General features: G+C 45.9%; 35 protein-coding genes and 3 pseudogenes. 22 read left to right on the top strand and 16 right to left on the bottom strand.

Features of this window, described 5'->3' with window-relative positions; genetic code table 11:
* From QT994_RS21935 to QT994_RS21895, 9 genes and pseudogenes are all read left to right on the top strand, one after another.
* Window positions 1-419, top strand: a pseudogene (locus QT994_RS21935) (hypothetical protein); the annotation flags it as partial.
* A gap of 49 nt (window positions 420-468) precedes the next feature.
* Entirely contained in the window at window positions 469-1,260 is a 792-nt protein-coding gene (locus tag QT994_RS21930; RefSeq protein WP_333050258.1) for an ABC transporter permease, read from the top strand.
* Between the two features lie 118 nt (window positions 1,261-1,378).
* Entirely contained in the window at window positions 1,379-2,281 is a 903-nt protein-coding gene (locus QT994_RS21925) for an Rpn family recombination-promoting nuclease/putative transposase (protein WP_333178112.1), read from the top strand.
* 44 nt (window positions 2,282-2,325) lie between these two features.
* Window positions 2,326-4,326: a Gldg family protein gene (locus tag QT994_RS21920; protein ID WP_333178110.1), complete on the top strand. Its 2,001-nt coding sequence runs from the start codon at window positions 2,326-2,328 to the stop codon at window positions 4,324-4,326.
* Between the two features lie 92 nt (window positions 4,327-4,418).
* Window positions 4,419-5,084, top strand: coding sequence for a DUF4340 domain-containing protein (locus tag QT994_RS21915; RefSeq protein WP_333178108.1), 666 nt, complete (start codon window positions 4,419-4,421; stop codon window positions 5,082-5,084).
* A 257-nt stretch (window positions 5,085-5,341) separates the two neighbouring features.
* Complete coding sequence (locus tag QT994_RS21910) at window positions 5,342-6,472, top strand: ABC transporter ATP-binding protein (RefSeq protein ID WP_333050252.1); 1,131 nt, start codon at window positions 5,342-5,344, stop codon at window positions 6,470-6,472.
* Between the two features lie 217 nt (window positions 6,473-6,689).
* Window positions 6,690-7,820, top strand: coding sequence for a spermidine/putrescine ABC transporter substrate-binding protein (locus QT994_RS21905; protein ID WP_333178105.1), 1,131 nt, complete (start codon window positions 6,690-6,692; stop codon window positions 7,818-7,820).
* A gap of 152 nt (window positions 7,821-7,972) precedes the next feature.
* Entirely contained in the window at window positions 7,973-8,884 is a 912-nt protein-coding gene (locus QT994_RS21900; protein WP_333050250.1) for an ABC transporter permease, read from the top strand.
* A gap of 90 nt (window positions 8,885-8,974) precedes the next feature.
* Window positions 8,975-9,820, top strand: coding sequence for an ABC transporter permease (locus QT994_RS21895; protein ID WP_333178102.1), 846 nt, complete (start codon window positions 8,975-8,977; stop codon window positions 9,818-9,820).
* A gap of 128 nt (window positions 9,821-9,948) precedes the next feature.
* Here QT994_RS21895 and QT994_RS21890 read toward each other — a convergent pair whose 3' ends face one another.
* Window positions 9,949-10,767, bottom strand: a complete 819-nt coding sequence (locus QT994_RS21890; protein ID WP_333050247.1) for a fatty acid desaturase — start codon at window positions 10,765-10,767, stop codon at window positions 9,949-9,951.
* Between the two features lie 357 nt (window positions 10,768-11,124).
* Window positions 11,125-11,937, bottom strand: coding sequence for an acyl-CoA desaturase (locus QT994_RS21885; RefSeq protein WP_333178101.1), 813 nt, complete (start codon window positions 11,935-11,937; stop codon window positions 11,125-11,127).
* Between the two features lie 80 nt (window positions 11,938-12,017).
* Here QT994_RS21885 and QT994_RS21880 point away from each other — a divergent pair, with 80 nt between their 5' ends.
* Complete coding sequence (locus tag QT994_RS21880; protein ID WP_333178099.1) at window positions 12,018-13,250, top strand: methionine gamma-lyase family protein; 1,233 nt, start codon at window positions 12,018-12,020, stop codon at window positions 13,248-13,250.
* 212 nt (window positions 13,251-13,462) lie between these two features.
* Here QT994_RS21880 and QT994_RS21875 read toward each other — a convergent pair.
* A pseudogene (locus tag QT994_RS21875) lies at window positions 13,463-14,095 on the bottom strand (CatB-related O-acetyltransferase).
* A gap of 235 nt (window positions 14,096-14,330) precedes the next feature.
* Here QT994_RS21875 and QT994_RS21870 point away from each other — a divergent pair.
* The 3 genes and pseudogenes from QT994_RS21870 to QT994_RS21860 form a co-directional block, all read left to right on the top strand.
* A complete protein-coding gene (locus QT994_RS21870; RefSeq protein ID WP_333178096.1) occupies window positions 14,331-14,792 on the top strand; it encodes a GNAT family N-acetyltransferase in 462 nt (153 codons plus the stop codon).
* 49 nt (window positions 14,793-14,841) lie between these two features.
* Complete coding sequence (locus QT994_RS21865; protein WP_333050260.1) at window positions 14,842-15,213, top strand: DUF2237 domain-containing protein; 372 nt, start codon at window positions 14,842-14,844, stop codon at window positions 15,211-15,213.
* A gap of 30 nt (window positions 15,214-15,243) precedes the next feature.
* Window positions 15,244-15,384: pseudogene (locus QT994_RS21860) on the top strand (element excision factor XisH family protein); the annotation flags it as partial.
* Between the two features lie 57 nt (window positions 15,385-15,441).
* Here QT994_RS21860 and QT994_RS21855 read toward each other — a convergent pair.
* From QT994_RS21855 to QT994_RS21845, 3 genes are all read right to left on the bottom strand, one after another.
* On the bottom strand, window positions 15,442-16,458 hold the full coding sequence (locus tag QT994_RS21855) for a leucine-rich repeat domain-containing protein (protein WP_333050240.1): 1,017 nt from the start codon (window positions 16,456-16,458) through the stop codon (window positions 15,442-15,444).
* Window positions 16,459-16,645: 187 nt separating this feature from the next.
* The gene (locus QT994_RS21850; RefSeq protein WP_333178094.1) at window positions 16,646-17,680 is read right to left on the bottom strand and encodes a M28 family peptidase; all 1,035 of its coding nucleotides are present in this window, start codon (window positions 17,678-17,680) and stop codon (window positions 16,646-16,648) included.
* Between the two features lie 98 nt (window positions 17,681-17,778).
* On the bottom strand, window positions 17,779-18,981 hold the full coding sequence (locus tag QT994_RS21845; RefSeq protein ID WP_333178092.1) for a Coenzyme F420 hydrogenase/dehydrogenase, beta subunit C-terminal domain: 1,203 nt from the start codon (window positions 18,979-18,981) through the stop codon (window positions 17,779-17,781).
* 411 nt (window positions 18,982-19,392) lie between these two features.
* Between QT994_RS21845 and QT994_RS21840 the strand changes: the two genes are divergently transcribed.
* The gene (locus QT994_RS21840; protein ID WP_333178090.1) at window positions 19,393-19,938 is read left to right on the top strand and encodes a hypothetical protein; all 546 of its coding nucleotides are present in this window, start codon (window positions 19,393-19,395) and stop codon (window positions 19,936-19,938) included.
* 135 nt (window positions 19,939-20,073) lie between these two features.
* On the opposite strand, the gene QT994_RS21835 is transcribed toward QT994_RS21840, so the two are convergent.
* From QT994_RS21835 to psbZ, 5 genes are all read right to left on the bottom strand, one after another.
* Window positions 20,074-20,334, bottom strand: coding sequence for a hypothetical protein (locus tag QT994_RS21835; RefSeq protein WP_333178087.1), 261 nt, complete (start codon window positions 20,332-20,334; stop codon window positions 20,074-20,076).
* A gap of 204 nt (window positions 20,335-20,538) precedes the next feature.
* A complete protein-coding gene (locus tag QT994_RS21830; RefSeq protein WP_333178084.1) occupies window positions 20,539-22,005 on the bottom strand; it encodes a DEAD/DEAH box helicase in 1,467 nt (488 codons plus the stop codon).
* Between the two features lie 774 nt (window positions 22,006-22,779).
* Window positions 22,780-24,090: a 30S ribosomal protein S12 methylthiotransferase RimO gene (gene rimO / locus QT994_RS21825; RefSeq protein WP_333178081.1), complete on the bottom strand. Its 1,311-nt coding sequence runs from the start codon at window positions 24,088-24,090 to the stop codon at window positions 22,780-22,782.
* A 211-nt stretch (window positions 24,091-24,301) separates the two neighbouring features.
* Complete coding sequence (gene ribH / locus QT994_RS21820) at window positions 24,302-24,895, bottom strand: 6,7-dimethyl-8-ribityllumazine synthase (RefSeq protein WP_333178080.1); 594 nt, start codon at window positions 24,893-24,895, stop codon at window positions 24,302-24,304.
* A 219-nt stretch (window positions 24,896-25,114) separates the two neighbouring features.
* Window positions 25,115-25,306 carry a photosystem II reaction center protein PsbZ gene (psbZ, locus tag QT994_RS21815; protein WP_190735314.1) on the bottom strand — a complete coding sequence of 64 codons (192 nt, stop codon included), beginning with the start codon at window positions 25,304-25,306 and terminating at the stop codon, window positions 25,115-25,117.
* 316 nt (window positions 25,307-25,622) lie between these two features.
* Here psbZ and QT994_RS21810 point away from each other — a divergent pair, with 316 nt between their 5' ends.
* On the top strand, window positions 25,623-28,550 hold the full coding sequence (locus QT994_RS21810; RefSeq protein WP_333178078.1) for a CBS domain-containing protein: 2,928 nt from the start codon (window positions 25,623-25,625) through the stop codon (window positions 28,548-28,550).
* Between the two features lie 135 nt (window positions 28,551-28,685).
* Complete coding sequence (locus QT994_RS21805) at window positions 28,686-29,141, top strand: DUF2127 domain-containing protein (protein WP_333178076.1); 456 nt, start codon at window positions 28,686-28,688, stop codon at window positions 29,139-29,141.
* Window positions 29,142-30,102: 961 nt separating this feature from the next.
* On the opposite strand, the gene QT994_RS21800 is transcribed toward QT994_RS21805, so the two are convergent.
* Window positions 30,103-30,447, bottom strand: coding sequence for a DUF4870 domain-containing protein (locus tag QT994_RS21800; RefSeq protein ID WP_333050297.1), 345 nt, complete (start codon window positions 30,445-30,447; stop codon window positions 30,103-30,105).
* Window positions 30,448-30,549: 102 nt separating this feature from the next.
* Between QT994_RS21800 and prfC the strand changes: the two genes are divergently transcribed.
* On the top strand, window positions 30,550-32,178 hold the full coding sequence (gene prfC, locus QT994_RS21795) for a peptide chain release factor 3 (protein WP_333050296.1): 1,629 nt from the start codon (window positions 30,550-30,552) through the stop codon (window positions 32,176-32,178).
* 88 nt (window positions 32,179-32,266) lie between these two features.
* Here prfC and QT994_RS21790 read toward each other — a convergent pair whose 3' ends face one another.
* From QT994_RS21790 to QT994_RS21780, 3 genes are all read right to left on the bottom strand, one after another.
* Entirely contained in the window at window positions 32,267-32,593 is a 327-nt protein-coding gene (locus QT994_RS21790) for a type II toxin-antitoxin system RelE/ParE family toxin (protein ID WP_333178073.1), read from the bottom strand.
* On the bottom strand, window positions 32,590-32,853 hold the full coding sequence (locus QT994_RS21785; protein ID WP_333178070.1) for a prevent-host-death protein: 264 nt from the start codon (window positions 32,851-32,853) through the stop codon (window positions 32,590-32,592). The genes QT994_RS21790 and QT994_RS21785 overlap by 4 nt, the downstream gene beginning before the upstream one ends.
* Window positions 32,854-33,000: 147 nt before the next feature.
* A complete protein-coding gene (locus QT994_RS21780; protein WP_333073783.1) occupies window positions 33,001-33,156 on the bottom strand; it encodes a hypothetical protein in 156 nt (51 codons plus the stop codon).
* Window positions 33,157-33,244: 88 nt separating this feature from the next.
* Between QT994_RS21780 and QT994_RS21775 the strand changes: the two genes are divergently transcribed.
* The 4 genes from QT994_RS21775 to QT994_RS21760 all read left to right on the top strand — a co-directional run bounded on the left by QT994_RS21775 (window position 33,245) and on the right by QT994_RS21760 (window position 40,295).
* Window positions 33,245-33,517 (top strand): hypothetical protein, encoded by a 273-nt coding sequence (locus tag QT994_RS21775; protein ID WP_333178067.1) that lies wholly within the window; start codon window positions 33,245-33,247, stop codon window positions 33,515-33,517.
* 296 nt (window positions 33,518-33,813) lie between these two features.
* Window positions 33,814-35,715, top strand: coding sequence for a glycosyltransferase family 39 protein (locus QT994_RS21770; RefSeq protein WP_333178065.1), 1,902 nt, complete (start codon window positions 33,814-33,816; stop codon window positions 35,713-35,715).
* A gap of 388 nt (window positions 35,716-36,103) precedes the next feature.
* Complete coding sequence (locus QT994_RS21765) at window positions 36,104-38,587, top strand: zinc metalloprotease HtpX (RefSeq protein ID WP_333178063.1); 2,484 nt, start codon at window positions 36,104-36,106, stop codon at window positions 38,585-38,587.
* Window positions 38,588-39,728: 1,141 nt separating this feature from the next.
* Window positions 39,729-40,295, top strand: coding sequence for an RNA-binding protein (locus tag QT994_RS21760; protein WP_333050530.1), 567 nt, complete (start codon window positions 39,729-39,731; stop codon window positions 40,293-40,295).
* Window positions 40,296-40,606: 311 nt separating this feature from the next.
* On the opposite strand, the gene QT994_RS21755 is transcribed toward QT994_RS21760, so the two are convergent.
* Entirely contained in the window at window positions 40,607-40,759 is a 153-nt protein-coding gene (locus QT994_RS21755; protein WP_333178060.1) for a hypothetical protein, read from the bottom strand.
* Between the two features lie 30 nt (window positions 40,760-40,789).
* On the opposite strand from QT994_RS21755, the gene QT994_RS21750 reads away from it, so the two are divergent.
* Window positions 40,790-41,965 (top strand): IS1634 family transposase (locus QT994_RS21750; RefSeq protein ID WP_333178058.1); only part of this gene is annotated, 1,176 nt, incomplete at its 3' end.

Here is a 41,965-nt window from a genome sequence, read left to right as displayed (position 1 = left end):
CAGAATCCGAACTGATTTTAGATACGTCAAAGTCGATCGAGCGTTCTCAACCAGAATCCGAACTGATTTTAGATACGCCAAAGTCGCTAGAACATTCTCAACCAGAATCCGAACTGATTTTAGATACGCCAAAGTCGCTAGAACATTCTCAACCAGAATCCGAACTGATTTTAGATACGCCAAAGTCGCTAGAGCGTTCTCAACCAGAATCCGAACTGATTTTAGATACGCCAAAGTCGCTAGAACACCCTCAACCAGAATCCGAACCACTGGTAAAAAATCGGCCACTTAAAAAAAAGCCACAACCGAGTAGCGATTCTCGACCAGAAGATCCCCCTGTTACCAAAAAGCGACAAATAGAAAGAAAAAAACAGGATAGCGACGACAGCCAAAAACCACCCGCAGGCGACTCAGAATGAACCAATTACCAATGGCCAATTACCCGTTCCCAATTTCTAAAGGTTAGTAATGATTAGTAATATTGTCGCAATTTACCGCAAAGAACTACAAAGCTATTTTGCCTCGCCATTAGCCTATGCCATCGCAGCAGTCTTTTGGCTAATCACCGGCTACTTTTTAATCGCCATCCTCCTCGCCCCCGACGGGCTAATTCCCCAAATTGGTCAGCGAGACCAAATGGGAATTACCGAACCTCCCATCGACGTAGCCTACGAATTCCTGCAACTCTTCCTGCGAATAATGGGTTCCCTTTCGTTGTTCGTATTACCCGCACTCTCAATGGGACTTTACGCAGAAGAACGCAAACGTGGAACCTTAGAACTATTAGCCACATCGCCCTTAACAAACTGGGCCGTTGCTACCGGCAAACTCCTCGGTGTTTTAACATTTTATACCACAATGTTGCTGCCCCTGCTGTTCTGCGAGGCGATCGCCCTCAGTTCCTCAACCCCACCCGTACCCCCCGGAGTTCTTCTGCTAGGACACGGCGGCTTAATCTTACTAGCAGCAGGAGTATTGTCCCTCGGAATGTTTATTTCCTCCCTCACCGACAGCACAATTTTATCCGCCATTCTCACCTTCACTCTAGTATTATTTCTCTGGGTGATCGATGCAGCCGCCGTCGGTATCGGTGGCCCCTTCGGAACAGCATTAGGACATTTATCGCTCCTAACAAATTACACCAATCTTGTCAAGGGAGTTTTCGATACCAGCAGTTTAATTATGTTTGCCAGTTACATCATTTTAGGAGTATTTCTGACCGCCCAATCCATCGATGCCTTGCGATATCAGCGTTCTTAAAAACATTAGGAAATGCAGAGACAGAGAAGGTTATTTTTGCCGAAGTAAAAACCAGTAAAGAGCCAAGGGAAGGTTATTCTTTCCCTCCTGTGAATCATTCTACCAAATACCTCAAACAATGAGATTTATCAATCCAAAAATCGACTTTGCGTTCAAAAAAATATTCGGATCCAGCGACAGCAAAGACATCCTGATTAATTTTTTAAACGCCATCCTTTATGAAGCACAGCCGATCATCGAAGACTTAGAAATAATCGACTCGCAACCCGAAAATCAAACTCTTGCAACCCAAGATACACACCTAGATGTCAAAGCCACAATTAACGGTGGCAGAATCGCCCTCGTTGAAATTCAAGTGATCAACGTGCCTTCCTTCGGGAACAGAGTTTTGTACAATGCTGCCAAAAGCTACAGCCAGCAATTAACAGGAAAAGAACGCTACGAAAGACTAAAAACAGTAATTTCCTTGAAAATTGCCGACTTTGAAATGTTTGAAAATCAGCCCGACTTTATGTCGCGGTTTGTTTTCCAAGAAAAAGAGCAACAGTTTGAGTCTCCCGATACTGAAATAGAATTAGTATTTATCGAACTGCCAAAATTTAGCAAGGAATTAGCCGAATTAGAAACAACCGCCGACAAATGGATTTACTTTCTAAATAACACCAGCAATTTGGAGACAGTACCAGAAACACTGAGTGCAGTTCCCGAACTTCAGAAAGCTTTGACAATTGCCAACGAGGACAACTTCACTCAGCAAGAATTAAATGAATTGGAGAAGCAAGAACTGTGGATTGAAGACCAGCAGATTGCCATAGATGTAGCAAGAGAACAGGTGACAAAAGCCGCTCAACTTTCGTTAATATTGCGTCAGCTAGTGAAGCGCTTAGGCACAATACAACCGGAAACTGAAAACTGCATCCGTCAATTAGGCGTAGAGGAATTAGAAGCACTAGGAGATGCCGTAATCGATTTCAACAATTCGTCAGATTTAACAGCATGGTTGCAGGCTAATGCGATATAGAATAACATCCTCGCACCGGAATTTTCTCACTCAATATTTACCTTATGAAAATTAGCAAAACAAATTGGAAATATGTTTTTTTGCTGGGCCCCCTCCTCATGGCAGCGGGGGTAACAGCAGCACTTGTATCCGGAGTATGGGACCCCCTGACAGTCGGTTTAGTTATTGCCGGAGCAGTGACGATCGCACTTTGGCTGTTATATTTGAGTTACGAACAAAGCTTTTGGGGGCAGCGTTCCACTCAAGCCAGCACCAACGCCCTGATTGCTACCCTCGCCGTCTTTGTGATTCTCGGAGTAATTAACTTCATAGCCGTTCGCTATCCCGTCCGCATCGACTTAACCGAAAGCCAACAATTTACCCTTGCCCCGCAGACTCAACAAATACTGCGAAACCTGCAACAAACAGTCAAAGTTTGGGTATTTGACCCCATCCAAAACCCCCAAATTAAAGAATTGCTGCAAAATTACAAACGCGAGGGAGGCGAAAAGTTTCAATTCGAGTTTGTAGACCCGCAGGCCCAACCGGGAAAAGCGCGGGAATTTAGCATTACCAGCATCGGAGAAGTTTACCTGCAATCCGGCGACAAAAAACAGGTACTGCAAAAAGGTGGCACTGCTTTTGGTAGCGACCCGAATCAAGGTCTTTCAGAGATAAAACTTACCAATGGCTTAGAAGAAATCCTGAGCACTCGCGTTGCTACAGTTTACTTTTTGCAAGGCAAAGGAGCCCGCCCGCTAAAGGAAGGTCAAGGCGGAATACAGCAAGCTGAAAAAGCTCTCAAAGATAAATACTACAACGCCCAAACACTGAATTTGACCGAACGCAAAGAAGTGCCAGAAGATGCAGATGCTTTAATCGTTCCTGGGCAGGACAAACCGTTTTCTGATACAGAAATTAAAGCACTAAAAGCTTATCTCGATCGCGGCGGCAGTTTATTTTTAATGGTAGACCCGGCAATTAATACGGGATTGGATAAAATGCTGCAAGAATGGGGCGTCAAACTCGACACCCGTTTGGCCATCGATGCTTCGGGCACTGGTCAAAGATTTGGACTCGGCCCCACGGTTCCCACAGTCAGGCGCTACGGCGAACATCCGATTACTCAAAGTTTTGGCAACGGTATTTCATTTTATCCGTTTGCGCGTGCTTTGGAAATCTCGCCAGTAGAAGGGATAGAGGAAAAACCGCTGATTTGGACGAGTCAGGAAAGTTGGGCTGAAAGCGATTTGACGACGAGGAAATTGGAGTTTGATCAGAAGACCGATCGACAAGGCCCGCTATTATTAGGTGTAGCTTTAGTTCGATCGTCTACTGACAGCACTCCCTTAAAGCCCTCACCTTCACCAACACCAACTTCGCCCTCGCCTTCACCCCAAGCATCACCGACAACTTCACCATCACCGACAACTTCACCATCACCGACAACTTCACCATCGCCAACAACTTCACCATCACCGACAACTTCACCATCGCCAACAACTTCACCATCGCCAACAACTTCACCATCACCGACAACTTCACCATCACCGACAACTTCACCATCACCGACAACTTCGCCATCGCCGACAACTTCGCCATCGCCGACAACTTCACCAACAGCTTCCCCAATCAGCTATTCGGTGATTGTCTCGCAAGAAGCTACGCCTCCAGCATTACCGACGACTTCGCCAACACCGACAGCATCTCCCACAGCATCTCCGGAAAGTTCGCCAACACCAACACCCACAGCATCTCCCAGTCCCAAGTCAACTCCTTCTGCGGCTTCAACTCCTAGAAAAACATCGCGAATGGTAGTAATTGGTACATCTCAATTTGTGACTAACGGTTGGTTTGACCAACAACTCAATAGCGACGTGTTTCTCAATTCAGTCAGTTGGTTGAGTAAACCAGACCAGCAAAGCTTTTCTATCAGTCCGAAAAAAGCTACCAACCGCCGCATTAACATGACGACCATCCAAGTAGGATTGCTGGTTTTAGCTTGGCTAATCTGGCCTTTACTAGGACTGGGAATTGGTGGCGCTATCTGGTGGAAGAGAAGATAAGTTAGTTGACAGTTGACAGTTGACAGTTGACTGTTGTCAGTTGACTGTTGTCAGTTCTTATTAATAACAGACTCTCCAATGCCCAATGCCCAATGCCCAATGCCCAATTCGCTGTTACTATGAAATTGCAGAAAAATACATTAGTATTGATAGCCGTCGCGTTGAGCATGACTGGGTTGGTTGCTTTGTTCGAGATGGAAGTGGCTCCGAAACAGGAAGCCGCTAAGGAAGAAAAACAGAAAATTTTTGCTTTTAAGTCCGATCGCGTACAATTCTTTACAGTCAAAACTCCGGAAAAAATATTGACTTTTGAACGAGTTTATGCTACAAAAGGAGGCAAGTCTAACTGGGAAATGAAATTGCCAGTGCAAGCACACGCGAGTCAGGCATCGGTGGATTTCTTGCTAGACAGGTTGGCAACAGGAAAGAGCGATCGCACGATTAATATTACTGCTGCTCAACTGCCCGAATTCGGTCTCGACCAACCCCAAGCTACAGTCACAGTAAAACTGGACAACCAGGAAACTCACCGCCTAGTTTTAGGCAAAACAGACTTTAGCGGCCGCTTCTTGTACGCTCAAGCCAATCCGCCGGAAGCGCCCCCTCAAAATTCCGCCCAAACTTTGCCCGTGCTGCTAGTGCCTTTTGACTTTAAAAATGCCGTCCAGCGACCTTTGTCAGAGTGGAAAAAAGCAGAAGAACCCACAACAGAGAAACCGCAAAAACCCTCTCCCACGCCAAGTCCTGAGAATCAATAGATGGCCCGATCGATCTGAGATTTTGCACGATTCTCAATAAGTCTTTTATGAACAGGCTTTCGGGCCTGTTCCACAAAGAGTGAATTTTTTTGTGGAACAGGCCCGAAAGCCTGTTGCTGAGAATGGTGCGCTCTGGGATAGAATTTAAAGAACAAATCCCAAAACCTGTTACATCCAACATTCCTCGCCTAAAATACAAAAAAGTTTAAGTTTAAACTGTATTAAAATAGCGTGCATTACCCCAGGAACGGGCGACTATGTTTCAGACAGCACTCAACCAAGGTACGACAGCAACGGATACAGCGCTTGACGTTGAACTCCGCAAGGTCTTTAAGGTATTTAACGGCGAAACCGCAGTCCGCGGAGTTGACCTCAGCATTCGCCAAGGAGAATTTTTTAGCATCCTCGGGCCTAGCGGCTGCGGCAAGACTACGACCCTGCGCTTAATCGCTGGGTTCGAGACTCCCTCGGCGGGCGAATTGATGATTCGAGGCCAGTCGATGACCAACACTCCAGCTTACCGCCGTCCGGTAAATACTGTGTTTCAAAGCTACGCTTTGTTCGGACACATGAATGTCTGGGACAATATCGCTTTTGGATTGCGGATAAAAAAGCTGGGGAAAGCGGAAATTGAAGAACGGGTACGGGAAGTTTTGCAATTGGTGAAAATGGAATCTTTCGCCAACAGGTTTCCCGGTCAAATGTCGGGCGGCCAGCAGCAGCGGGTGGCTTTGGCGAGAGCTCTGGTAAATCGACCGGCGGTTTTGCTGCTGGACGAGCCCTTGGGTGCTCTGGATTTGAAGTTGCGGAAGCAGATGCAGTTGGAACTGTCGAATTTGCATCAAGAATTGGGTTTGACTTTTGTGATGGTGACTCATGACCAAGAAGAGGCGATGAGTCTGTCTGACCGGATTGCGGTGATGCACGAGGGGAGGATTGAGCAAATTGGCTCTCCTGAAGAAATTTATGAGTGCCCGCAGACGGCTTTTGTGGCGGATTTTATTGGCGATACAAATTTGTTTTCTGGTACGGTGGAGTCGATCGACCGATCGACTATCACAGTTCGCACATCAGCCAATCTGAAAATAGTCGTTCAGCAGTCGGATATGTGGAGTGGTGTCACAGGCGACTCTGTGGTGGTCAGCGTTCGGCCCGAAAAAGTATATTTGAATCTCTACCAGCCGGAAGTTTCCGTCAACTGTTTTGAAGGGCGGCTCAAAAATACTATGTACATGGGCACGCACGTTCATTACGTGGTTGAGTTGTCGTCGGGCGATAAAATTACGGTTCGCCAGCCAAATACCGGCGGCTCTTTCCCAGACCCGCATACGCCGATTTATGCTTACTGGGGGACTACTGATTGTCTCGCTTTGGGCGATCGAGGATAATGGGGAAACGAAGGAAGTTCGGCAACGGATTCGCTCGACGGATGTAACGGATGTCAAGAAGAAGGAAAAAGGAAGAAGGAAGAGGGGGAGAATGGGAGAATTTCCCCATTACCAATTATTCCTTATTACAAATTCTCAAATCTAAAATCGAATTTCCCAATCCCCAATTCCCCAATCTAAAATCTAAAATCTAAAATCTAAAATCTAAAATCTAACTGTGCCTCCGACTAACTTACCAATTTCGAGGATTTTCCCGGCTAATTCTACACGCCGTCAGTTCCTAAAAAATTCGGCGGCGACAATTTCCGGGTTAGCTGTTTCGAGTTGCGGCTGGCGACTTGCAGACGTACAATCTGCTCCTCGCGTCAAAGGTTCTGCCGACCAACTTTTCATCTATACTTGGGCAGGCTATACCGATAAGGCTTTGCTCGATCGCTTTGCCGAAAAAACCGGCATTCGCGTAGTGGCGGACGTGTTTAGCTCCAACGAAGAGATGCTGGCGAGAGTTCAAGCCGGTGGCGCCCGCGCCTACAGCATCATTTACCCATCTGACTACATGGTGGTTCAAATGACGGAACTCGGGCTGTTAAGCCCATTAGACCACTCGATTTTGGGCGGGCTCGATCGGCTCAAAAAACAGTTCCAAAACCCTGTATATGACCCAGGAAACCGCTACAGTGTGCCTTTGAGTTGGGGAACCACAGGCTTGATTTACAACAGCGAACAACTCAAAGAAGCTCCTGAAGATTGGGACTATTTGTGGCAGCATAAAAAAGAGTTAGCCAAGCGAATGACGCTGGCGAGTGATGTTCGAGAAGTCATGGGAGCTGCGTTGCGGATGCTGGGCTATTCTCTGAATTCTACGAACCAAGACCAAGTGAAACAAGCTTACGAAAAGTTGGTGCAACTCAAACCGGCGATCGCATCTTTTACTACTGATGCTTGGCGGCCTCAAATGCTGACGGGGGATTTGAAGGTAGCTATGTGTTATTCTTCTGATGCTAATGAAGTAATTTCAGATAACGATAAATTGAACTATGTCGTCCCCAAAAGCGGTTCTTCTCTGTGGACTGACACTTTAGTAATTCCTCAAGGTGCTCCCAATCCCGAAGCAGCTTATAAATGGATTAACTTTTTGCTGCAAGCCGATGTCGCTGCTTCTTTAGTAGAGCGGCTCAGTTTTTCAACTCCTTCGGAAGATGCTTTTAGTTTGTTGACGCCGGAAGTCCGCGAAAACGAGATTCTTTTCCCTTCGGAAGATATTTTGAAAAAGTGCGAAGGTGTGGCTCCGGTAGGGAAATTTATGGAAGTGTACGATCGCTACTGGACTCAATTAACCAGCGGCTAATCATCACCTGTAGGGCGGGTTTTCCACGCAATCTCTAATTATAGCCTAATATTTACACACACTCGCCCCCGCACAGCCGATAGCCCGCTCTATCCCTATATCCGCGTTAATCTGCGTTCATCAGCGGTTAAAAAATAAAAAAAAATTGCTCTATGGCTGTTTCAACTAAAACTCCCCCTCCTATTCCTCCCAATTCTTCTTTGAAGGCTGAAACTATTTCCCCGTGGTCTGCTTGGGCTGGGCCACTGGCATTGCTCGGCCCTTCTGGCTTGTTGCTGCTTTTATTATTAGTCATACCAACTTTGGTAATTTTTCAGCTTAGTTTGGTGCCGAATATTAAGCCGGGAGATTTGGTGAATCCTTCGGGAATCGGCAATTACCTGCGAGTGTTTGAGCCGCTGAATTTACAGGTGATGGGTCGATCGCTCTTTTTCGCAACGGGGACTACTATTCTGTGTTTGCTGTTGGGATTTCCCGTCGCTTACTGGATCGCCCTCAATGTCTCGAAAAAGTGGCGGAATTTAACTTTGTTAGGCTTTGTGTTGCCGCTGTGGACTTCTTCGCTGTTGCGATCGTATGCTTGGATTACAATTCTGCGTCCTACGGGGGTTCTCAACTCGCTGCTGGCACTGGTAGGCATTCCTCCTCTGGAATTGCTTAATCAAAGTTCCGCAGTTTTAATCGGCATGGCTTACAGTTATTTGCCTTATATCGTGACCATTCTCTACGCATCTTTGGAAAAGTTAGACCGCCGATTACTAGAAGCATCTCAGGATTTGGGTGCCAATCCAGTGGAAACTTTCTGGAAAGTGACAGTACCTCAGACGATGCCGGGAATTGCGGCGGGTTCTTTGCTAGTATTTATTAGCTGTTTGGGCGATTTTGTCGATCCGGAGTTACTCGGTGGAGCTTCGAGCATGACGGCGGCTCGTTTGATTTACAATCAGTTTTTGGGGGCGACTCAAAATTGGGGGCTGGGTTCGGCTCTGAGTATGGTGTTAATCTTTGTAGTGAGTATCGGAATTGCCCTCTTGCTCAAATATGGCGATCGTAATGCAATTTAGGATGTTGAAGGAAGAAGGAAGAAGCAATAAGGAAGAAAACAATCCTAACCTATTACCAATTACCCATTACCAATTACCGATTACCTAGAAATGGAACAGACCGCCGAAAATCCACAGGAGGAAATACAAGCCGATATGTACTTAAAACCTAAATTTAAGGTTTCTTGGCAGGTAATATTTGCCGTTTTGATGTTTTTTTATATGTACCTGCCCATCCTGGTACTCACATTTTACAGCTTTAACAAATCGCGTTTTAGCGCCGGCTGGGAAGGATTTACTTTAGATTGGTACGTTAAATTATTTAGCGATACGCGGATTTTAGTTGCCCTGAGAAACAGTTTAACAGTGGCTGTTTGTGCAGTTGCAATCTCGGCGGTACTCGGCACTTTGATGGCAGTAGGTTTAGCCCGCTACCGCTTTCCAGGCAAGAGTTTATATCAGGGAGTCTCCTACTTGCCGATTATTATTCCAGATATTGCTACCGCAGTTGCTACTCTGGTATTTTTAGCGGCGCTGGCTATTCCTCTGAGTTTGTGGACAATTGTCGCCGCTCACATTGTGTTTTGTCTGGCTTACATCGCTCTAGCTGTTTCTACTAGATTGGCAGATTTAAACCCGTATTTAGAAGAGGCTGCCTTGGATTTAGGTGCAACGCCTGTGGAGGCTTTTATTCAGGTTTTGCTCCCTCAATTAATACCCGGAATTGTTTCCGGTTGTCTGCTGTCTTTTGTCCTCAGCATGGACGATTTTTTGATTGCGAGTTTTACCGCAGGTAGCGGGACTACAACTCTGCCGATGGAAATTTTTAGCCGGATTCGGACTGGGGTAAAACCTGATATTAATGCTCTGAGCGTGCTGTTGATAGTAGGTTCGGGAGGATTGGCATTTTTAGCGGAATATTTGCGCGGCCGGGGCGAGCAAAAACGGGCTCATTAGTCATAGGTCATAGCTCATTGGTTATTACTCACCAAAAAACCCGGTTTCTTTGAGAAACCGGGTTTCTGAGGCGGTAAGGTACGCAGTTGACATCCTACAGAGGTTCTGCGTCTAGGACTGAATTGCTGCTATTTTGCTGCTGGTAATTTCACTTTACTAGCCAAACCTAGTGCTTCCAAAACTTGAATTGTCATCCAAGTGAAGTCAATTTCCCACCATTTCATACCGTGACGCGCAGAGTATTGAAAAGCGTGGTGGTTGTTGTGCCAGCCTTCGCCGTAAGTCAAAACCGCAACCCACCAACAGTTAGTAGAACTATCGTCGGTTTCGTAAGTGCGGTAGCCAAATTTGTGAGTGGCGCTGTTAACAAACCAAGTGCAGTGATATACCGCAACTAAGCGGACAAAAATTACCCAAACTACAAAAGGCCAGCCTGCTGCTAAGTAAAGCAACACGCCAAAGGCGATTTGAATGGGGAGAAAGTAGTTTTGCAAAAACTGGTAAAAGGGGTCGCTCGAAATGTCTTTTGTGCAGCGAGAAATTTCAGCGTGAGCTGGACCTTTATATAGCATCCAGCCGATGTGACTCCACCAAAAACCCTTTTGGGCATTGTGAGGGTCTAGCGCATTTTGGTCAGAGTGGGTGTGGTGCAATCGGTGCAGCCCAACCCAATCAATTATTCCTCCTTGACAGGCAAGGGCTCCGCAAAATGCTAGAAAGTATTCTACGAATTTTGGTGTCTGAAAACTGCGGTGGGTCAGCATACGATGCCATCCGAGAGTTATTCCCAAACCGCCGGTTATCCAGTGCATGAATACTGTTAAACCAACTGCTGTCCAATTGAAGTTACTGGGTAGCAGTGCGAACAAAGCGCCGATATGAAGGCCTGCTAAACTAATAACGTGCTTCCAATTATATTGAAGTTTTTCTTGCGTTGCAATTGTCATTCTCTTTTTGATTTCTGATGAGATGCCTAGCTAGATTCACGCCTAATAGTTGGGATTGAGCAGTGAACTTTTGTGCTGCACTCTTGCCCAAACTAATAAAGAATCACTGATAGATTTGGGATTAGGATTGAAAAAGATTTACGGTTGTATTTTGAAAATAAAAAATTTGGCTGCCAAACAAAATTTTTTGTTCCCAATTATATTATAACTGATTCTGGTTTTGGTTGGGTCGATCGCACTAGATGATTCGAGCTTACTTCAACCCAACCTATACCGAGCGCAAAAACACGATGAGGCATTGGTCACGAGCCATTAGTCCAGAACTGATGACCGACAACCCATGACTAATTGCCCATGCTATTTTTCTGCTAATTTCACTTTGGTTGCCAAACCCAATGCTTGCAGCAGTTGAATTGTCATCCAGGTGAAGTCGATTTCCCACCATTGGAGACCGTGGCGAGCAGAGTATTGAAAGGCGTGGTGGTTATTGTGCCAGCCTTCGCCGTAGGTGAGGAGGGCAACCCACCAGCAGTTAGTCGATCCATCGCCCGACTCGTAGGTGCGGTAGCCAAATTTGTGGGTAGCGCTGTTAACCAGCCAAGTGCAGTGGAACACCACCACGATCCGCATAAATACGCCCCAAACCACGAAAGACCAGCCGCCTAATAAATAAAGCAACACACCGAAGACAATTTGGATGGGGATAAAATATGCTTGGAGAAACTTGTATACTGGGTCGTCGCCGATGTCTTTAGTAAAGCGGGGGATTTCAACTCTGATCGGGAGATCCGAGAGCATCCAGCCCATGTGGCTCCACCAGAAGCCTTTATTGGAATCGTGGGGATCTGTTTCGGTGTCGGAATGTATGTGGTGTAACCGGTGCATTCCTACCCAGTCGATCGGGCCACCTTCACAGGAAAGAGTACCGCAAATAACTAGAAAATACTCTAGCCATTTCGGTGTTTGAAAACTGCGGTGGGTGACAAGGCGGTGATATCCGAGAGTAATTCCTAAACCACCTGTTACCCAATGCAGGAAAACTGCTAGCCCAACCGCAGACCAGCTAAAATTACCCGGCAGCAAAGCAAATAAAGCACCGATGTGCAGAAAGGCCATAAAGCCTACGACAGGCCAATCAGGAGAAGTTTTTTTGGAAGTTGCAATCGTCATGAATATATTATGTTTACAAACTAGGGGCCGCATCTACGCCATAATGAACAGCGCGCACGCAACTGGTGAGCGAGGTATAGATGAATAGCGTTTCACGGCTACAGGAAGCAGAACAGGCACTCTTTCAGATTTTTTCTGGTATTGACGCGACAGTCAAGCAAAATCTTCAACGAGTCTTAAAAGCTTTTCGCAGCCACCGGGTTGGAGTCCACCATTTTGCAGGGGTTACGGGTTACGGCCACGACGATTTAGGTCGGGAGACTTTGGACGGGTTATTTGCCGAAGTGGTAGGGGCCCAGGCCGCGGCTGTCCGGGTACAGTTTGTTTCGGGTACTCACGCTATCGCCTGTGCTCTTTTTGGCATCCTGCGTCCAGGTGACGAAATGTTGGCAGTGGCTGGTTCTCCCTACGATACTTTAGAAGAAGTGATCGGCTTGCGGGGGCAAGGTCAAGGTTCACTGATTGAGTTTGGCATTAGTTACCGTGAGTTGCCTCTAACTCGGGAAGGAAGTTTGGATTGGCAGGCACTGAGCTCTACTATTTCAGCAAAGACTCGCCTGGTTTTTATCCAGCGCTCTTGCGGCTATTCTTGGCGGTCGAGTTTGTCTATTTCTGAGATAGAAAAAATCGTCACCATAGTCAAACATCAGAATCCTAGCACAATTTGCTTTGTTGATAATTGTTACGGGGAGTTTGTTGAAAATTGTGAACCTACTGCTGTGGGTGCGGATCTGATGGCTGGTTCTTTGATCAAAAATCCGGGGGGTACGATCGTCCCTGCTGGGGGCTACGTTGCTGGCAGGGCGGATTTGGTGGAGGCGGCAACTTGTCGGTTGACGGCACCGGGAATCGGCAGCAGCGGCGGCGCAACTTTTGATTTGAATCGGTTGCTGTTTCAGGGTTTGTTTATGGCTCCGGGTTGTGTGGGGGAGGCGATGAAGGGAAATCATTTGACGGCTTATGTTTTTTATAAGTTGGGTTATCGAGTGAATCCTATGCCTTTGGCTAGAAGACGAGATGTGATTCAGGCGATCGAATTCGGTTCTGCTGATAAGTTAATTGCTTTTTGTCGCGCGGTTCAGCAAAATTCCCCCGTCGGTTCCTATTTAGATCCGGTGCCGGCTCCAATGCACGGGTATGAAAGTCAGTTGGTGATGGCTGGGGGTACTTTTATTGATGGGAGTACGTCGGAGTTTTCGGCTGACGGGCCTCTGCGGGAGCCTTACGTGGCTTTTTGTCAGGGGGGTACTAATTGGACTCATGTATCGATCGCTCTTGAAGCTGCGATCGAGGCTGTGGGTCCAGCTAAGTAAGTTGTAGGGGCGGTGCGGTACGGGGGGTTCCCTGGGTTTGCATGGTGATTTGTGGGGATTTTTTGACCGCACATCCAGGCACATTGACGCTGAGGAACGCAGATTAGAAGAGCTCTCCGGGATCGGCTGCTGGGAGTTTGCTCGCCGGCGCGATCGCCCCGGAACCGGTACACAGGATCGGAGTTAAATTTAATATCACTGTATTTGCGAGTTTACTCGGCATTTTTGAGTGCTTGAATATCGCTTTGCATAATTATGCTGACATTGCGCGAAATCTTGTCTATTTCCCAATCCCACCACCGAATTTCTAATAGTTGTGCAACTTCAGCATCGCTAAAACGCTGTTTGATTGGATGGGCGGGGTTTCCACCCACAACGGTGTAAGCGGGAATGTCTTTTACTACAACGGATTTGGCCGCAATGAGGGCACCGTCGCCGATTTGGACTCCGGGCATAATGAGGGATTCATAGCCGATCCAAACATCATTGCCAATGACGGTATCGCCTTTACTTGGCAGTTCCATTAATAAATTCATCGCTGTTTCCCAACCATTCCCAAAAACCGGAAAAGGATAAGTTGAAATTCCATCTAGTTTGTGATTTGCACCGTTCATAATGAATTTGACGTTGGTCGCGATCCCACAAAATTTACCAATAATTAATCGCTCGTTTCCGTAGTTATAAAGTACATTTTTTTAAAAGTTTTCTGGATCTATTGGATCGTCGTAATATGAGTAATCGCCGACGATAATGTTGGGGGATTTAATAAAGTTTTTGATGAAGCAGACGCGCGGCTGCTCGGTCATCGGATAAGGTCGGTTTGGATCGGGCCCAATTTCTGTCATAAGTTTCAATCCTGATTCGTTAAGCTGCTGGATTGATGTAGTGTTAATTCGAGTGAGGTTTGCTTCTGCTTCATTAACATATAGTAGTAGAGTTTGTCAAGGGATGGACGAGAAATTTTGGGTTGATCGCCCTACCAGAAATCAGACAAAATGGTAAAAGCCAACATCCATAAGGGTTACGAAGCGGTTAAAAATGCCAATTAAGATTAAAGAAGCGATCGCAGTGAGATAATTTATGAGAGTACGAACCTATGAAATCGGTGATACCCAACAAATTGTAAAACTGTTTTACGACACCGTACACGAAGTAAACATCCGCGATTACACAAAAGCACAAGTAGATGCTTGGGCTCCAGCCGATATCGATATTGAAAGTTGGGCTAATAGTTTAAGCAGTAAATTTACTTTCGTAGCAGAAGAGGGTGATAAAATTGCAGGTTTTGGGGAATTAGAACCAAGCGGCCATATCGATCGCTTTTACTGTCATCAAAATGTTCAAAGACAAGGAGTTGGTAGGCTAATTTTAAAACAAATTGAGTCAAAAGCCAAAGAGTTAAGAATTAACAAGTTATTTACCGAAGCCAGCATTACAGCTCGACCTTTTTTTGAAAGCCAGGGATTTATTGTGATTAGAAAACAAGAAGTAGAACGCAGAGGACAAAAATTCATCAACTTTGCGATGGAAAAAAATATATAAACAACGATTTGTGTAAAATTAGATCGAAGAGTTTTACTCAGGAGTTGCGATCGTGACGGAAGCTACAAATGTTCTGGGCGGAAAATTAGAGACTTGCTGCACTTCGCCAATGACGGGCTATTATCGGGACGGCAAATGCAATACAGGTGGTGGCGACTTTGGGGCTCACACTGTTTGTGCTCAACTGACAGAAGAGTTTTTGCGATTTACCAAGTCGAATGGAAATGATTTGAGCACTCCGGTTCCCGAATTTAACTTTCCCGGTTTGAAGGCTGGCGATTGCTGGTGCTTGTGTGCTTCTCGCTGGAAGGAAGCAATGGATGCTGGATGTGCACCGCTTGTGGTGTTGGCCGCGACTCACGCCTTGACTTTGGAATACGTTTCTTTGGATGAATTGAAGCAGCACGCTGCTGATTTGTAGGAGGATGTTGGTGGGCGATCGCCCGATCGCACTTTATATTTGGCAGTTCCCATCGCAACTTACGAATCTTTTTTCAGTGGGGAGTTACCTCAAGCGTCGGTTCGACAACACCAAGTCAAGCTTATTGTGTATAACCCTGTTCAGGAGGCAATAGTCAAATGGCTCGACTAGAGCATTACCGTCAGTGCATTCAAAAACTCCTAATTGAAGGCAGCAAAATAGCACCAATTAACGGGGAAATTCAGGTGCAAATATTGGGGCGTCGGGAAACATAGGGACTCCCAAACGAATATCTATCGGGGTTTCAGTTGGTGCTTCCCACTTACAGATAGACTCTGGCTTAAGAGGGCAAGTTTTGGGAGCGATCGGATTTCCGCTGAGGCTGAACCAAATTAGGTTAGTCAACGAGTTTAAGAGTTTGATGTCGCTGATTTGATTGTTGTCGAGGGAAAGCTCCATCAGGTTAGTCATGGATTCTAGTGGTTTGATGTCCCTGATTTGATTGTCCCTCAGATCGAGCGAAGTCAGGTTAGTCGATGCTAGCGGTTTAATGTCTCTGATTTGATTGTTTTTGAGGTCGAGCCAAATCAGGTTAGTCAAGGATGCTAGCGGTTTGATGTCGCTGATTTGATTGTCCCTGAGGTCGAGCCGGTTCAGGTTAGTCAAGGATGCTAGCGGTTTGATGTCGCTGACTTGATTGTTGTTGATGACGAGCCGGTTCAGGTTAGTCAAGGATGCTAGCGGTTTGATATCGCTAATTTCATTTTTGTCGAGGTCGAGCCAATTCAGGTTAGTCAAAGATGCTAGCGGTTTGATGTCGCTGACTTGATTGTCGAGGAGGAAGAGCCGTGTCAGGTTAGTCAAAGATGCTAGCGGTTTGATGTCGCTGACTTGATTTTCAATGAGGACGAGCTCAGTCAGGTTAGTCAAGGACGCCACCGGTTTGATGTCGTTGATTCGATTGTTGCTGAGACTGAGTGTTGTGAGACTAGAAAGTTGGCGATTGGCCGCATCGCACTCCGTAGTCCCTGCTTTCTCCAAAAGCACCTCAACAGTATGTTTAGCTTCAGGACTCAAATCAGCTTTTTGACGACACCAATCGGCAAATGTTCCTCTACTGTTTCCAGATCGCACTTCTGCGGCTTTCGCAGACAGTCCACTTCCAGATAATGCTAGGATCGCACAACAAGCAAGTGCGATCGACTTTGGTAAATTCATGTGTTTCTGTGCAACTATGAGTGTCATAATCTTGTACCTCTAATTTTCCCCACTGTATAAAACAAAGACACTGCCTTACCGTGGTCCTGCAAAACATCTCTTACAAACTCTCTGAATCACCTCACTCAGGCAACTTATACTAATTTTTAGGTCGTCATTTTGTCTGATATTCTATGCCGATCGAGAATCTTTCCCCGCTGGGCACCCCACACAACTAATTAATATCAACTCCCACCAAATCTGCCACAACTTTCTCCAATCCAGCTATTACCTTCGTCGTCCGTTCCCAATCAACCTTATCAGGTGTATCTTGCGCCGTGTGATAGTAAGGATAGCGATAGGGAGCAGTATCTGTCACCATCAGCCCTGGATAACCATGTTGCCAAAAAGACCATTGATCTGACCAACCCACACCAGGAATGCCACCCGGAATTGCAGCACCTTCCGAGGGAAATTCAGCATGGCGGCGGAAAGATGCGATCGCCTCTCTAACCAGTTTACTTGAGGATGTATTGCCAATAAATCCGATAAAATTTCCCGATGTAGGATAAAAAAGGTTTAATGGTGCTGGATATTTCTGACTGTTTTGGGCATCTGAGTAATAACCAATTGTTTCTAAACTGAGCATCGAAACAATTTTTTCATTACGCTCCCTGCATCTTTTCGCATAAACCAAACTCCCCATATCAGCAGTCCAGAAAAAAGGCGGTTCCTCATTCACAAACTCAACAAAACGCACAGTTTTTTCAGGCTTTTTACCTGCAAACATTCTCGCTAAAGCCAGAACTCCTGCCGCCCCAGTTGCGTTATCATTTGCCCCTGGACTCCCCACCACAGAATCATAATGTGCCCCAATTACAACTATTTCATCTGCCTTTTTTCCCCCTGGAATCTCCACTTCTATGTTATAATAAAATTTATCCTCAATTTTATATTCTTGTCGTTCAACTTTATAGCCAGCAGTTTGAAATGATGCTTCGAGAAAGTCAGCAGCTTCTCCAAGTTTTTGATATTGTATAAAGTTGCGCTCTCCGATTTCACCCGAGAGCTTTTCCACATCGCGCTGTAAAGCATCTCTGAGCGAGATTTCCTGTGCTGTTAAAGGGGGAACTTTCCCGCTGTAGCTTTTCCCTGGCATTGCAATCATACTCAACCATATCCCACTAATTAGAGTAATTAAGATCGTACTAAGGATAGCCAGTCTAGTTAACGTTCCGCGATTCCATAATTCGATTTTTCCCAGGTGCATTTGTTTTCTATATTTGGCTATGCTTGAGTAGTAGGGTGCGTCAGTTAGCGTTATTTTTTCAATAATCCAACACCTTTTGACTGACGCACCCTACAAGTTTACACATCTGGTAACTTATACTGCCCCACAATCCGCTTAGCATATTCCGGCACATGAGCCTCTAATTTCTCCGGGTAATTCCGCTTCACGTACAGATAATTCCTAGTGAAATGAGAATCAATGGAAAACCGAGCATATTCCAAACCCTTCGGCCCAATTCTCTCAATAAAAACTCCCATTAACTTCGCCGCCCACATCGGCAAAGTCACTCCTTTTTCATAAGCCGGAATGCTTTGCTGAACCGCTTCTTTTCTGTTTCCCTGAGACATTACGGGCTGAGTATTTAACTGATCCGTTACCAAATCTAACATCTCTTGGCCGGTGTCATTTCGCACTACAATCCACTGCCAGCCAAAGGGTGCGCCCATGTAGCCCACAACTAAATCAGCTAAAGAATTGACATAATCAAAACAGCTCAAACAAGAAGGAGCAAAAACATCTTTCAATTCCTTAGTATTCAGCCCGAAAAACGGCACTTTTTCTTCCGAACCATCTTCGTGTTTGAAGTGAACGTTAAAGTCTTGCATAAACTCGTAAGAAACCACCGTTTCAGGAGAGCGGCTAGTTGTGTCTAGGAATTTCTGCAAGCCTGCACGGCTGACATTATCTACGCACGGAGTTCCCAAAACGTAGAGCTTTTCTAAACCGAGTTTTTTCTCGACTGTTCGCAAAGCTTGAATTTGACAGCCGACGCCAATTACTAACAGCCGCTTCATCCCAGATTCTTCGATTTGTTCTAATACGGAAAGATTGGGAGAGAGAGTGGGTTTGTTGACTTTGGCTGCGAGAATCTCTTCACGATTTCTAGCAATAATCGGCATCGGTTGAAAGCGGTCTGCTTCGGTATTTTGGACGCAAACAACGCCTTCTACAATTCCTTTTTCGAGCATTTCAATCGCAATTGTGCTGACGATCCCCGTCCACTGAGCACCCTCAATTGGCTCTTTTTTCCGAGCCGCCATCATGTTTTGACTGACTCCGAAATACCAATCGTCGGGATTGTCGAGATTGCGCGATCGCCCGTGAATCTCTTCTTCTAATTCCGCGATATGCTGTGTTAAGAAAGCACAAGATTCCTTGACATAATGAATGTAATATGTATCGCACAAACCGCACTCGCTGCAAAGTTCTTTAGCGGGGCGGCGGCTACCGGGTTTGAGGGCCTTGGATTTTTGGTGCTTAGTAGAATCTGTTGCGGTCATCTAAATTACTTATTTTATGCAGATATGGCTTTAGTTAGGATATCACAGCAATTTCCGTTGATTTACCTGCTTTATTCTTTCTTTCAGTCCTCCCAGGCGGACGCAAGCTTGTGCGGGAGCAAATTCGGTTCGCCCGAAATTGGCGGTTTTCAAAGCTTAAAAAATATTAGTCAGGGCTTACCTAGGTTGCGCTAAAAACCCGGTTTCTTGCTAAATACCTCACTGTTAAACCTAAGAGTTATGGTAACAACCGGGTTTCTTTGTGTAGTTTTGGTAAAAAAACTCGGTTTCAGAGCATCGCCGTGCGTCTAGGAGTGTTTGTGTAAGTCCTATTAGTATCAATCCGGATCTAGCGGGCGATCACGGGAATACATAGCCAAATAAAGCTATAAAAAAATGGTAAAAATATTTGTGACAACAGCCCTCGCTGGCATCATGATGAATCTCGCAATTTCGAGCTTTGGATTTGCTGCTTTAATTCGCCCTGTTCCCGCTATGAATCAAACTGTTGCGACTCTAGAAAGAATGCTCAGCGCGACACAAAAGCCGGCGGCGCTGAACTATTCGCGCCTGGGGATTGGCGGCGTGCGGTTGGGGATGTCTGTAGAAGAGGCAAAACGTAAGTTGGGAAAACCGCAGCGCGAGGAAACTAAATCTGCTGGATCTGGGCTCGCTGGCAAGATTCGTACGCTAACCTACCCAAGATTGACCGTAGCAGCATGGGAGGGAAAAGTTTATTTAATTTCTACTACCAATCCCAAGTTTCTGACAATTGATGGTGTGAAGCTAGGAGATAACAGCCAAAAAGTCGTTAAAACTTACGGTTACGGGTCGCAATCTGTGCAGGGTGGAGTGACTCGGTTGACTTACAGCAATGACCAAAAGGCTTCTAATTTGATTGTGGAAATTAAGGGCGATCGCGTGCAAAAAATTATTGTGAGCACGCAGCTCAACTGAAATATTAAACCACAGTGCAAAAGTCCGGGTTCACAAGTTTGTAATAAGGACTTTATTCCTTATTTATGAGGATTTTTAGCCTTTCTGTGAGTTGACTGGAGGGCTTTTTCCTCATGTGCGATCGCCCGCGTCTCCTTAATCCTCTTCATCATCATCCGACAATATTGCCATTTCCTCAGCAATTAGTGTCTGAAAATCCTCTCCGCAGTGAACGTTCAGATGAATTGCAGCACTCAGGAAGTCTGCTAGAATTTCAGCTTTTTGTCGATCGCTCAAATCAGATAACTGAAGCTGATGGATTAAAGTAATCACATTTTGACATTCAGTACCCAATTCATCAATTAACGTACTCAGCGTAGAATTTGTTACAGAAATTGTCCGATTTCTAAATTCCATCTTTAGTTACCCACTTCTTAGTCTGCGGAGGCAGACTTTGTTTGTGTAGTAGCGGTTTCAACCGCCGAGTAATCTTCGTTTGTGTAATAGCAGTTTCAACCGCCGAATTCAGATTTAGTCTCACACCCATAAAAAAAGTAGAGACGCGATCGATCGCATCTCTACAGTAATTCTAAATAAGGTGCACATTGTGCACCCTACCAATTAGCGGTTCTGGGGAACAGGAGCAGTCGGTGCTCCAGAAAAAGTCGCCTCACCAGTCTTAGCCCGCTTTTTGATCAAGATTGGCTTGACGCTGTTTTCTCCACCAATCGGGGGATCTTCTTGTTGAGCGTAATCCGCGCCCATCCAAGCAGGACGGCTTTGATCGAAAGCCATTTGCAAAGCAGCAGCGGCGATCGCGTGGGAGTCGTACTCCTCGGATAACTGAGACACCAGAGGCAAGAAAGATGCCATGCGTTCGCCAGCCAAAGCTTCACGAACTTTACCCTGCATCTTTTCCAACTGACGAGCTTCAATTTGCGCCCGTGTCGGAATGTTTCGCACCGTCAAGCTCGATCGCACGTGGCGTTCAATCAAGCGCAGTTTGCGGCGATCGACCGGTTGAATCAGCGTAATCGCCGTTCCTTCGCGACCAGCCCGGCCCGTGCGTCCGATCCGGTGAACGTAACTTTCCACACTGTCGGGCAAATCGTAGTTAATCACGTGAGTCAAGTGATCCACGTCCAAACCCCGCGCCGCAATATCAGTCGCCACTACCCAGCGCACCTGACATTGGCGGAAGCGATGCAACAAACGTTCCCGTTGTGCCTGATTCAAATTACCGTGATACTCGTCAACGCTGTGACCTGCAGCTTGCAGTTGGCTGGTGAGTTCTGCCGCCGACTGCCGCGTCCGCACAAAAATCAGTGCAGATTCGGGGTCTTCCATTTCTAAAATTGGCTGTAGGGCTCTTGCCTTCGACCAGCCGCGGGGAATCATGTACACGCCTTGGCTGATGCGCTTCGGCGTTGCTTTTGGCTGTTCTACGGTGACGTTGACTGGGTTACGCAAATGCCGCGCTACCAATTTCCGAATGGAAGCTTCCATCGTCGCCGAGAAAAATGCCGTTTGACGTTCTTTTGGTGCAGCATCCAAGATTTTTTCCACATCTTGAATAAAGCCCATGCTCAGCATTTCGTCAGCTTCATCCAAAACTAGCCATTTTACCTTGTCTAGTTTCAGGCTGCCGCGGCTCAGCATATCCAATATGCGTCCGGGTGTACCAACAACGATGTGAACGCCGCGTTTCAAACGCTGCATTTGGCGATCGATCGATTGACCGCCGTACACTGTCAGAACTTGCAGAGAGCGACCCACTTTTACCGGGCCGTCGCTGCTGATGCCGCTCAAATCACGGATGGCTTCAGTTACTTGCATCGCCAATTCGCGAGTCGGCGTCAGCACCAGTGCTTGCACCGCAGTCACATCTAAATCAATCCGCTCCAAGATGGGCAACGAGAATGCTGCCGTTTTGCCTGTCCCTGTTTGGGCTTGACCTACAACGTCGCGACCTGCTAACAGGTGCGGAATTGCTTGTACTTGGATGGGAGTAGGTTCTGTAAAGCCTAGTGTTTCCAGATGGAGAACGAGTTCTTCCGAAAGACCTAAGCCTTCAAACAATAAATTCATTAATGCTCCTAATAACGAGTCTTAGCCTTCTAAGTTGCCCAACTCGGATGCGGATTTCTGCTCTAGGGCAGGAACTCATAAGAGTTCTTTATGGTGCTGCGCCTGCGCGCACCTTCTTAAATAGCAATCGAGTATAGGGCAGCTCCGTCGATGGTGACTAAATTTACCAATTCGACAGCCGTCTTTGATTTTGTGACATCACCGATACCAACCGCCAGGGGTCGGGTTATAGGCTTCCAACATTCTTAAAACAGGACATTGGACTTCCTTTGAGGTACTTGCAAGCTTTCCCTCTAGGGCATTTTATAGTGAGGATCATGACCAGCCCCACTTCACTACATAGTAGTAACAGGTTGTTTGGTTCAGGCGCTATCCCGCAATCCGTCGCCTGCGGGATTGAGCAGGGGATGGGGCGACCGTTACCGCCTATCCATCTCAACACTCTTTCGGGATACCGTTGTGGTGTAGGGCGGACGGCGAAGCAATCTCAAATTATCCCCGCTTATTTCTGGCTTGTTATCATCATAACTCTTTACATTCAGAAACAAAACATTAAATTCGTTAAAATTTTCCGATGTTCTGTAGAGATTACCGCACCCCGACGGGGAGCGTCGATTGCCAGATAGGGGTTAAAAAAGTTTAGAACCCCTTTGCTACATATCTTTGCACAATTGTGTACTAACCGTTACTTTTGTTGCACAATCCGCTAATCATTTTTGGCTGGTGTCCGGTTTTTGTTCGCCGCACCGTCTCAGGCGACAGTTCCAGCAACACTTACACTTGACCGTAGAGGTCGTAGACATCTGCACCAGTAATTTTCACAGATACGATTGAACCCAGCCGCGCTTCTCCTGTGACATAGACGAGTCCATCTACTTCTGGGGAAAACCGAGCGGATCTACCAATCAACTCGCCTGTCTCTGGTTGTTCTTGTTCTATCAGGACATCAACTACCTGACCGACAGACTCTTGATTCTTCTTCAATGATATAGGTTGTTGTGCCGCCATTACCGAATTGCGCCGCATTTCCATTATTTCTGCAGGTATTTGCTGGGGCAAGCTGAAGGCTGGGGTTCCTTCTTCTGGCGAAAATACAAAAACTCCTACGTGATCGAATTCGTGGCGCTTGACAAATTCCAGCAAGTGTGCTGCGTGTTCGTCGGTTTCACCGGGGAAGCCGACAATAAAAGTTGTCCGCATCACGGCGCCGGGAAGTGCTGCTTTAAGCCGATCGACTATAGCATCATTAATCCCAGCTTGAAAAGGTCGATTCATCGCCCGCAGAATTTCCGGGTGCGAGTGTTGCAGAGGTAAATCCAAATACGGCAAAACGTTGGGTGTTTCGCCGATTGCTGCGACAACTTGCGGAGTCAAACCTGTAGGATAGGCGTAGTGCATCCGAATCCAAGGTACATCTACTTCACCCAAAGCGCGAAGTAGTTCGGCTAGTTTCGGTTCGCCATAAATATCTTTGCCGTAGTTGGTGGTAATTTGAGAAATTAAAATAATTTCTTTTACCCCTTCGGAGGCTAATTGCTTAGCTTCGGCGACAATAGACTCGATCGTCCGCGATCTTTGATTTCCGCGCAAGTGCGGGATAATGCAAAATGCACAGCGATAGTCGCAGCCTTCTGCTATTCGCAGATAAGCGACACCTTCCGATGTCGTGCGGTAGCGGGGAGTAGTTTCGTCAGCGATGTAAGTAGGTTCTGAAGAGACGAGGGAAACTCGATCGCCCTTTTCCACCTGCTGCATAACATTGACGATTTTATGATAGTCGCCCGTGCCGACAATTGCTACTGCTTCCGGCAATTCGTCCAGCAATTCCTGCTGAAAATGCTGTGCCATGCAGCCGGTGATGACTACTTTTTTATTAGCTTCTGCCAATTCTACCAAGGTGCGGACCGACTCTTCTCGCGCAGCTTGGATAAAACTACAAGTATTGACTACAACATAATCGGCTAATTCTTCATTAGAATCGACTTGATAGCCCGCTTGAGCCAGCAAGCCAATCATGTGTTCGGTATCGATGCGATTTTTTTCGCAGCCGAGGTGAGTAAATGCGATCGTTGGCTTCGTTGCCATGCAGTAATAGTTAGTGTTGCGCTATTTCTAAGAACATTTTATGATATCACACTCACTGCCAATTGGCAAGATATTGGTCTAATTGGTCGATCTGCCCAGAGTGTCATTTTTACCTTGGGGGCGGGCATAATCACCACCCCACAAGAGTCTTAAGATTTTTCTAGATGCAAATCTTGATGCTTTTTAGCTTAAAAAATACTGCTAGCCGAACTTACGAGGGGATTTGATCCGACGATACATCAGGGGCGATCGCCAGATTTGCTTCACCCGAAAGCACTTGAGCAGCAGACCCAGTAGTTAATCGACGATCGTAAGACTGTGTTCCCAAACCCTTAACTTGGCGCATCAAAGTGCCCATTTCCAAAGCACTCATCGCATAATTCCAGCCCAAATTGCTTTTAATTCCAGCCCTTTCCAAAGCTTGCTGCATCGTGTCAGTCGTCACCACCCCAAAAATCACCGGCACCCCTGTTTGAAAAGCAGCAGCAGCAATTCCCTTAGCAACCTCACCAGCCACAAAATCGAAATGAGGAGTTTGGCCCCGAATTACCGCACCCAGACAAATTACCGCATCGTAGCGGTGAGAAAGAGCAGCTTGGCGCGCCACCAAAGGAATCTCAAAACTTCCCGGAACCCAAAAAAAGTCCACCTGAGAGCCATGAGGATTAATATCAACCCCGTGGCGTTTCAAACAATCTTGACATCCCTCCAAAAGTTTGTTAACCACCAAATCGTTGAAACGACCGATAACAATAGCAAATCGCAAAGATTCGGTGTGAGTAAAAGTTCCCTCGAAAACAGTCATAGTGCTCTAGTTTAGATTTTAGGTTTTAGATTTTAGATTTTTGTTTGTGAGAAGGCAAAAGTCAGAAAGCAGCAGCATCTCATCTGAATCTCAAGTGCAAAAACTACAGAGTCGCGCGGTCTGGAAAATTCCTAGCTTCTGCCGAATGCCTTTCAATCGCTGGTGAATGCCTTCATCCTTCTATCTTTTACCTTCTTTATTAGATAGACTTGGGTGAAATTAAACGACTAAAAAGTTCAATACACCCACTGCAATAACCAGCAGAAACCAGAGACCCGACCCGACATAAATCAGGGATTTAGACTGATTCCAGTTTTGGGGAGAGGCATAAGCAACTGGCACGCCAACGACCATCACAAAAGACAGCAGTACCAGACCCAGTAAAACCACTTGAAACAGAATTGATAACATCTTTTCTCCTTTCGATATAACCGTGCGTTGATCAGAAATAGTTTCCCAGAACCGAAAAAAATCTTCCAAATTCTAGTTTTTGACAGTTTCCCGATAGTCTATCGAGAGATTGTCGGTTGATTGATACGAAAGAACCCGTGCAAATTCGGGCGTTGCGCGAACAGGCGTCAGCGGCTCTTGAGATTTCGATCAATTTTATCATTGTTCGCTACATGACAGAAAACTGGAAAGGTTAAGTTAAAGCCCGATCGACACATCCGGTTTCAGAGGGCGAGAAATTGCTACTGTTTGAGTTAGAGATGCGGGATTTTCGGCTATGGACTTAGTTTTGTGCCACACAACAGCAGATTTTGACGCCTTGGGGGCGGCGGTGGGACTTTGCGTGCTGCGCCCCGGTAGCAGGATCGTATTGACGGGCGGGTGTCACCCGACAGTGCGGGATTTTTTGGCGCTACACCGCGACGAGTACCCGCTCATTGAACGTCGATCGGTCAATCCGCAACAAATTCGATCGATTACTATAGTTGATGCCTCCCAGCGCGATCGCTTGGGAAAAGCCGCCGAGTGGCTGGATTTGCCACACCTCAACGAAATAGCGATTTTCGACCATCACCTACAGGCCGATTTAGACATCCCCGCTACTTTTACCCAAATCGAAGCAGTCGGAGCCAGCACGACATTAATTGTCGAAAAGCTGAAAAATCAAGCAGAAAACAGCGACACACCATTCCGCCTGCTGCCTTCGGAAGCAACAGTAATGGCCCTCGGCATCCACGTCGATACAGGTTCCCTCACCTTTGAGGGCGCAACTGCGCGAGATGCCATAGCTTTGGCCTGGTTGATGGAACAAGGAGCGAGTTTGGGGGTAATCGCTGAATATGTAGAACCCGGTTTGTCTCCTCAATTGCAAGATTTACTGAGAGAAGCGCTGAATAATTTGCGATCAGAAACTTTGCACGGTTACAGCGTAGCCTGGGTGCTGCTATCTACTGAAGCTTACGTTCCGGGACTTTCTTCGCTGGCTTCTCGCTTGCTCGATTTAACTGAAACCGATGCTCTGCTGTTAGGTAATGTTTATAAATTTGGCGAAAACGAAAACAACCGCAACATCGCTCCCGAATCGCCAGTTTCCAATCGATTAACTATTATCGGTCGATCGCGCATTGAAGGCACAAACCTCAGCGAATTGTTCAAACCCTTCGGCGGCGGAGGCCACGCCCGCGCTGCTTCCCTCGCCACCCGCGATGTTGACCCCCTGCTGACTTTAAATCAGTTAGCTGACGAACTCAAATCTCAAATTCCCCACCCTCCGACAGCGCGCGAGTTAATGTCGTCTCCAGTGCGGAGTATTCGCCCGGAAACTTCGGTGGGGGAAGCTCACCGTATCCTCCTACGTTACGGACATTCGGGGCTTTCTGTGGTCGATGCGGGCGATCGACTGGCTGGCATTATCTCGCGCCGCGACATAGACATTGCGCTGCACCACGGTTTCAGCCACGCCCCCGTCAAGGGTTACATGAGTCCGCAGTTAAAAACGATCGCCCCAGATACCTTGCTGCCGGAAATTGAATCTTTAATGGTGACATACGATATCGGGCGCTTGCCAGTATTGGAAAACGGTCAACTGGTGGGAATTGTTACCCGGACTGATGTGTTGCGGGAATTGCACCAGCAAAAAGCGCGAGACAGGGGAAGCAATGCAGAATTGTCTTATTGTGTCATGCCCGAATCGGTTGAGCAGTTGTTGCGATCGCGTATAAGTGCCGAATTGTGGCAATTATTGTCGATCGCGGCCAATATTGCCCAAAACCGCGGCTGGCAACTTTATATTGTGGGTGGAGCAGTCCGGGATTTACTCTTAGCCACGGATAATACACTGGCGCTAACAGATATCGATTTGGTGGTGGATGGAAAGTGCGGTTCCGACGATTCCGGTGCTGGTGTCGAGTTAGCTTCCTCGCTGCAAAAACTTTACCCCGACTCGCGTTTGGACGTTCACGGTCAATTTCAAACCGCCGCGCTTTTGTGGCACAAAGACTCTGCTTTCGGCTCGCTGTGGGTGGATATCGCTACGGCTCGCACTGAATTTTATCCTTATCCGGCTGCAAATCCTGAAGTTGAAGCGAGTTCAATTCGCCAAGATTTGTACCGCAGGGATTTTACAATTAATGCGCTGGCTGTGCGGTTGGGTGCTCCTCGCAGTGGCGAATTGTTAGATTTCTTCTGCGGTTTGCTGGATTTGGAATCGAAGCAAATTCGAGTTTTGCACGCCAACAGTTTTATCGAAGATCCGACGCGAATTTATCGCGCTGTGCGGTTTGCGGTGCGGTTGGGATTTGAAATTGAGCCGCAGACGGAAGGATACATCCGCAACGCTTTGGCTAGCGGGATTTATTACCGAATTCAGGGGGAAAACGGCCGAGCTCCGGCTTTGGAAACTCGGCTCAAAAGCGAATTGAAATACATTTTGCAAGCTCCTTACTGGAAAGTTGCTTTGCAAATGCTGGGAGATTTGCAGGCTTTGCGCTGCATTCATCCTAGTTTGGAGTTGGATCGGGAGTTGTGGCGGCAACTGCGTTTGCTCGATCGGTGTTTGCAAGGAAGGAAGAAGGAAGAAGGAAGAAGGAAGAAGGAAGAAGGAAGTTCGGCAACGGATTCTGTAACGGATGTAACGGATGTCAGGAAGAAGGAAGAAGGAAGAAGGAAGAAGGAAGAAGGAAGAGACAATTCCCTATCTCCCATTCCCCATTCCCCATTCCCCATTCCCCATTCCCCATTTCCCATTATCAATATTCCCGATTGGCAGATGCGGCTGGAAGTTTTGATAGCTTATTTAGCACCGGAATATCGCGGCAAGGTGGCTGCAAATCTTCAGTTACCTGCTGACAGCATTAAACGGCTGGAAGTTTTGGAAGCCGGAAAGAACCAGTTAGCAGAGAATTTGCCTAAATGCGAGTTGCCGAGTCAATTGGTGTTGCTGTTGAGGAATTATGAATTGCCGGTGTTAATTGCGATCGCCCTACAAAGTCCGCGAAGTGCACGCCGCCAAATCTGGGAATATCTCACCAGGTGGGCGAATGTTGAGCCCCCTTTAAATGGCAACGATTTGAAGGCTTTGGGTTATAAGCCGGGGCCTGGGTTTAAACGAATGTTGGATGATTTGTTGGCGGCGAAGTTGGATGGCGATTTTGGCGATCGGGCTGCTGCTATCTCTTTCTTAGCACAACGTTATCCTCAAACTTAGTAAGGTGCGTCACCAGCGCGTTATTTATTATATAATAGATTAGCTAATTGGTGACGCGCTCTACTAAAATTGAAGTTTTCAATCCTAAACAGGCTAACCAGGCGATCCTACATTATTGATATTTCGAGAATTAAGGTGAAGAAACATCACGCTCCTGCTTTAATCGCAATTGTCCTTTACAAAACATTTGTGGCTTCCCTCTTGACAGTAACTTCGATTGCTTTGATTTTTGCATTGAAAAATCATCAAATTTTAGAAGATTTTTCGCAATCTTATTTGTTAGAAAGAAAACTAAACATCATTGAATTTATCTTAGAAAAGCTTCTAATTCTCAACCCTAAAAACTTACTGTTTAGCGGAATTGCAGCAGCAATTTATGCAATTCTAACGGCTGTTGAAGCCGTTGGTTTGTGGTACGAAAAAAACTGGGCGACAATCTTAGTTTTAGTGCTGGTAAGCATTAGTATACCCCCTGAAATATATGAATTAGTTCACGGGATCACGGTACTTAAGTTAGCGGTATTTATCACAAATGTAGCCATTTTATGGTATTTGCTCTACCATTGGCCGAAGCATGGTAAAGGAGCTTAAAGTTTTGATTATTCATAGGAAACTCACTTGATTTTATCAATGTCAGCATTTTCCATTTTCATTTCATAAAACGGCTGATCAGTCAAATAAAAACCTCAATCTTTACAAAAGTTTTCTGATTGTAAAGATTCGATAAAGCGGCGAGGGGTTATACCCCTTGTGAGTTATAGTGACATATATATAGATGCACCCTGATGGCTTTCCCGTTCCACAAGAGCGGGATTTTTATTGGAAAAATATTGTATTAAGTTTTAAGACACCTGGTAGAGATAGAATTGGTGGAAAATTTCAATAAAACGATCGCCCGATGCAAAAATAGCACAGCTAAAGCAAAAACAAGGGTTTGGAGTGATCGAACATCCGCCCTAACTCTGCGAAATAACCCAAAGGCGTTAGCATAGTTTGGGAAACGGCATCAACTGAAGATGAACTTAGCATCAGCAACAGCCCTGCAACAGGGCGAAGACACCATTGCGACTTTAGGCAGATAAGGGTTCGGCATCACTGACCGAGCTATCCACATTCATTTAAACAGAGATGTTGCACCATTTTCAATGCCAAAGATAAGCTGTTGTGCATTTAAATTGTGTGTTGAAGGCGGGCTTTCCTACCAACAGCACAATAGCGAAAGTTTATTTGACCATGCAATTTAAAGACGGATTAGCTTAATATCTAAAATTAATAGTTGATTTTGCTCTAATTTGTGAAGTCTTAGGGAGCAATAATATTTCACTCATAATATTAGGTCAATTTTCTGGAATCCCAACTGATGATGCTTAGTTACACAAACTTTTAAGTTTTTTTTACAAAGTCTTGTCTCCGACAATCAACCCTCTTTGTCACTTAAGGAGTGTATTTGCTAGTTGGGGCTAACGAATGTGAGTTATAAAACACTTAAAAACCCGGTTTCTTCAAGAAGAAATCGGGTTTTTGAAATCGATAGTGAAGCGCGATTTTCTGTCTAAACTATTCGGAAAATAAAAGGGTAGCGGTAAGGTTGGTTAGGATTTTGCAAAATGTGGAGGATAGCCATTATTGTCAGTCCCCAGTGCAGCAGATAACCGAGGGGCACTAGGATAAACCCAGCAAGACCGAAAGTGACGACAGTTAACGCCACAATTACGGCGCTGTACACCCATACATTAAGGTGAAAATTGATCGCTTCTGTGGCATTTTCTTTGACAACGGGGTCATCTGATACTAACAATACAGCGATCGGCGCTCCGATCGAGAACAGTAACGTGCTGAAAAAAATCGCCCCGTGGCACACCAGTGATAGCAGCTTTCGCTTGTCCGAGTCGTACATATTACTTTTCTTCCTTGACTTTATTGATAATTTTACCTTTAATAGCAACTGTAGCACAGGCTATAATGGCGATCGGGTGATGATTCCCCTACCTAATTTGTGATGACAACTGAACTCGAAACTGAACTGCTAACTGCTGTTGAGCGCCGGCGCAACTTTGCTATTATCTCGCACCCTGACGCGGGAAAAACTACTTTGACAGAAAAGCTGCTGCTGTACGGAGGTGCAATTCACGAAGCAGGTTCTGTGAAAGCGCGGCGGGCTCAGCGACACGCTACCTCTGACTGGATGGCGATGGAACAGCAGCGGGGAATTTCTATTACTTCTACTGTTTTGCAGTTTGAGTATAAAAAATATCACATTAATCTGCTCGATACTCCGGGACACCAAGATTTTAGCGAAGATACTTATCGAACTCTGGCGGCGGCTGACAATGCGGTGATGCTTGAGGATGCTGCTAAGGGTTTGGAACCGCAAACTCGGAAGTTATTTGAAGTTTGTAAGCTGCGAAGTTTGCCTATTTTTACTTTCTTTAATAAGCTCGATCGCCCTAGCAGAGAACCTTTGGATTTGTTGGACGAAATTGAGAAGGAATTGGGGTTGCAGACTTATCCGGTAAATTGGCCGATCGGTACGGGCGATCGCTTTAAAGGTGTTTTCGATCGCAGGGCGCGCAAAATTCACTTATTCGAGCGGGCTAAACACGGTTCTCGCGCTGCTGTTGATACCGTCATTGAATTGGGCGATCCGCGCATTGAAGATTTGTTGGAACAAGACCTTTACTATCAGCTCAAAGAAGAGTTAGAACTGCTTGATGAGTTGGGAACTGAACTCGATTTAGACTTGGTTCGGGCTGGCAAAATGACTCCTGTTTTCTTTGGCAGCGCGATGAGCAATTTTGGGGTCGAACTGTTTTTAGATGCGTTTTTAGATTACGCGATGAAGCCGATCGCCCGCAAGAGCAGCGCCGGAGATTTGCCGCCAACTTATGAAGATTTTACCGGGTTTGTGTTTAAATTGCAAGCGAATATGGACCCGAGACACCGCGATCGGGTGGCGTTTATTCGGGTTTGTACGGGCAAGTTTGAAAAGGACATGAACGTGACTCACGCTCGCAGCGGTAAAACGGTGCGTTTGTCAAGGCCTCAAAAGTTATTTGCTCAGGATCGGGAGTCGATCGAGGTTGCTTATCCGGGCGATGTGATCGGTTTGAACAATCCGGGGGTATTTGCGATCGGCGATACTATTTACACCGGCCAAAAACTGGAATATGAAGGCATACCCTGTTTTTCACCCGAACTTTTTGCTTTTTTGAGAAATCCCAATCCTTCTAAGTTTAAGCAGTTCCGCAAAGGCGTTTCGGAGTTGCAGGAAGAAGGCGCAGTGCAAATTATGTACTCGGTTGATGAGTCGAAACGCGAGCCAATTTTGGCGGCTGTGGGACAGTTGCAATTTGAAGTTGTGCAGTTCAGAATGCAGTCAGAATATAATGTGGAAACGACGATCGATATGTTGCCTTATAGTGTAGCTCGTTGGGTTGACGGCGGTTGGGATGCGCTGGAAAAAGTTGGGCGGCTGTTTAATACCGTGACGGTGAAAGATACTTGGGGAAGGCCGGTTTTGCTGTTTAGAAATGAGTGGAATTGCCGACAGGTGGAAGGGGAGCATCCTGTGTTGAAGTTAAATGCGATCGCCCCTGTGGTTTCGGGTTTGGCTGTTAGCGAGGAGTGAGATTACCGCAGGCAAAGGACACAACACTGTTGTGTCCATACAAATGATATTTATTCGGCTTAAATACGCCGGATATAAGAAGTTACAATCACGGCTCTAACAGTTTTTCTAAGATGGTGTAAATGTCTTTTTTGTCACCATCTTTACGTCTCCCTAGTCCCACGACAACAACTAGAACTCGATCTTGTTCGACTTGATAAACTATACGATAGCGCTGTCCAACAGCTCGGATGCTGCGAAATCCTGATAGGTTATCTACAAGGGCTTTGCCTTGCTTTTGTGGTTCAAATTTTAGTTGATCAATGCGATCGCGCAATTTTTCCTGTTCTCGTCGCTCTTTGACTGCCTCCAACATTTCCAGTGCCAGTGGCGTAAGCTGGATCTCATATTCGATCGCATTTTCTTCGTGATTCATAGTCCCAATTTTGCTTTGGCATTTTCCCAGGAAATTGTTTCTCCTTGGCGTGCTTGGCTGATGCTTGAACGCAATTTGGCAACGTATTCTGTATCGTTGAGAATATCTAAGGTTTCTAACAGTTCAGTCAAATGCGTGTAGCTCATTGCAGCCATAACGGGAACGCCATCTTGAGTGATGATGATAGGCTCATTGATAAGTTCTTGGGGTAGGTTTGGAAGCTGCTGCTGTGCTTGGGCAATGGTGAGTCGTTTGGACATGGTTGTACTAAAGCAACATTACTTTTAATTTAGCATTTCGGCCCAACTAACTGGTTTGCAGCCGCTGACGCTGGTAACGAGTAAATCCAAAATCTAAGATCCAAAATCTAAAATCTAAAATCGGTTGACGGCTGGCCCCCTATGCGGCTACGCTTTGAAGTGAGAGGTTGCTTGCTTGTAGAGGAGGCAGCCCGCGTCGCCCAAAAATCTAGTTGCACTGCCCAAAGCTGCTACCAACAGCAATGGACAGCTAACCGCCAAACTGGGTATAGCAGTCTGGAGGCTAACGGAGTATCTTAACATCCTCTGTAGCCGCCCTGCTATGTGTTGAAATGCGGGGCGGCTGGGTTTTTGGGTTTTTCTAGAAAACCCAAAACCAGGAGAACATATTATGTCACAGGAATTCGTGCCTGACGACAACAGATCCGATCGCCCAAATGACGACTCAGCAGCAGTATGCGAACAGGAAGTGGTGCTGTTAACGGTTGTCGGTTCGCCCAAAGGTGTCCGGGAAACCATACTCACTTTGTACCGGCTGAGATTTGCAGAAGTGGGCGATTGGAGTCCCGTACAGCGTGCAGCCAATCCGAAGCAGGTGATGAGCGTGCTAATCCGTCGGAAGCGATCGGCTGACGGTACATCCCCAAGACAATCTGGGCGGTAAGCTGCAAGGTTAAGTTTTTTTAGGGCTTACGCATGGGGTATATAATTTACGATGCGCCATGCTAGCCCTGTCAAGGGGGTGAAGAAGGCTTTCAAATGCCTGGAATTTCGTAGCAGGCGATCGTTCGATCTGATTCTTTTGACGCCTCGATCGACAATCAATCTTGTTTATTGCTGATCGCCAAGAGCTAGGATGAGGTAAATACCTCTATCGCATCAAGAAACGGGCTGGGTGCTGACGGAGCGCCCAGCCCTCAACTAAAAACCTTTATAAATCAACAAGTTAACAGTTTTGATATGTTTATTATTGTTCCAGTTCTTTGCGGGCTTTTGATATTTATAATTTTTTATAACTGCCATAGGTGCTGGCGGGTTGCCATCTTGGAATCGGCAATAGTATGGGGGGTTTTAGTCGCTGGAATTACGGAATTTTTGAGTTCAATAAGGTTCCTTAACTTTAGTGGAATATTTGCTTTTTGGTTGTGGCTGGATTTGATATTAGGATTTATTGTAGTTAGAAAAGTAAGACTAAAAAAAGAATATGTCAATTTTCAGAATATAAAAATACATCCTTTCTTGACTCTGCTTTTAACTGGTGTAGCTTTCATAACTTTGACAGTAGGTTTAATTGCTGTAGTAGCACCGTCAAACAACTGGGACTCTTTGGATTATCATCTGCCGCGCGTAGTTCACTGGATACAAAACCGCAGTGTTGAACACTATCCGACAAGCTACACGCCACAGTTATACAGTGCTCCTTGGTCGGGATTTGCTGTGATGCACTTGCACATTTTAAGCGGAGGCGATCGCTTCGCAAATCTTGTGCAATGGTTCAGTATGGTTGGTAGTCTAATTGGAGTATCGCTGATTGCTAAACAACTGGGAGGTGACTTACGGAGCCAAGTTTTTTCTGTGGTCTTGTGTGCAACTATTCCTGTGGGAATTCTCCACGCATCTAATGCTAAAGATACTTATGTAGTTGCTTTCTGGTTAGTTTGTTTTGTTTACTACGTTGTATCGACAATAAACGAAAAAATAACTTGGAATCATATATTGAAAATGAGTGCCAGTTTGGGACTTGCTATTTTTAGTAAAGGCACAGGATATATATATGGACTGCCATTTTTTCTCTGGTTTGTATTGATGGATTTTCAGCGCGATCGCAGACAAGTCTTTAAGCATATTTTTGCGATCGCTGCGGTCATTGCGCTGATTAACTCCGGTCATTATCTCCGGAATATAGAATTATTTGGCGCGCCGACTTCTACAGATCAAGAGAAATTGAGTTCTGAGGCCTATGGAATTCCTATTTTCATTTCAAATATTCTGAAAAATGCCAGCTTGCACATGGTTATACCATTGGATTTTATTAGTACCGATGGGCTGGAAAAAGCACTACATAAACTCCACGAAATACTCGGCGTGGACATTAACGATCCGCGCAATACATTTGGTCCAAATTTTAATTTGCAAGCCCTCGTTCCAACTTTTGAAGACACAGCGGGCAACCAAATTCACTTCGGGCTATTATTGCTTGCTGCGGTGGTGTGTCTAAGCAGTCGCAATTTGAGAAACAATAAATATCTGGTCAGCTATTTAACAACTATATTGTGCTCGTTTTTGTTATTTTGCTTGCTGATAAAATGGCAAATGTGGCACAGTCGTCTGCACTTACCTATTTTTGTGCTGAGTTCCCCATTTATTGGTATAATTTTATCAAAAAATTATCATAAAAACCTAGGAAATGTTATTATGATAATTCTTATACAGACATCATTAGTATATGTTTTATTAAACGAGTTTAGACCGATATTAGGAGAGCAAAATATATTCAACACTAACAGAATAGATCTATACTTGAGAACTGTTAGGAATGATAAAAATAATTATATAAATGCCGCTAAATTTGTGAGCCAAACGGAATGTAAAAATATTGGACTCTCTTTATCAAGTATGGAGTATCCTTGGTGGATTATTTTGAATGAATCTCACCAAGTGAGCCGCATTGAACACATTAATGTAAAGAATATATCAAGCGTCAAAGACAGATATTATCCTTACAATAATTTTATTCCTTGTGCTATTATTTCTGTGGGTTCTGCTCAAAGCGAGGAGATTTCTACCGCAGGGAATATCTATATGAGAGGGTGGCAATCAGGGGCTTCAGGGCAGAAAATTCAGGTATTTGTTAGGCGATAATAAGCTAATATCATTGCGGCTGTCTTAAGTGTTATGGAAAAACTTTATTTCTCCGTTAATCGTCTGAGAACAGGAACGCGCAAGAGATGAACAAGCTCAATTAAGAGCCGAAAGGTTGGTTGAGCAACAATTGCGATAGGCAGGAATTGAACCCGGTATTTAAGTAGAATAACTTAAAAAAATAGAACGCCGAGAGCACCGACTTGTTAAAGCAGTTGGGACTCTAATATATATATGACTTACGCATAAATACCAAAGAAACCGGGTTTTTCACTTTAGTTAAAGCGTCAAATGCAGTATTTCCCTAAAAAACCCGGTTTCTGCATCTAGGACAGATATATTTTCAGGTCTAGGTTATCTTAGAAAGGACGCGATCGCCGGCACTGTCATGGTATCTCCACCTAATCCAAATCAATCGGGTTCATCTGCAAAACAGTCTCTAGAGGCTGGGCTAGCAGCTTTGAAACAGCAGGATTACCCCACCGCGATCGCCCTTTTAGAATCCGTTACCCAAACCGCAGCTAATCAGCCGTCGGGAATCCGCGCGCAGATGGGGTTGGTGGCTGCGTACAAAGCAACCGGTAATGTGAAAAAGGCGATCGCCCTGTGCTCTTCCCTCGCCAAAAGTCCCAACTCTCAAGTCAAAACTTGGGCCGATCGCGCTTTAACAGAATTAACCCCCCCTCGCCCCCCAAAACCACCGGAAAATAAACCAAAATCCGCAGAAACTCCCCCCGAAACAGGCTTTGTCGCCTTTGATGCCGGAACCAAACCGCCGAAAAAATCGATTGGGAGCGATCGACCGACCGCAGATAAAAAAACAGGATTTTTACCTTTAGAGCCTGCTGTAGAGCCTGGAAACGCCAAATCGCAACCGATTTCCCCGCCACCTCCACCCCCCACAGGTCAGACTTCCGAACCGGAAAACTCGACAGAAACCGCACCCGATACAGAAATTAGCGGCGAAAATAGTTCCGGTTCCCCAACAGATATTCCCGGAGTCGCCAGCCCAGATACTTACCAACTCACTTGGCGCGAAGCAGGGCGCGCGAAAAGCCCGCGCCCGCTCAAACCTCTGAAGTTGCTGGAGTTTCGGCTGCAAGCCGTTGCAAGTGCGATCGCCCTATTTTTCCTAGCCCGGTTTATCCTGCAATTCTTGCTGACAAACACTAATTCTCTGTTGGTTCAGCTTTACATATTCACTAGACTGCCTATTTTCGCGCCGATTCAGCTTTTTTACCGCGATCCAACTCCGTTTATTCAGATGGTTTTTGGATTGCTTTTGGCCTCGTCTCCCTGGCTGATAGACGCGCTGCTGAAACTGTTTTGCGGCATCGAAACCCTGCGCGGGTCGGTTTTATCGAAGCACAGCAAAGAAGCTAGTCGGGTAATGCGAAGTTATTGTACCAAGCAAAATATGCCGGTGCCAGTGCTGAAACTCTTGCCGCTGAATGTTCCTGTAGCTTTCAGTTACGGCTGTTTGCCCCGTTTTGCTCGGATTGCTGTGAGTCGCGGGCTGTTGGAACAATTGACGGATGATGAAATTGCCACTATTTTCGCGCGGGAGTTGGGCCATATCTCTCACTGGGATTTTGCGCCGATGTCGCTGGCGCTGCTGGTGATTCAGATTCCTTACTTGATTTATTGGCAGGTGGCGCACTGGCAAGAGCGGTTGTGTGATTTAATGACGATCGAGTTTTTTCGATCGGCTGTCAAATTTGTGGCCGCTGCAATTTCTGCTACGAGTTACGGGATTTATAAGTTGTTGCGCTGGCCGATGTTGTGGCTGTCGCGCCGCAGAGTGTATTTTAGCGATCGCACTGCTGCAGAAATTACAGGTAATCCTAACGGTTTGACACGGGCCTTGTCTAAAATTGCGATCGGCATTGCTGATAATATCGAACAGCAAAAACAAACTAGCTTTTTCCTAGAAAGTTTCGATCTATTGTTACCCGTAGGTGTTGGACAGGCTGTAAGCCTTGGTTCTGCTGCATTACACGCGCCGCTGGAACAGATTTTGCTGTGGGATGTTAGCAATCGGGAGCGCAACTGGTTGACGGTTAACCGCGCGCATCCTTTGCTGGGAGAGCGTTTGAAGTTGTTGGCTCTTTATGCTCAATTCTGGCAACTGGAGACAGAGTTAGATTTGGCAAACGCGGGAGTGCCAGAACAACCCAGGAAAGGAAAATTGTCTCTGTTTAAGTCAATACTCGAATTTAAAGACTCAAAACTATTTTTACAGGGTGCGCCGTTTTTTGGTATTCCGATGAGTTTGGCGATAGTCGGGGTGCTTTGGCTGATTGGGGGGATTTTTTCGAGGACGAGTATTTGGCAGTTGGATTGGCTTTGGGGCGATCGATCTATTCTTTGGGGCTGTTTGCCGATCGGGTTTTCTATCGGTACTTTGATGCGGATCAATTATTTCTTCCCGGATATTATACCGCGAGAAACCACTTCGCCGAGTTTGCCGGAAATTTTGTCAAATCCCGAGAGTTTGCCGCTGGATGCTGAACCCGTGCGGCTGGAAGGGCAACTTTTGGGTCGATCGGGTATGAGTAATTGGCTGGGACAAGATTTGATTTTGCAAACGGCGACGGGTTTGGTGAGGTTGCACTATGTTTCGAGGTTTGGCTACATTGGCTCTTTGTGGCCATTTTTGTTCAAAGAGACTACTCGCCCTAGCGATTTGATCGGAACATCTGTTGTGGCGACTGGTTGGCTGCGCCGGGGTGCTACTGTGGCGATCGACCTTGAAAGTCTCCGCAGTCAAGGAGGGAGGGTGAGTGATAGCGGACATCCGATTTGGTCTGCGGTTTTGGCCTTTGCTGCTGCTTTTTGGGGCGCATACATCATTATCCAGGGCCCAAGGTGAGGAATAGTTGTCCGATTGTGGCGTGAATCGCCAACAACGCGCATCCTCGATCGGTTTTGAGTTAAACAGCGGATTGGCGATGTTCTCGGTGCTGGTGGCGCAGCCTACTATTCATTGGTGTCAACGTAACGTCAAACCTACTACCTGTCTGCTGTTTGACGATTATGGTGCGATCCCCCCTAGCCCCCTTAATAAGGGGGTGACAAGAAATATCCTCAAAGTCCCCCTTGTTAAGGGGGATTTAGGGGGATCTAGACTCAGGTAAAAACGAGATTTATCAAGGGTTTTAGCCTTAAGTTGACACTAATGCCTGCACTCTTCTTCCTTCTTGCCTCTTTTTTCGTAAAGAAAAGTTGCTTTTTTGCCAGCATTCTGTTACATTAGTTTACATAAATTGGATTGAACCAAACAGCGCGATAACTTCAGTTGGCTAAAATCCCTTAAGGCATTGCGTAAAAATTGTCAACATCCCAACACAGCAAGTACAGCCAGCCGCTTGTCGGCTGTTTTTTTTCGATCGCTATTTTTGCTGTGCGCGATGAATTCTCAAAAGTGATTCAGATGTAGTTTCCGTTAAATTCAGACTGAAATCTTCCTAAATAACTAGCTCTGTTACCCAGGCTGTGATACCTTTAAAGAATGCTCGGACTCTGCCGGGCCCGATTTAAGGGATAGCGGGTAAGTGAGTAGTTCTCAGCATTAGGAGCGAGGTAAGATTACTGGCTGAAAAAATGTTAGCCATTTTATCCATCACTGTATTAAACTGAATACTGGCATTCCGATCGCTTGCAATTGACACATCCTTGGACATAAATTTCTACACGGCGCTGGCTATAAACATTCTGAATCAAAACCGGAAGCAAGTAATACAGAATAGCCAATAGCCTAAACATTTGAGTGATGACTAAAAGTTTACACAACAACCTGAGATTTAAAAGCTCTCTGCATAGGCGGTTAAGTTCCGGCCTTATCAGAGTCAATCATCTTTTTGTTCTAAAAGGTGGGGGGAGCTGTCAAGGTTGGTGGGAGGAATGCGCCAATTCTCGGGTTATGTGGTGTTTGTCTGAAGTCAATATTCAGTTGACTTCAGGTAATTCTGTTCGAGCAAATTAATTAAAATCCAAGTCTGGAGGAATTTTTCATGTCTATTCGTCTTTATGTTGGCAACCTACCCAAAGAACTCGATCGCCTAGAATTGCAAGAAGTTTTTGCACCGGAGGGCGAATCTGTTACCACAAAGGTAATTACCGATCGCAAAACTGGAAAATGCAGAGGATTCGGTTTTGTGACGGTGCTAACCGACGAACAAGCCGACCAAGTTATTGAGAAATACAACGGCTTGATGTTCAAAGAAAACCCGCTGAAAATAGAGAAGGCATTGCCCCGCTCTAAGGGTAAATCTGAAAAGGGCGAAGACGATCAACAGCAGTCGCCGCAGTCACCGCAGTTGGTGTCGGCGTCGGCGTCGGTGCCCATGCCTGTGCCGGCGCCGCAGCAACAGCAGCGCTCGTCGGCTCCTCCTACCCAAGGTGGAGGCGGTTCCAGCAAAAGCAATCGCCGTCGGGGTGACAACAACAAGTCTCGCCGCAATCAGTCAGCAACAACGGTGTCGAGCGCTGATTCCGGCTCGGTGCAGCCAGATCCGCGCTGGGCGAGTGCTCTGGAAGAACTCAAGCAAAGATTGGTGGAAGCTCAGACTACTAATTAGTCGAAAATGGCGGCTAATTGCTGCTGCCTCTCGACTGTGGTTGACTGAATGTATCTGGAAGTGCGATCGAGAATGGGTCAAAAAACCCTGTTCTCGATCGCACTCTTTTATGGTAAAAAACCTCTAATATCTAGCAGTGCGGTAAAATAACCGCGATCGGGCAAGAAATGAAAACTCAAGTCCTGACTACCAACAAGTTTGATTTTGGTCGATCGACCCCACATTCCGCACCCCGACTGTCACATGGGGTGCGGGTGGGCTGCGGTTCGCGAGTCGTGTTCAGGGCGACCAAAAAGCTTAAGTACAAATGCTTAAACAATGTCAGTCGAAATACCAGCCCCATCAAATACCAGTAGTAATTTGCTGACTGCCGACCGTTCTCTTTCCGGCGTGCGATCGAAAGTCCAACGCTCGGGGAAAAAGTAGAATATAACTGGCGCAGCACTCGCCAGTACAAAAGACATACTCTCCCCCCAATGGGCCGTCTCAATTCGATGAAAAAAAATCCTGAAATAACAGTCCAAAACCTAGACCACCTGGGTTTAGTTGCTGGGATAATAGATCGGATACAAATAGTAGAAAAAATCAATCAGCTAGTAGGTTGTCAACCAGGCGAAATAGTAAGTCCCGGTCACGCTGTCAAAGCCATGATTCTCAACGGATTAGGTTTAGTATCCGCACCGTTATATTTATTCTCAAAATTTTTTGAAGGCAAACCAACCGAACACTTAATCGGTAAAGGTATTCAACCAGAACACTTAAATGACGACCGTTTAGGTAGAGTATTAGACAAGCTGTATGTCACCGGATTGAGTCAAACTTTTACAGCAATTGCGCTCGAAGCAGCAATTAAATTTGATGTATGCTTAAATACAGTACATCTCGATTCAAGTTCATTCCACCTGCATGGAGAATACAAACATTATGCCGATCGCGACGCAGGCTCATTATTTGCTCTGCCAATAAATTCGAGCATTAACCAGGTTTCAAGCATGAATCATCAGGAAGCACCATTACCAATACATATTACTTACGGATACTCTCGCGACCACCGACCCGACTTAAAGCAATTCATTATAGATTTAATTTGTAGTGGAGATGGAGACGTACCATTATTTTTCAAAGCAGCCGATGGTAATCAAACAGATTCAGCAGTATTCGGACAAATTTTATCCTCATTCAAACAGCAACTGAACCTCGACTCACTATTTGTCGCAGATAGCGCTTTATATACAGCCAAAAACTTAGAAATTATCAAAAACTTAAAATGGTTGAGCCGAGTACCATTAGGAATAAAACAAGCCAAAAACCTGATAAGTCAGCTAACTGAAGCAGAATTTGTGGAGAGTAAAATACCAGGATATCGATGGTCGCAACAATACAGCGATTACGCGGGAATTCCACAAAGATGGTTAGTAGTAGAAAGCTCTGTGCGCCGTCAAGCGGATTTGCGTCGAATTGAGAAAGAAATACAAAAATTAGAGCAAGAAGCTCGACAAAAGCTCAGGCAATTATCATTGCAAAAATTTGCGTGTGAACCGGATGCGATCGAGGCAGCAATACAACTCTCTAGTAAATTTAAGTACCACAAACTAACTCACATTCATGCCACCAGCTTCACCAGTGTGAAAAAAACAGACAAGCCAGGGTATAAACTGCAAGCTAACATC

The organism is Microcoleus sp. S13_B4 (assembly GCF_036700885.1).
Taxonomy (GTDB): Bacteria; Cyanobacteriota; Cyanobacteriia; order Cyanobacteriales; family Microcoleaceae; genus Microcoleus.
The sequence above is the reverse complement of the archived record's forward strand: the minus strand, read 5'-3'. Positions and strand labels throughout refer to the sequence as shown.

Coding starts and splice junctions, on each gene's coding strand:
- QT994_RS21930 (WP_333050258.1), top strand. CDS start 469: ATGATTAGTAATATTGTCGCAATTTACCGCAAAGAACTACAAAGCTAT.
- QT994_RS21925 (WP_333178112.1), top strand. CDS start 1,379: ATGAGATTTATCAATCCAAAAATCGACTTTGCGTTCAAAAAAATATTC.
- QT994_RS21920 (WP_333178110.1), top strand. CDS start 2,326: ATGAAAATTAGCAAAACAAATTGGAAATATGTTTTTTTGCTGGGCCCC.
- QT994_RS21915 (WP_333178108.1), top strand. CDS start 4,419: ATGCCCAATGCCCAATTCGCTGTTACTATGAAATTGCAGAAAAATACA.
- QT994_RS21910 (WP_333050252.1), top strand. CDS start 5,342: ATGTTTCAGACAGCACTCAACCAAGGTACGACAGCAACGGATACAGCG.
- QT994_RS21900 (WP_333050250.1), top strand. CDS start 7,973: ATGGCTGTTTCAACTAAAACTCCCCCTCCTATTCCTCCCAATTCTTCT.
- QT994_RS21895 (WP_333178102.1), top strand. CDS start 8,975: ATGGAACAGACCGCCGAAAATCCACAGGAGGAAATACAAGCCGATATG.
- QT994_RS21890 (WP_333050247.1), bottom strand. CDS start 10,767: ATGACAATTGCAACGCAAGAAAAACTTCAATATAATTGGAAGCACGTT.
- QT994_RS21885 (WP_333178101.1), bottom strand. CDS start 11,937: ATGACGATTGCAACTTCCAAAAAAACTTCTCCTGATTGGCCTGTCGTA.
- QT994_RS21880 (WP_333178099.1), top strand. CDS start 12,018: ATGAATAGCGTTTCACGGCTACAGGAAGCAGAACAGGCACTCTTTCAG.
- QT994_RS21870 (WP_333178096.1), top strand. CDS start 14,331: ATGAGAGTACGAACCTATGAAATCGGTGATACCCAACAAATTGTAAAA.
- QT994_RS21855 (WP_333050240.1), bottom strand. CDS start 16,458: ATGACACTCATAGTTGCACAGAAACACATGAATTTACCAAAGTCGATC.
- QT994_RS21850 (WP_333178094.1), bottom strand. CDS start 17,680: ATGCACCTGGGAAAAATCGAATTATGGAATCGCGGAACGTTAACTAGA.
- QT994_RS21845 (WP_333178092.1), bottom strand. CDS start 18,981: ATGACCGCAACAGATTCTACTAAGCACCAAAAATCCAAGGCCCTCAAA.
- QT994_RS21835 (WP_333178087.1), bottom strand. CDS start 20,334: ATGGAATTTAGAAATCGGACAATTTCTGTAACAAATTCTACGCTGAGT.
- QT994_RS21830 (WP_333178084.1), bottom strand. CDS start 22,005: ATGAATTTATTGTTTGAAGGCTTAGGTCTTTCGGAAGAACTCGTTCTC.
- rimO (WP_333178081.1), bottom strand. CDS start 24,090: ATGGCAACGAAGCCAACGATCGCATTTACTCACCTCGGCTGCGAAAAA.
- ribH (WP_333178080.1), bottom strand. CDS start 24,895: ATGACTGTTTTCGAGGGAACTTTTACTCACACCGAATCTTTGCGATTT.
- psbZ (WP_190735314.1), bottom strand. CDS start 25,306: ATGTTATCAATTCTGTTTCAAGTGGTTTTACTGGGTCTGGTACTGCTG.
- QT994_RS21810 (WP_333178078.1), top strand. CDS start 25,623: ATGGACTTAGTTTTGTGCCACACAACAGCAGATTTTGACGCCTTGGGG.
- QT994_RS21800 (WP_333050297.1), bottom strand. CDS start 30,447: ATGTACGACTCGGACAAGCGAAAGCTGCTATCACTGGTGTGCCACGGG.
- prfC (WP_333050296.1), top strand. CDS start 30,550: ATGACAACTGAACTCGAAACTGAACTGCTAACTGCTGTTGAGCGCCGG.
- QT994_RS21790 (WP_333178073.1), bottom strand. CDS start 32,593: ATGAATCACGAAGAAAATGCGATCGAATATGAGATCCAGCTTACGCCA.
- QT994_RS21785 (WP_333178070.1), bottom strand. CDS start 32,853: ATGTCCAAACGACTCACCATTGCCCAAGCACAGCAGCAGCTTCCAAAC.
- QT994_RS21780 (WP_333073783.1), bottom strand. CDS start 33,156: ATGTTAAGATACTCCGTTAGCCTCCAGACTGCTATACCCAGTTTGGCG.
- QT994_RS21775 (WP_333178067.1), top strand. CDS start 33,245: ATGTCACAGGAATTCGTGCCTGACGACAACAGATCCGATCGCCCAAAT.
- QT994_RS21770 (WP_333178065.1), top strand. CDS start 33,814: ATGTTTATTATTGTTCCAGTTCTTTGCGGGCTTTTGATATTTATAATT.
- QT994_RS21765 (WP_333178063.1), top strand. CDS start 36,104: ATGGTATCTCCACCTAATCCAAATCAATCGGGTTCATCTGCAAAACAG.
- QT994_RS21760 (WP_333050530.1), top strand. CDS start 39,729: ATGTCTATTCGTCTTTATGTTGGCAACCTACCCAAAGAACTCGATCGC.
- QT994_RS21755 (WP_333178060.1), bottom strand. CDS start 40,759: ATGTCTTTTGTACTGGCGAGTGCTGCGCCAGTTATATTCTACTTTTTC.